We start from the raw sequence: 57671 nt of genomic DNA on the forward strand, positions 1-57671 counted from the left end.
GCCGCGTCATTCGAGCGGTTGAAGACGAAATCGAACGTTTCAGCCGTGAGACTGCTTCCCCCGTAGCAGTTGCCGAAGGCGACGTTCGATTGCGCAGCGATCGCAAATTCAGGCGCCTCGGTGTGTCAGGATTTACGACGGCTGCGCCGCCGAACGCAGCCTTCGGCAGCTGCTACGAAATTGAGTCAATGCGCCGATCTTCAAAATACGCTTTGTCCTTTGAAGGGCCGCGTCATTCGAGCGGTTGAAGACGAAATCGAACGTTTCAGCCGTGAGACTGCTTCCCCCGTAGCAGTTGCCGAAGGCGACGTTCGATTGCGCAGCGATCGCAAATTCAGGCGCCTCGGTGTGTCTGATTTACGACGGCTACGCCGCCGAACGCAGCCTTCGGCAGCTGCTACGAAATTGAGGCAATGCGCCGATCTTCAAAATACGCTTTGTCCTTTGAAGGGACACTTCATTCAAGCGGTTGAAGACAAACTCGAAAGTTTCAGCCCGCCAGTGGCCTGGCAGGCGCTGACTTAACCCTTGTAGCCGCTGCCGAAGGCTGCGATCGGGCGCGCAGCGCTCGCAAGTGTGTCAGGATCTACGACGGCTCTGGCGCCGATCGCAGCCTTCGTTCCTCGACAGCGGCTACAGTCCCACGCCAGTCTTCAAAAAACGCTTTGTCTTTGGGAATGCGGTCCGAGGCTTTGGGCACATTAGGCCCCTGAGCCTCCGAGCTTTCCAGATACCAATAGCAATGCTTCACCGCTCGGGTGATACCGACATACGCCAGCCGCAAAATCTCGTCTTTCTGCGCCGAGTCGTAAGGATCCGGGTCACCTTCCTTGCCAAGCCCCGCCATTCGATAAACCTGATTTTTATAAGGCGAAGACGTCAAGTGCTGGCAGTCTCCAAGCAAAAACACCACATCTGCCTGCAGCCCTTTAGAGCTGTGATAGGTCAGTTGTTTTAACCTGCGGTCTGCAGGCGACAAACTAGAATCCACATTAACTATCGACTGAATATCCTTTTCAATCATCAACTTATCGCTGCTTTTTCGATACAACATCAAGATCCGATCACCGGCGTTATAATGCTCGGTCAATCGCGCGACCAAGTCTTCAACGTCGCGGTTCAACACATTTACCGGCACCAGGGCTTTAGGCTCGCCACTGGCTTTGGCCCGTTTGCCTGGAATGGACGGCGCTGCACGCACGATATGTTCGGCGGCGTCGATAATATGCTGGTGGCTGCGGAAGTTGTCGCTGAGCATTACCCGAGTCGTAGCCGGCGACGGAAATTCCTTGTTGAACGCTATAAAGTACTGAGGCGAACTGCCACGCCAACCATAGATTGACTGCCAATCGTCGCCCACGCACAGCAATGACGAACGCTGAGCCCCTCTGCCCACATGCATCGCCGGGCCGCGGCTGCGGATTTCACGCAGACTCGCACGCAACCACGAGACGATTTGCGGCGATACGTCCTGAAATTCATCGATCATCAAATGCGACAGCGGCCGCAACTGTTCATGACTCAGCAGTTTGAAATTTTGCGGGGTGTTCTCGCCAAACAGCGAAAACATCCGGTTGTAGGTCATGACCGGCGGAGTTTGCGCCAGCAGGTGATCTTCCAGCGCTCGCCAGTACAGACTCAGCGCCTCGAAGAAATACCGGTCAGGGTCATCTTTGGCAAACCGCATATCGCCCACGGCGGCGGCGACGTCCAGTCCCAGGTTTTCAATAAAGCTGGCGGCGGCAACGAAACAGTCGAGCAACGGTGCCGAACTCAGTTCGCCTTTGAGCTTGTAATCAAACCCCGGGCCGGCACTGGCATCACCCGCCAGTGAAGAAACCACGCGCTTGGCAGCCTCATAGCTTTCTAGCCATATCAATGGCTTATCACAGAAAGCTCGAAACAGGGTGCGCTTAACTGCCCACTCTGCCCGCACGGCCAAACGCGCACCAGGGCGGGTAATTTGCGGGTTCTCGCGTGCATCAAAGCCCAGCACCACCCACGCATCCAATTGCGGGATGTAGCCGTGGCAATGAAACGGCGCGCCATTGATCTGCAGTACTTCACGGCTGGGTTCGATGCCCTTGATGGGCCATGCACCCGCCGCAAACCACAGGTCTTCGAGGGTGTCGCAAAGTTCTTCGTCACGCTTGGACGCCAGTTCTGTCACGGCCATGCGCTTTTGCACGTCGGGGTGATCGCGCTCCAGCTCTTTAAGTTGCAGGGCATGGCGGCATAAAGGCGCTACCGCGTCGCGAAAGCGCTCATTGCGGGTGTAAAGCCCGTGGTAGCAGGCATTCAATTGTTGGCGCTGCGCATCATTGATGCGCAAATCGAAAGGATTGCTGTCGCCCTCGTCGTCATTGAACAGGCTGCGCGTACTCAGCGTCTCAAAGGCCTGCAACTGGCTGTAACCGGGCAAGCTGCGCACCATCGGCAATATTCGCGAATGGAACGTACGCACCACGTCTCGCGCCTCCTTGAGGCTCAGGGTACGACCCCACAGGGCGAAGACTTCTTGCAACTTGGCGATGAAATCCTTGCGCGACTCGCGGGTAAAGGTCACCACGGTCATCGAGCTGAGTTCAAAGCCCAAATAATGGGTGAGCAGCAAAATACGCAACACCAGCGAGGTTGACTTGCCTGCCCCTGCCCCGGCAACCACCGAGGTCGACGGCGTATCGCTGAAGATCATCTTCCATTGGGCGGCGCTGGGTTGCGCGTACTCAGGCAGCATCGCGCCCACATCTGCCTTGATCTGTTTTTTCAATTCGGCGGTCAGGGGCAAACGCCAGTCATCGAACAGATCGTCATCGATGCCCGGCGCACGCAGCTCTTGGGAGCGCGTGTCGCTAATAAACAGCACCTGACGACCTTCTTCCAGGCCTTCGGCATGACCTTCTTTAAATCCGTAGTCAACGCCTGCGCTGTGCCCGCTGCGGAACCCGTCGGCTTGCCCGTGCAGCCAGGACGCGGCGTGTTGCGCCCGTAAACGACTCAGCCCGCTGCCGAACACGCGCGCAGCAAGGCGTTTGAGCAAGGGTAATTCGGCAAGGGGGGTGAGTTCTTCAGGCTGATCAGGGGTGTGTTGCGGCACGCTGACTCCAATGTGTGAGGCTGTCCGGGCGGATGGGCTATGGTCGCTGCATTGCTCGCTGAAATCTAGCGAATTGCTGGAGCATCAGCTGGCTAGAGCGATCATGTCATCTGGATGTACAACGAAAACGCCCCCAGCGCCATCCAAAAGCAGCCAAAAATCCACGGCGAACGCACGGAAAACATCAACGACTTTTTATAGCCTTTGTGCGTAGATTCCATTTCGCAAAAGAGCGGTGACTCATCGTAAGCCAGGCCCATGACCGGTTCGCTGCTCAGCAACTCGCTTTGTTTGAAGTGCCAATGGTCAATGATGTCGTAAGCAGCACGAATGCCAGGCCATGCATTAATTGAAATAACGATGCCCAGAATGGCCAGCAGCGGCGGCACGGTGAGGGTAAAAAACTTGCCCCACTCGGGGTTGATGTTGGCCATGCACGACGCAAAGGCAATTACCAGAAATGCCTGAGCCGCCAAATAAGCATCCGTACGGTGGGACAAAATACTGGTTTCGTACTGGATTTCACGCCGGTAAAAATCCAGTCGATCCTTGGGAGAGCCGAACATTTTAGCGTCGTGGCTGGTCTGGACAGGTTCTGGAGTGTTGTCTGAATTGTGGTCTGTAATTATTTTGGTCATCAAGAGCGCTCGCTCAGTGGCTCGAACACTCTTGGAGGCAACCGGCGCCAACTAGTTCAGCCTATGGCACGTTCCGCTGCTGGCGATTTGTATCGCGCAATCAAGAAACCCAGTACTGCCAGGGGTGCAGTGGCCAACATGACTTCAACGGTGATTTGCAGGGGCTGACTGATATAGGTCGATACCAGCAGGCTGCTGAGGAAGCACAAACCCAGTTGCAGGGTGTTTTGCAACCCGGCCGCCTTGCCCGAGTTCTGGGCAAACGGCATCAGCGCATTCGCCACCACAATCGGGTAGCTCGCCCCGTTGACCAGCGCCATCAGGCAAAAGGGGATGAGCAAGGTCAGCAGAGTCGGTTCTGTCTGGGTAGCCACGGCATACAACCCGGCCATGCTTGCGCAATACGCCAGCAGCAACCACGGCAGCAGCTTGCGGCTTTTGATGCGCTGCAAGGCGCTGCGGCAACCGTATCCGCCGATCATGAAGGCCAGCGTCGGGAACGCGTAGCTCAAGCCAATATCACCGGGGCTGTAGCCCATATCGCCGAGGATGAAGGGTGAAGCTGTTAACCAGGCGAAGAAACTGGCCGAACAGGCCGCAAAGATCATTACGTTGCCGCTAAATGCCGGCGAGCGCAGCAACTGCCAATATCCGAGGCTGACCTTTGCCGGACTGTTTGCCGTGCGAGGTTTCTCCTTGAGTAGCAGCGTAGGTACGATCAGCAACACTGACAGGCCCAATAACACTGTGAAAATGGCTTGCCAGCCCAAATGGCCCAGCACCACTGCGCCCAATAACGGGGCCAGCGCAGGTGACAAACCCATCAGCGGCATGATGCCCGCAAACACGCGGCTGGCACGCTCGGCCGGGTATCGATCAATCACCAGCGCTTGCCAGGTCACCGCCGCCGCACACACACCGATGGCCTGAATAAAACGCAGGGTCAGGAGCAATGCGGCATTGTCGACCCAGAGCATGCCCAGACACCCAAGGGCGAACATTGACAGCCCTGCCAACAGCACCGGTTTGCGGCCCAGTCGATCGGACAAAGGCCCCCAGAGCAATTGACCAAAGGCAAACCCGGCCAGAAAGATGCTCAAGCTGGCCCCTACTGCGCCAGCGGACAACCCCAATTCGCTGCGCAACGTGCCAAACGCCGGCAAATACATGTCCATTGCCAGGTAGCCGAGCATACTCAGCCCGGCGAGATAAACGGTAAAACCTACTGAATTTTTCATGCGCATCCAAAACTTGCCATCAAACAATTTGTTGACTGGCGCGCATTATCCAGCTGAAGATTTCTTTGTGAAGCGATAATAATTGCCATCTGACATCAATTATTTTGAAGGCTAACCATGTGGTCTGAATACTCGCTGGACGTTATCGATGCAGTGGCCCGTCACGGCAGCTTCAGCGGTGCCGCGCAGGAATTGCATCGCGTACCTTCCGCCATCAGTTACACCGTGCGCCAGTTGGAACAGTGGCTGGCGGTGCCGTTGTTTGTCCGTCGTCATCGCGATGTTGAACTCACCCCGGCCGGGCACATGTTTGTCAAAGAAGCCCGTGACGTGATGAAAAAAATGCTCGGCACCCGGCGCCTGTGCCAGCAAGTCGCCAATGGCTGGAGCGGCCAATTGCGGGTGGGCGTGGACTCAATCATCAAAAAATCGCGCTGCCAGCAAATGGTCATCGACTTCTACCGGCACTTCCCCGATGTTGAGCTGATCGTTCAATACGAGGTGTACAACGGGGTGTGGGATGCGCTGGTGGATGCACGCGCCGACCTGGTGATCGGTGCAACCCGTGCCGTGCCGGTGGCCGGCAGTTTTGCCTTTCGCGACATGGGCGCACTGGACTGGTTATGCGTGGCCAGCCCGCAGCACCCGCTGGCCGGGCCTGAAGGATTGTTGATGGACGACCAACTGCGCCCCTACCCTTCGTTGTGCATGGATGACACGTCCCGCAGCCTGCCCAAGCGCGATACATGGACGCTGGACAACCAGCGCCGGATGATGGTGCCGGATTGGGCCACCGGGCTGAAGTGCCTGACTGAAGGCCTGTGTGTCGGCATGGCACCTGCGCATCAGGTTCAGCCATTGATTGAACAAGGCCTGCTGGTGGCGCTGCAATTGCAGCGGCCTTTCCCGTCGAGCCCCTCCTGCATTGCCTGGGTGCAGGACAATCACTCGCCGGCCATGAGCTGGTTGCTGGAGTATCTGGGTGATACGCCAACCTTGAATCAGGAATGGCTTAACGAGACTGCGTTCAATTAATGGTCTTCGCCCGCAGGTAACGGAATGATCTGCGCACTGCCGTGGCGAACCCCGCGCTCGGCCATCACCTGGCGTGCCAGTTGCGACACCTCGCTCACCGAGCCTTTGAGCACCGACACCTCCATGCATCTGCCCTGATCCAAATGCACATGCAGCGTCGACAAGGTCAAATCGTGGTGGTCATGGAAGGCGCCGTTGAGGCGCTTCGACAGCTCTCGAGTGCCATGATCGTAGACGTAACTCAAGGTCGCCACGCAGGCCCCGTCCGGGTCATCTTCACAGCCGGTTTGCAGCAACCCGGCCCGCAACAAATCGCGTACCGCTTCTGAGCGACCCTGATAGCCATGGCTCACCACGCGCTCATCAATGGCGGTCAACAATGCATCGTCCAAGGTGATCGTGACCCTCTGCATTCAATTAGCCTCGCAGTTATGAAGTTTTGACATAGACTTCTTACCCGGTGAACGAACAGGCGATTAGCCATTAACCCGGGAGAAACAGTGTGACGGACTCATGGATGAAAAAACAGCTGGCTTTATGGACGATTGGCGTCTGCCTGAGTACAGGCCTGTCAACTGCCAGCGCCGCTGAACCTGACCCCACGCTAACCTATTCATGGCCGACCAACGCCGGACCGCTGGACCCCAGAGGTTACTCGCCCAATCAGATGTATGCCCAGGCCATGGTCTATGAACCGCTGGTGCGTTACACCCCGCAAGGAACGTTAGAGCCTTGGCTGGCCACGCAGTGGGCGATCTCGCCGGACGGCAAGACCTACACCTTCACGCTGCGGGACGGCGTGACCTTCAGTGATGGCAGCCCCTTCAATGCGACGGCGGCCAAGGCCAATCTGGATGCGGTACTTGCCAACAGCAAGCGCCATCAGTGGATGGAGCTGGTGTCCACACTGGATCGAGTCGAAGCCCCTGACGAACATACCCTTGTGCTGGTGCTCAAGCATCCGTACTACCCGACGCTGATGGAACTGGCACAAGTGCGGCCGCTGCGTTTCGGTGCCCCCGCTGCCACACCCGGTACGCCCGTGGGCACCGGGCCGTGGGTGCTGACACAAACCCGGCGCGGCGAATACGATCGCTTTGAGCGTAACGCGCGCTATTGGGGAAACAAGCCCGCGTATGGTTCGGTGCTGGTCAAAGTCATTTCCGACCCGGACAGCCGTGCGATTGCCCTGCAAACCGGCGAAATCGATCTGATACAGGGCGCTGACGGTGAAATTTCCCCCGGCACCTTTGTGCGCCTGCGAGACTCGGGTTTTCACAGTGCCATTTCCGCCCCGCTGGCCACACGCACCGTCGCCATGAACACCAACCTGGCTCCAACCAATGAACTGCCGGTGCGTCAGGCCATCAATCAGGCGGTGGACAAAGACACCATTATTGCCAAAGTGCTGCACGGTCAGGAACCGCGTGCCGATGCGCTGTTCGCCAGCAACATGCCCTACGCCGACCTTGGCCTCAAAGCCTTGCCTTACGACCCTGAACAGGCAAAGAAAACTCTTGAAGCGGCAGGCTGGACACTCCCGGCAGGCAAAACCGTGCGCGAGAAGAACGGCCAGCGACTGAGCACCGAGCTGGTATTCCTTGGCCCCAGCGCCTTGCAAAAAAACCTCGCTGAAATCATTCAGGGCGAACTGGCCAAAGTCGGTATTGAGGTCAAGTTACGCGCAGAAGAAGACGGCGCACTGGTTCAGCGCCAGCGCGAAGGCACATTCGGCATGATCTTCGCCGACACGTGGGGCGCGCCCTACGATCCGCACTCGTTTGTCAGCTCCATGCGTTACGCAGGCCACGCGGACTATATGGCCCAGCGTGGCTTGCCGATGAAGGACGCCATCGACCAGAAAATCGCCGAAGTGCTGGGCGAAACCGATGAAGGCAAGCGTGCCGAGGATTACCGCGAGATTCTCACCACTCTGCACGATCAGGCGGTCTACCTGCCGATCTCGCACCTCACCGCCATCAGTGTGAGCGGCAACAACGTCGATAACGTCGCCTTCGGCAGCACCTTGTTTGATGTGCCGTTCGAAGTCATGCACCCCACCAGCGGGAAACCCTAACCATGCTGCGCTATATCATTTTGCGGCTCGTGCTGCTGATTCCGGTACTTCTGGGTGTGTCGTTGATCGTGTTTGTGCTGCTGCATTTGGGCAACGGCGACCCGGCGCTCGACTACCTTCGCCTTTCACAAATCCCGCCGACCGATGCCGCGCTGGCCGAGGCGCGGCAGGCGTTGGGGCTTAATCGCCCGTTGCCTGAGCAATACCTGACGTGGTTGTGGAATGCCCTGCATCTGGATTTCGGCATCTCCTACATCACCGGGCGCCCGGTGCTCGACGATCTGTTGTACTACCTGCCGGCCACCCTGCAACTGGGCGGTCTGGCGCTGCTGGTGACATTGGTCATGAGTATTCCGCTGGGGCTGGCCGCGGCGCGCTGGAAAGGCCGCTGGCCAGATCAAGTGGTGCGATTCATCACCTTTATCGGCGTGTCGATGCCCAACTTCTGGCTGGCATTTCTGCTCATCGCCCTGCTCTCGCTGTGGCTTGGCTGGTTACCGCCGATGGGCCGTGGCGGCCCCGAGCACTTGATCATGCCAGTACTGGCCATCGCCCTCATGTCGATGTCCATCAATGCCCGTTTGTTGCGTGCCAGCTTGCTTGATGTGCGCCAGCACCGGCACGTGTTCTATGCCCGTGCCCGCGGCCTGAATGAACGGCAGGTGTGGCGCGACCACATCCTGCGCAATGCCTGGATGCCGCTGGTCACTGCCACCGGCATGCACATCGGCGAACTGCTGGGTGGCGCCCTGGTCATCGAAACCATCTTCGCCTGGCCCGGGGTCGGGCGCTTCGCCGTCAGCGCCGTGCTCAACCGTGACTTCCCGGTGATGCAATGTTTCACCCTGCTGCTGACCACGTTACTGGTGGTGTGCAACCTGGTGGTCGATATCTGCTACGCCTGGCTGGATCCACGCACACGTTTTTCGGGGGTAATGGCATGAGCACTTTGGCCGCAACGTTTTCAGGCAAAAAGACCGGGATGCGCATCGGCTACTGGCTGGTGGGCCTGTTGCTGATACTGGCCCTGTTCGGGCCGTGGATCGCCCACTACGACGCGACCCTGGTCGATCTCGACAACCGCCTGCTGCCCGCCAGTGCCCACCACTGGCTGGGAACGGATCACTTGGGGCGCGACGTTCTTTCACGCCTGATTGTCGGCACGCAATTGTCATTGGGCAGCGTGGTACTGGTGCTGGGCCTGGTGTTGATTCTCGGGGTGATCATTGGCGGGGTGGCCGGTATTGTCGGCGGCAAGGTCGATATGGTGCTGATGCGCCTGTGCGACATGTTTCTGACGTTCCCGACGCTGGTACTGGCGTTTTTTCTGATTGCCCTGCTGGGCACTGGCCTGACCAACGTGATCATCGCCATCGCCCTCTCGCACTGGGCCTGGTATGCGCGCATGGTGCGCGGCATGGTGCTGGCCCAGCGCAATCGCGATTACGTGCTGGCCTCGCAGTTAGCCGGTGCCTCGCGTTTGACCCGTCTGCGCCAGCACGTCATGCCCAATGTGGTGGGCCAATTACTGGTGCTGGCCTCGATGGACATCGGTCATATGATGCTTCACGTTTCCGGGCTGTCCTTCCTGGGCCTGGGCGTCAGCCCACCCACCCCGGAATGGGGCGTGATGATCAACGACTCCAAAGAGTTCATCTGGACACACCCGCAATTACTGCTGTGGCCGGGGCTGATGATTTTTATCTCGGTGATGGCCTTCAACCTGCTCGGTGACGCCCTGCGCGACCGGCTTGACCCCAGTGTTTTGGCGGAGATCAAGGAATGAACACCCACCTGAGTATTCAAGGCTTGAGCCTGCGGCATCAACAACGAACGCTGGTGCACGACCTGCAACTGACGTTAAAGGCGGGCCAGGTGCATGCATTGGTCGGTGCCAGCGGTTCGGGCAAATCCCTGACCTGCCTGGGCATCCTCGACCTGCTGCCACCCGGTGTGCATTGCAGCGGCGCCACCTTGTTGCTGGACGGCAAGCCGGTCGAGCCTGCCCAGTTGCGTGGCCGCGAAGCCGCGCTGGTGCTGCAAAACCCGCGTAGCGCCTTCAACCCGGTGCGTTCATTGCGTCAGCATGCGGTGGAAACGCTGCACACCCGAGGCGTGACAGGCCGCGAGGCCGACGAGCTTATTCACGCCACCTTGAATGAGGTGGGCTTGTACGACGGTCAGCGTGTGCTTGACTCTTTCGCCTTCCAGCTCAGTGGCGGCATGCTACAGCGCATGATGATCGCCCTGGCCCTGCTGGCTGACAGCCGTTTTTTGCTGGCTGACGAACCGACCAGCGATCTGGACGTCGTGGCCCAAGCGCGCTTTTTGGACTTGCTGGAGCGGCTCGTGGACGAGCGCAATCTGGGCGTGCTGCTGATCACCCATGACATGGGCGTCGTCGCCCGTAGCGCGGACCACGTCAGCGTGATGGCCCACGGCCGTATTGTCGAGCAGGCCGATGTCTGCACCCTGTTCAATAACCCCCGCAGTGAAGAAGCGCGCACGTTATTGGCGGCGCATCACGCTTTGACTCGAGAGGTGCGCAGCGCATGAGTATTTTCCATGTCCATAACGTCAGCCATGGTTACACCGCTGGCGGGCTGTTCAGCAAACGGCATCGGATACAGGTGCTCAAAGCGCTGAATCTCGACCTGCACGAGGGTCAAAGTCTGGGGTTGCTGGGTGCCAGCGGCAGTGGCAAGAGCACCCTCGCCCGCCTGCTCATGGGGCTGGAGACGCCAGACGAAGGCAACATTGCGTTTGCTGGCCACCCCTTGAGCGGGCTTGATGCCCCGTTTTTAAAGCGTGTGCAAATGGTTTTCCAGGACGCCCTGAGCGCGTTCAACCCCCAGCGCAGCATTGGCTGGAGCATCGCCGAGCCGTTGCGCCACCTTTCACACCTGGATGCTGCGGCGTGCAAAGCCCGGGTAGCGCAATTGCTGGCTCAGGTACAACTGAACCCCCGTGACATCGACAAACTGCCCGCCCAGCTCAGTGGTGGGCAACTGCAACGGGCCGGTATCGCACGAGCGCTGGCGGTTAATCCGCAGTTGATCATCCTGGATGAAGCCCTGTCCAACCTTGACCGGGTATTGCAAGTGCAGATTCTGGAGTTATTGGCTCAGGTGCGTCGCGAATCGGGAACGGCGTTTTTGCTGATTACGCACGACCTGAGTCTGGTGCAGTATTTTTGCCAGCGCGTGGTGGTGCTGGCTGACGGGCATGTGGTGGAGGATCAGGCGGTCACTGCGAAGATGCGGTTTACGCACCCGGCGGCGTGCACCTTGCAAGATGCGGTGTTGCCGGCCATGCCTGTAGGGCGTGAGCGCAAGGGTGTTGACACGGAAGAAGCGCGATTGTCTCGATTGGGGGCCTGATTTTTGAGGCGTTTTGTTTCAAGATTCAAGATTCAAGATTCAAGCTTCAAGCTTCAAGCTTCAAGCTTCAAGCTTCAAGCTTCAAGCTTCAAGCCTCAAGCCTCAAGCTTCAAGCCTCAAGCCTCAAGCCTCAAACTTGTAGCTTGTAGCTTGTAGCTTGTAGCTTGTAGCTTGTAGCTTGTAGCTTGTAGCTTTCAAACAATGCCCCTGCCGCCACCGAAAAAGTGAAACCAACACTGAGGCCCCTCACAGGAGGCTGAACGCAGGTGCTGTTATGGGGGTGGCGAGGCAGGACGCCGAGCCAGCCGCGATCGGGCCAAGGATGGCCCGTCGCGGCGGGCCCCCATAACAGTTCCGGAGTGAAGGCACCGCCGAGCCTAGGCGAGGCGGCCGTATGGTAGGGCAAGGACCTTTTGGGTACTTTTGGGGCTGTTTGCCAAAAGTACCTCGCTGTAAAAGCGAAACCTTTAGTTCAGCTAGACACATGTAATGGATATGTACACGAAGCTTTTAATTGGTCAGCGTACATATCCGTTTGATGTATTAAATCTATCTACGGGTTACGCCCTTACGGCGTGTCACTTTGCAAAAGCGGCAAAGTAACCAAAACGCCTCCGCCCCTGCGTACGGCCCTCGCTTCGCTCAGGTTCCCTCACTCCGGTCCCGCTCCGTGGGCACGCCGTGACGGGCCATCCATGGCCCAACACGGCTCTCCCGGCATCCATGCCGGTCGACCCACTCCGCGAAACCTCCACTCGGCCTCCCGACGGGGCGGCAAATCAAGATCAAGATCAAGATCACAAGCCAGATCACAAGCCAGATCAAGATCAGAAGCACGATCAAAAACACAGTTTATATATAGCCTTTTAGAATATATAAATCGTTTTATATTCTTTTTTAAAAGATGCTTAACCTGCAAAACTCTCGTCATAACGCTGCCAACTCATGATGAGAACGAAATGAAAAAACTCACTGCCCTCACCGCTCTGACCTTGGCTGTACTGTCTGGCTTGGCCCACGCCGATCGTCTGGATGACATCAAAAAATCCGGCGTGCTGCGCGTGGCTTCTTTCGACAGTAACCCTCCCTTTGGTTTTGTTGATGCTAAAAGCAAACAGATTGAAGGGCTTGACGTTGATTACGCCAAAGCCATCGCTGACAAACTGGGCGTCAAGCTCCAGCTTCAGCCAACCAACCCCGCTAACCGGGTACCGCTGCTGGTCGCGAATAAAGTCGACTTGGTGCTGGCTAACTTCACTATCACCCCCGAACGCGCCGAGCAGGTGAATTTCAGCATCCCGTATTTCGCCTCGGGTCAGCAGTTCATTGTCAAAAAAGGCACGCTTAAATCACAGGACGATTTGAACACGTGGCGGGTCGGTGTCGATAAAGGGACGGTCAACGAAGGCGTGCTGCGTGAGAAGTTTCCCGGGGCCAAGGTGGTGGCCTACGATGACACCCCGTTCGCCTTCACTGCTCTGCGCAATGGCAACGTGCAAGCCATCACCCAGGACGGCCCAAAACTCATCGGTCTGCTGGCCAATGTCCCCGACAAGGATAAATACGAAGTGCCGCCCTTCACGGTGTCCAATGACTTGATCGGCGTCGGTATTCCTAAAGGTGAAACACGCCTGACCGAGGTGGTTAATCAAACCCTTACCGACCTCGAAGCCCAAGGCAAAGCTAAAGGTATTTATGACACGTGGTTCGGACCGAACACCAAGACGCCATTGACCCGTCTGTACAAGATCGGCGACAAGAGCTAACACGCCTTCGAGTCACTTTTAAGCCCGTCACGGTCAACCGTACGGGTTTTGTTCGTTTCTGTATGGACGCTGTTTTATGTTCGGTGAACTGCTTGCCCCGCGCTATCTGCATTGGTTACTCGACGGTTTTGTACTGACCCTGATGCTTTCTCTGCTGACCTGTGTGGTGGCCACCGGGCTCGGATTTTTACTCTGCCTGGCGCGTCTTTCCACGGTTCGTCTGTGGTCGTGGCCCGCACGCGCGTATTTGGCGCTGTTTCGTAATACGCCGCTGCTGGTTCAATTGTTTTTCTGGTATTTCGGCGTGACCGCAATGCTGCCCGAAGGATGGGTGATGTGGCTCAATCAGCCCCGCAGCCTGTCAATGGGGGTGTTCGAGTTTGAATGGCCGTCCTTTGAGTTTATCGCCGGGTTCTGGGGCCTGACGCTTTATACCGCAGCCTTCATTTGCGAAGAATTTCGCGCCGGGGTCAGTTCAGTGCGCATTGAGCAACGGACAGCTGGCCTGGCACTGGGGTTTACCTCGACACAGGTGTGGCGCTACATCGTATTCCCTCAAGCCGTACGCACCGCATTGGGGCCTCTGTTGGGGCAGTACATGAATGCGCTGAAAAACTCGTCGCTGACGATGGCGATCGGTTTGGCTGAGCTGTCGTATGCCTCTCGCCAGGTCGAAACTGAAACGTTCAAAACCTTTCAGGCTTTTGGGTTCGCCACCCTGTTGTATGTGGCCAGCATTGCAGTGATCGAAGTGCTTGGCCAACTCATTGCCCGCAGCAAGTGGTACAAGCAGGGAGTGGCTTAAGGCATGGACTTTTCGGTTATCAGCGACAACCTGTCGTATTTTTTGATCGGTGCTTACCCCAACGGGCCCTTGGGCGGTGCTGCACTCACGCTGGTGTTGAGCGTTCTGTCCGGCGTCATTGCAGCCTTGCTCGGGTTGGTGCTGGGCATTGCGCTGGTGATGATCAAGAGCAAGCTGCGTTGGCTGTTGCTCAGCGTGCTGGGATTGTTGCGGGCCATTCCTGTGGTGATGCTGATTTTTTGGAGTTACTTTCTGCTGCCCGTCGTGTTCAAGGTTGATGTGCCTGCCCTGGCGACCGTGGTGTGCGCGTTGTCATTGATCGGCGGCGCCTATTTGGCGCATTCGGTGCATGCCGGTATCAGCAGTTTGCCCGCCGGACAATGGGCCGCAGGCAAGGCGCTGGGGTTGAGTACCTGGCAAGTGCTGCGCCTGATCATCTTGCCGCAGGCCTTGCCGATCATGCTCCCCTCGTTCCTCAACCAATGGATCTCGTTAATCAAGGACACCTCATTGGCGTATGTCATCGGTGTGGGCGAGCTGTCGTTTGTCGCCACACAGGTCAGTAATCGGGTGATGGTTCACCCGAGTGAAATATTCCTGTTTGTGGCGCTGGTGTACTTCGTGTTCTGCAGCATGCTGGACCTGATAGCCAACCACTGGGCCAAGCCCCACCCGCAAAAACGCAAAAGCCCCGTCTAACCGACAGGGCTCTTGCTTACCGCTTACCGCTTACCGCTTGCAGCTTGCAGCTTGCAGCTTGCAGCTAGTTTGTATCCTACCGCCCCATCGCCCGTGCCGCGTCGGCGGTGTACTGGTCAGGGGTGAATTTACCCTCGTTGAGAATCGGGCCTTTCTTCGCTTCGTTGGTCATGCCGTAGCCGGTGTACTGCCCCGAGTTCAAGTCGATAAAGAACTGCGAGCCCGCCTGCCAGCCGCTCATGTCCGGGTGGTAGTAATAGTTGACCATTGCGTGCTTCCACAACTGACCGCGCGCGTCGTAGTTGTCTGCCAGGACCGAGTTCCAGGTGTCTTCGTCGAGAAACAACACACGCTTGCCATACACATGGCGATAGCCTTCTTTCAAATTCGCTTCAAGCACCCAGACGCGACGCAGCTCATAACGCATCAAATCCGGATTGGGGTGGTTAGGCGTCAGCATGTCGGCATATTTGACCGTACCTGCGTTCGGCTTATAGGCATTGGCCGGAATGTAGATTTCGCGCTTGCCCACCAATTTCCAGTCAAAGCGCTCCGGCGAGCCGTTATACAAACGGTCTTCGTCGACGGTCATGGTGCCGTTGGTGCCGATCATCGGCTGGTCGTACCCGTAACCCGGCAATTGGCGCACGCGCCGAGTCGAAGGGCTGTAGGTCCATGCCTGACGCGGGTCCGTGGAAAAGTTGTAAGGTTCGTGGGCGATGTTCAGCGTGCCGTTGTCACGCGCAGGCTTGAGGGTCATGTTGTTGCTCATCGCCTGAATCTTGCCCGAGGTCACGGGTTCATCGACCGGCGAGTTGGCCTGGGACAAGTTACGGGCCAGGGCACGGCCCCAACCAATGCTGCCGTTTGGCAAGACAGAGGCCAGATCGCTGGTTTTTTCTTCGGTCCAGGCACGGGCCGGCAGTTGGTGGTTCCAGAGTAACTCCATGCCGTTTTTCGGAATCGGGAACGGGACTTGCCCCAACCCTTCGAAGCCCATGCCATCGTTCACCAGCTTGGCGTTCAACGCGTTGCTCATGGCCCGCTTGCACACATAATCCGGGTAGCGGAAATCACGGTGGCCGGGGTAGATGTTCATCTTGTAGGTGGTCGGGTAACGCTTGAACAGCGCTTTCTGACCTTCTGTGAGTTTGTCGGCGTATTGATCCATGTTCTGCGCCGTGATCACCAAGATGGGTTTTTCAGCGGCATAGGGATCAACCGGCTGGTCGCCGGAAAATTTGACGTGGTTCCAACCCGGCACTTCGCCCAGGTATTTGCCGGTGTAAGGCGGGATGGTGCCCGCCGCGTTACCGGCCTGTTCAGCACCTACACAGGTCAGCTCTTTACCCAGTTTGGCCGCTTCGGCGGGCGATACCTGAGCGAATGCCGACCCTATGGCAAGGCCGTTGACGGCCAGGGTGGCTGCGAGCACTACGCCTGTTCTTGTTATTTTCATGTATTGCCTCCTACGCGAATAAGGCTTGCTGGGTATGGGTCCATTCTTCGCCATCCAACAGCGAGCACATCGTCCACAAAGACTAATCAGGCCGTTACCAGCACTTCTTTGAGCAAACCTTTGAGCATTTTGCCCGACGCATTACGTGCGAACGGGGTGTGTTGCACATGAATCTGTGCCGGCACTTTGTAGCTCGCCAGACGCTGGGCAAAATAACCGCGCACGGTCTCGCTGTCGGGGCAGTCGCCCGGATCGCCGCGCACCACCACAAACACCACTTCGCCCAGTACATCGTCCGGCACGGCAAAGGCTGCCGCTTCAATCACGCCGGGCATTTCACACGCACAGGATTCAATCTCGGCAGCGGAGATTTTCTCGCCACCCCGGTTGATCAAATCCTTGGCGCGGTCGGTGATATAGAGAAAGCCTTCGTCGTCCAGATGACCGATATCACCGGTGTCGAGCCACCCCTCACTGAGCGTTCGAGCACTGGCTTCAGGCAAGTTCCAGTAAGCATTCATCAAGGTGGGCGAGCGCACCCAAATCAGCCCCGTGACGCCCGCAGGCAGTGCATGCTGCGGACTCTCACCAATGCGCACATCGACAATCGGCAAGGGCCAGCCCGCCGAGGCCGGCTTATAGACAAACTGATCACCGCCAATGGCCGCGCAGATGCCGTTGCTTTCGGTCAGGCCGTAGCCACTGCCACCGACGGCCTCGGGTTTGCGTTGGGTCAAGTGCGCCAACAGGCTGGCCGAGGGCGCAGCCCCCCCAAGACCCAGGCCAAACAGGCTCTGAGTATCGGCACTGCCGAAGCGTGGCGAGGTCAGCAGTTGCTGCATCATGACCGGCGCACCATTGAACTGGGTGCACTGCTCGTCGCGGATCAGATCGAAGGCTTTTTCCACGTCCCACTTGTACATCAGTACCAAGCGGCGGCCACCCCGCAAGGCCAGTAAGAACTGAGCGTGCAGACCACTGACATGAAACAGTGGCACCGCCATCAACGTCGTGGGGGCATAACCGCTGTTGATGACGACGCTGATGCGCTCAGGCGAGCTGACCGCGCAAAAAACGCCCTGAAACTCCAGCGCGACCAAGGCCTGACACACCGCGCCATGGGTCGACAGCACGCCTTTGGCCAAGCTGGTGGTCCCCGAGGTGTAGAGGATCATTGCCGGGTCATCGGCACTGATGGTCGGTAACGGCGCATCCAGCAACGGCTCGGCCAGCAGGTCTTCCAGACGCTGACAGTGCTCGTCACGGGGCCGGTTTATGTCCATGCCCACCACAACCGTCGCCAAGCCTTGTTCGCGCAGGTCATCTTTGAGCAGTTGCAGACGCGGCTCGTCGCACAGTAAAAGTTGCGTCCCGCTGTCCTGCAACCCATGGAACAACTCGTCGCGCAGGCCCCAGCTATTCAAGGGCACGCACACACCGGCGCAGCGCTGGATCGCAGCAAACGCCACCAACCAGGCCGGTTGGTTACGCATGGCGATTGCCACACGGTCACCCTTGCGCACGCCAAAGCGGTGCACCAGCTGCCCTGCTAGACGATCCACCTGATCAAAAAACTGTTTGAAGGTCAGGCGCTGTTGCTCCCACACCAGAAACTCGCGATCCGCGTGGGCCCGGCCAGCGTCCATTGCAGCCCAGAGGTTTGGAGCGCTGTGGCGAAAGTGCTTGGGGCCGCCGGCCACAGGCGTCAGTACTTCATAGGGCGAGCCGGGACCAATCAGTTGATCCCAGGCGCTCTGCCATTGTTCAAGTTTCATCTTGTTATTCTCCTGACTCGAACCACTGCACACAGGTTTAAACGAGTGCGCCATAACGCTCGCAGTGATAATCGGCATCACCCAGGCAAGCCTGTGCTACACGAATGCGCTTGAGAAACAAACCGACATCCAGCTCGTCGGTGACGCCAATACCGCCGTGCATTTGCACCGCCTCATTGGCCACCTTGACGGCCATCAGCCCCGCCTTCCATTTGGCCAGACTCACCAGCCGTTGACGCTCAATGTCACTCAAGCCGGTATCGTCCAGCGCTGCCAGGCCGGCTATCACCGCGCTGCGTGCCAGTGCCAGCTCGACATACAGCTGGGCCGAACGATGTTGCAGGGACTGAAAGGAACCAATGGCGACGTCAAACTGCACACGGGTTTTCAGGTAATCGAGTGTTAAAGCGAACAGCTTTTCAGCCATACCCAGCATCTCGGCAGCCAGGCACACCCGGCCGCGATCCAGTGCGATGGTCAACGCCGCACCGGCCGAACCAAGATCGCCCAACAAGGCATCAGGACCGACCTGCACCTGCTCCAGTTGCAAGTGCGCGTGGTTACGCGAGTCAATCAGCGACAGGGGTTCAACACTTAACCCCTGCGCACCGGCTGGCACCAGAAACAGGCTGACGCCCTGCTGTGCATTGCCCGCCGCTACGAGGTAGGCATCAGCCCCTACCCCGTCAATCACGAAGGTTTTTTTCCCGCTCAGACAGAACCCTTGCGCATTGGCCTCAGCCTGCACCGCCAGCTGCGCGGGGTTGTGCCGTGGGCGCTCGTCCAGTGCCAGCGCCAGACGTTGCTCGCCGCTGATGGTCGCTGACAGCCAGCGATCCTGCTGTTGCGCATTGCCTTGCAGGTGCAACAGCGAACCGCACAACACGACGCTTGAAAGCAACGGAGAGGCACTGAGGTTGCTGCCGATGGATTCAAAAATCGGGCCTAACCCCATACAGCCGAAATCCAGCCCGCCGAGGTTTTCCGGGAATGGAATCGCACTCCAGCCCAGTGCGACGGCCTCTTGCCACAGCTGGCTGTCAAAGCCGAGTTCACTGCCCTCATCGCGCAAGGCACGTTGACGGGACACGGGACTTCGCGCCGCCAGAAACTCGCGGGCGCTGTCGGCCAACAGCCGATGATCTTCGCTATAAAGCAGGTTCATGGTCTGGATCCTTACTTGACTTCAGGCAGGCCCAAGACCCGCTTGGCGATCACATTGAGCTGAATTTCCGACGCGCCGCCAGAAATCGTCAGGGCGAAACTGTTTAACCAACCGCGGGTAATCGCCTGTTCTTGTGGACTGAACGCAGCCTTGTCCCAGCCCAGCGCGTTAACCCCCATGACATCCAGCAGCACCTCAAACTTGTCACGCTCCTGTTCGGTGTGCACCAGCTTCATGATCGACATCAGCCCGCTGATGTCTTGCCCCGCGCGCGCTTCTTCGCCCATGCGCTGCACCGTCAGGTTGTAGCTGTGCTCGTTCATCGCGCACGCCACCGCTCGCGCCACCAAGGACGACTCGCTTATCCCGGCGGGTTCGGGCAGGTATTCCTGCACCAATGGCAGTAGGTGGAAATGTGTCGGCAAGCTGAACTCGCCGAATTTGGACATGGCTTTGCGCTCGTGCTGCAACAGGCGCTTGGCCAAGTTCCAGCCGCCGTGCAAGGGGCCAATCAACTGGCTTTTAGGCACTTTCACGGCGTCAAAGAACACCTGGCAAAACGCCGATTTACCGCTGATCAAATCTATCGGCGCAACACTCACACCGGGGCTTTTCATGTCCAGCACAATCAGGCTGATGCCCGCGTGTTTACTGGCGCTGCCATCGGTTCTGACCAAGGCGTACATCCAGTCAGACTTGTCGCCGTAGGAGGTCCAGATCTTGCTGCCATCCACCACAAAGTGATCGCCCTCATCGCGGGCAGTGGTTTTCAGACTGGCCAGATCAGAGCCGGCATTGGGCTCGGAAAACCCCTGACACCAGCGAACCTCGCCACGGGTCATAGGGGTCAACAGGTTGAGTTTTTGCTCTTCAGTACCGAACTCCAGCAACACGGGGCCCAACATCCATATGCCCAGATTGATTTGCGGCGGGCGGCATTTAAGGCGGCGCAGTTCGCTTTCCAGAACGGCGTTATATTCCGCACTCAGGCCGCCACCGCCATAGGCTTGCGGCCAGTCGGGGCAGAACCAGCCTTTGTCACGCATGCGCTCGAACCACAATTGGGCGTCAGCATCGGGAAACTCGACGTCACTGCCTCCCCAGACCAACTCCCCTTCAGGAATGGCTTTACGCTGCGATGGCGGGCAATTGGCCTCAAGCCAACTGCGGGTCTGCTCTCTGAACTGTTCAATCGCGCTCATGTAATTTCCTTTCGGATGGTAATTCCGTAGCCGCTGCCGAGGCACGAAGGCTGCGATAAGGGCCGCAGGACCTTCGCATAGAGGGCCACCCATCGCAGCCTTCGTGCCTCGGCAGCGGCCACAGGTTTTGCCGTGTTTTCGCTGCGATTCAGCGCTGGGTGCGCGGCATGCCCAGGCCGAACTGGGCAATCAGCTCACGCTGGATCTCATTGGTGCCACCCCCAAAGGTCAAGGTCACCGAGGCACGCACTTCGTACTCCAGTTCGCCTTGCATCACTGACGCGGGCGAACCGCCGCGAACCAGCCCTTTGGCACCGACGATGTTGCTCAACACGCGCAAAATCTCGATACCCGATTCCGAGCCATACACCTTGGTGGTCGACGCCAGCGCCACGTCCATGCGGTCATGTTCGAGGTCGGCGGCAATGCGCAGATTGATCAGGCGCATCGCTTCGAGTCGGGCATAACACTGCGCCAAACCAGCCCGAACCCACGCTTTGTCAGTCGCCTTGACGCCGTTTTCGTCGGCTTCGCGCGCCCACATCAAGACCCGGCGAAACAATCCGACCACTTTGTCCGACCAAGCGCCCAGTCCCAGACGCTCGTGGTTCAGTTGCGCGGTGATCAGCTTCCAGCCGCCATGCAACTCCCCCACCAGCATGTCGCGGGGCACTCGCACGTTGTCGTAATAAGTGGCCGCCGTCGGATTGCTGGTGGTCGGGATAACGGTGGTCGAGAAGCCCTCTGCGCGGGTGTCCAGAATCAAGATGGACACTCCCTTGTGCCGCAGCTGTTCGGGGTCGGTACGCGCAGCCAGCCAGATGTAATCGGCCGACTCGGCGCCCGATGTCCAGAGTTTGTTGCCATTGACCACGAAGGTGTCGCCCTCAAGCCGGGCGGTGGTTTTCAGTACCGCCAGATCGCTGCCTGCATCCGGTTCGGAATAGCCGATGGCGAAAATGATTTCGCCTGCCGCGATGCCCGGCAAGAATTTGGCTTTTTGTGCCTCGGTGCCGTAGGCCATCAAGGCGGGCCCCACGGTGCTGATGGTCACAAACGGCAGCGGTGCTCCGGCAATATTGGCCTCTTCAAAGAAGATAAATTGCTCGGTAGGGCCATAACCCTGCCCCCCGTGCTCCTTGGGCCAGCCCACGGCCAGCCAGCCGTCACGGCCCATCTGGCGGATGGTGTCTCGGTACAGTTCGCCGCCTTCCTTGCCGCGCAATTGATCACGCAGCTCAGGCGTCATCAGGGTTTGGAAGTAATCGCGCACTGTATGGCGCAGCGCGTGTTGCTCGGGCGTGAGGTCGACGTACATTCAGGCTGCTCCCAAAATCAGACCGCTGGTGGGTACGCCCGTACCGGCCGTGACCAGTACGTTTTCAACACTGTCCACCTGATTGACGGCACTGCCGCGCACTTGCCGTACGGCTTCAGCCACGCCGTTCATGCCGTGAATATAGGCCTCGCCTAACTGCCCGCCGTGGGTGTTGATCGGGAACTTGCCGCCACGGGCATGGTGCCCCGCGCGAATAAATTCCTTGGCTTCGCCCCGCTCGCACAAGCCGAACTCTTCAAGCTGCGGCAATACAAACGGGGTGAAATGGTCGTAGATCACTGCCGTCTGCAACGCTTCTGGGCCCAGGCCTGACTGGCGATACAACTCTTTGGCTACCACGCCCATTTCCGGCAGCCCGGTGATGTCATCGCGGTAGAACGAGGTCATGATTTGCTGACCAGAGGTAATCCCCTGTGAGCCAGCCTTGATCATCACCGGTTTTTGGCGCAAGTCTTTGGCGCGCTCGGCTGAGGTAATCACCATCGCCACTGCGCCATCCGATTCCTGGCAGCAATCAAGCAAATGCAGCGGCTCGCAGATCCAGCGTGACGCCTGATGTTCTTCCAGAGTGATGGGCTTGCCATAAAAGAACGCCGCCGGGTTGGTCGCGGCAAAATCACGGACGGCCACGGCCACGCGGCCAAAATCTTCTGACGTTGCGCCGTAGGTGTGCATATATCGCTGGGCAAACATGCCGACCCAGGACGCGGGTGTATGCAAGCCGTGGGGCATGTACCAGCCGTAGTTGACGTTTTCAAAAATCGGGGTGGAAGCAAAGCCGTAACTGCCGCTGCCGAAGCGATACCACGAACGCTCGTTCATGGCGCGATAGACCACCACCACCTTGGCCACACCGGTCGCCACGGCCATCGCCGCGTGCATGATCGGCGCACAGGCGGCACCTCCGCCGTGCGGCACCTGGGAGAAGAACTTGACGTCTTTGCAGCCCAGCAGGCGGGCAATTTCGTATTCCGGAACTTTGTCCACGGAGTACGAGCTGAACCCTTCAACTTCACTGGGATCAATGCCGGCGTCTTTAAGCGCTGCCAGTGTGGCTTCCATCGCCAGACGCAACTCAGTACGGCCAGAGTTCTTGGAAAATTCAGTGGCACCCAAACCAACAATGGCGGCGCTACCGGAAAGTGACGATTGCGTCATGTGTGCTGTCTCCCGCTATCAAGGCAGAACCAGCGCGACCGTACCGGTCACGTGGTTGCCCATGGAATTTTTGCCGCTGAGGGTGATTTCCACCGTGCGGGTGGCGGCATCCTGGCCCGTTACGGCGCCGTTGAAGGTCATGCAATCGCCGGGGTAGTTAGGTGCACCGAGCTTGATTTTCAGCGACGTAAAACGCGCTGCCGGGCCGGCCCACTCTTCGACATAGCGTTGCACCAGACCGTTGGTGGTCAGGATGTTCATAAATATATGCGGTGAACCCAGCGCTTGTGCAGCGTTGAGGTCATGGTGACCAGGGAAATAGTCGCGGGTCGCAATCGCGCCCCCCGTGACCAGGCCCACGGTGATCGGGATCGCCAGAGGCGGCAGTGCTTCGCCGGGGCGCACGTCATCAAAGCGCTTGGTGTTCTTCAAGGTCATATTTCCATCCCAGCTTGTCGTTGTGGCTCAGCCAATCGCCGAGGCGTTCAAGGCTTGCTGCCGATCCGCCCAGGGCACTGCCCAGCGCGCGGCTCCAGTAGAGAAAACGGTGCATCGGATACGTCAGGTCGACGCCGATACCGCCGTGTACGTGCTGAGCGTTATGCCCGATCAGATGGCCCGCTTCACAGGCCTGCCAAGCGGTGGCCAGCGCTTCGCTCGGCGCAGGCAAACCGGCGTCGAGGCGGTAGCACAATTGCCACAGGCAACTGCGCAACGCTTCAAGGGCGATATGGGCGTTAGCCATGCTCATTTGCACCGCTTGAAAACTGCCAATACTGCGGTCGAACTGGCGGCGGTCGGTGACGTACTCCACCGTGCGGCGAATCTGTTCGGCGCTGACGCCCAGCTGCAATGCCGCTAAGGCCGCTGTGCTGCGCGGCTCCAGCCACTCCAGAGCGGCCACCGGCAGCAACTGCTGCGCCGTAATGGGCAGCCCCACAATCTGCAGATCGGCAATCGCTTCGCCGTGGGTCATTCGCCCCGGCATATGGGTGATCCCCTGAGCCGTCAGCTCGATAAACGCCAGACGCGGCTGACCTTCAGCGTTGACCAGCAGTAAAGCGGCCTGTGACTGTTCAGCCAGTGCCAAGGCGCTGACCCGGCCACTCAGGCGCCATCCACCTTCCACGGGCTGAGCGTGCAGCGTCATCCCGTGGGCAGTGTTCAGCCCGCTCAAGTCCAGTGTCAGCAGGGTACGCCCCGCCGCCGCTTCAACAGCCCACGCGTGCAAGGCCGGATCAGCGAACTGGGCCAGTGTCGCGGCGGCCAACTGATGGCGCCACAACGGCACTTGCCCCAGTGCACGCCCTTGAGCCTCTAGAACGCACAGCAACTCGGTCATGCCCAGCCCGGTGCCGCCCTGATTTTCAGGGATGGCCAGGGCCTGCAAACCGGTCTCCACGCACAGTTGCCACAAGGGCTCCATATAGGCTTGATCGCGGGTGTCGAACTGGCGTAAACGGTCATCGGTGCAATAGTCGGCAAACACGCTTTGAGCCATCTCGGCAATCGCGCGCTGATCCTCGGTCAATTCAAAATTCATGCTAAGCCCCCTGCTCGGCGACAGGCCGGAACATCGGCAAGGTCATTTCACCGTCGAAGGTCTGGAACTCAAGCTGCAAAGCCTGACCGATACGCAAGTCCTCACGGGTAACGCCCGCCAGCCCCGCCACCAGACGCACACCCTCCTCAAGCTCGATCAAGCCAATGGGATTGGGATGATCGAACGGCGCGACTTCGGGGTAATGCATGATCACAAACGAATACAGGCTGGCGCGGCCACTGGCCTCAACGCTGTCCCAATCAAAGGAATGACACTCGATACAGACCGGTGCAGGCGGATGACGCAGGGTCTGGCATTGGGTGCAGCGCTGAATCAACAACTTGCCCGCGTCGCAACCTTCCCAGAAAAACCGCGTGTCATCGCTCATGCCCGGTTTCGGGCGCTTGATCACCGGCGCGGCCTCGGCCTTGGCCGGTTCGGCCTTGACACTGTGATCCTTGGCCGGGCGGAACTTGAAAACGCGAAACAGCAGCTCGCCCACCGCCTCGTCGCCACTTTTGTGCTCGACGAAGTAACTCATCACCAGGGTGACAAAAAAGCCGGTGCCCAGGCCCGTGGTTTTCTCGTCGCCCACCGCGTCCAGACGCGTCGTGTAGTAAAGCTTTTCGCCCGGGCGCAAATTGCGGTTAAAGGTCAGTTCAGAGTTGACCGCCACCACAGACGGATAGCCGTAGCTCTCGATCAGCTTGAGCACTTCATACGGATTTTCCGTGGTCGAGCCCGGCGGGTAGTTGTTGGCATGAAAGCCTTCCAGGCACCAGACCTGCAACATTGCCGGTGGTGCTATCAGCCCGTCCTGTTCGCTGTTGGCGGCCGTGACCGCATCGGTGTACAGCGGGTTGTCGATGCCCATGATCTCGCACCATTGGCGAATCATCGGGGCGTTGACCTCGTCCCAGGCGTAGACGCGACCATATTCGCGCCCCACCAGGGCGCGCACGTCGGTTAGCAATTGAGCATCAGCCACGTTCGTCTCCTGCGTGTAGAGAACGGCAACCCACTGGTCGCCGCTTAAGGTCGATCAGTGCGCAGCGCTCTGCGCGGCACCCAGAAAAGCCGGACGCTCACCGCCCCCGTGCAATAAAAGATTGCAGCCACTGGCATAACCGGCCATGGGCGAAGCGATAAACAGGCAGGCGTTGCCAATGTCTTCGGGCAGCGCCATGCGCCCGGCGGGAATCCCGGCACTGACCGCGGCAATACCGTGCTCATCGCCGTAGTGCAGGTGTGATTGCTCGGTTTGAACCAGCCCCGGACTGACCGCGACCACCCGCACCTTGGGCGCCCATTCCACCGCCAGTGACTGCACAAGGGCCAGCACACCGGCCTTGGCCGCACCATAGGCCGCAGTGCCGGGCGATGCACGCAAGGCGCTGATACTGCCGATAAACACAATGCAACCGCCGCTGACCTGTTGCTGCATCAGGGCGTTGGCCTGCTGCGCAACATTCAGGGGGGCGATCAGATTGAGCCGGATAATGCCTTCGTGAAAGCGCGGCGAAGCACTCGCGGCCTCGGCCGCCGGGCTGCCACCTGCGTTATTGATGACCACGTCGAGGCGGCCGAAATCTGCGCGAATACCGTCAAACAACGCCTTGAGCGAATCCAGATCACGCACGTCACAGGCCATGAAAATTGCCTGCGCGACGCCGCCCCGAGGCAATACCTCGGGCGCCGCCCTGCCACACACAATCACCTGCGCGCCGGCCTGGAGAAAACTGCTGGCGATCCCGGCCCCGATACCTTTGGTACCGCCGGTAACCAACACCACCTTACCGCTGTAGTCCAGCCCTGAGAGTTGGCCCATGACACGCTCCTCTTCTACTGATAGAGCCACTCTAAGGACTACGTTAAGGCTGCTCGTCGTCTGAACGGACGATGAAGCGCGCGCGCGTCAACGCAACACTCCAGCGCAGGCTGTGCTGACAGCCCCCTGTTCAATGAGGACCCACATGTCTGACCCGACTGCCGCGCCGGTATTACTGGAATTTCCGGCCCTAGGCGTGGCCCTGCTGCGCCTAAACCGCCCACAAGCCACCAATGCCCTGAGCCTTGAGCTGCAAGCCTTGCTGTCGCGTTACTTCACTGAACTGGCCGAAAACCCTGAGGTGCGCTGCATCCTGCTGACCGGTGGGGACAGCGTGTTTGCCGCGGGCGGCGACATCAACAGCATGGCCGGTGTGGGGCCGATCGACATTTACCAACGCCATACCGAACGGGTCTGGGCGCCCATCCAGCACTGCCCCAAGCCGGTGATTGCGGCGGTCTGTGGTTATGCCTATGGCGGCGGCTGCGAATTGGCCATGCTGGCGGACATTATCGTGGCGGGTACCAGCGCAAAATTTAGCCAGCCTGAAATCCGTATCGGCATCATGCCCGGCATTGGCGGCACCCAACGTTTGGTAAGAGCAGTGGGTAAAGCGAAAGCCATGCGCATGGCCTTGACCGGGCAACCGATCACCGCTGAAGAAGCCTGGATTTCAGGGTTGGTGAGTGACGTGGTCGAGGATGGGCAGGTACAAGCCCATGCGCTGAAATTGGCGACCTTGATCGCCGCCATGCCGCCTTTGGCCGCTGAGCAAATCAAGGAAGTGATCCTGGCCGGTGTGGATGCACCGCTGGAGACTGGCCTGGCATTGGAACGCAAGGCCAATGCGCTGTTGTTCGCCTCGCGCGACCAGAAGGAAGGGATGCAGGCCTTTATTGAAAAGCGTGCGCCCAGGTTTAAGGGGAACTGACCTGGGTCATATTCCAGACCACCAGCGGTCATATAAATTCAAAAAGGTTCATATATGGTCAATCTAGAATCAGAAATATCCTACGCTTTTGTGTATTGATTCATACCTCTCAGCCTTTAGGGTTGAATACATGAAAGCGGTTACTCATGAAATAAAGCAGCCCAAAGATACTGCCGCACAGGCGACAACGGCCTCGCAGCCGATTAGTGAACAAACACATCAATCGATAGCGCCCGCCTTATTAATGGGTGCCCCTCTCACCTCTGGCACTCACAGCGAGGGCATCAACGGTCAAGACGAAGCCTTTTGGCTATCAATCTCGTCACACATGCTTGAACAAGCCTTTCAAGTCATGCTGGACTGGCTATGGACCGCCATTAAGGATCGCTACGCCAAGGAGATTGAGTTCCTGAGCGACGCCACTGAACTGTCAGAGGCAGTGCTCGACCCAACGCTGTCAATGATCGATAAGTGCGCCCGGATCGTTGCCTTTCTTGACATTCAAAAAAATAAAATTCCCCAGATAAAAGATGAGATTGCAGTTGTTCAAATTTTACTGCGCATCGTCACTGATCTGGGTAGAGCGGGTAGCACTGTATTAAAACGCAGCGTCCTCACGGTCGAGCATCTTGAAGACCTGCTCAACAACCCTGCTGTTCAAGCATTGGCCGACCACAGTTCGATCAGCCCGTTACAATCGTTGATTGCATCACTCAAAGAGTGGGCTCTCTGGATAGAGCGCTTATCCAAGGTTTCATGGCAGTCGCCTGAAGCCATAGTCAAGGATCTTGTGGAAGGCAGTTTTTTGCCTGACTGGATGAATAATTTTGTTGTTCAAGGGCAAAGCTTGTACGCACAGTTGCAGAACTACTTCGAGAGCTCCGCAGCCCCCACCGACCATACACACAGTGAAACGCAGCGGCGCCTGAAACATCATCTCATCCAGTTCAAGGAGGCTGACGGGGTCGAGACAAAATTCGCCATTTTGATGAGCGTGTTGGCAGATGATCAATCGCTCGCACTTATCGAACAATACGTGCCGTCAGCCCTCCAAGGGCTGTTTAAAGTCTATGCCATGGTGCAACCTGCTCAGTTCAAAACGGGCAGACCGGAAGAAGGTGAAGACGATCCTTCTGGCCTGCGAAAAGCATTACTGAGCATTGATCACTTCACCAGTCAGGTATTTGTCGATCAACTCAAATCTGAAGGCGGCGTTCTGGGCGAGAGCGTGGCCGAGCCGCTGACCAAAATTAGAGCCGTGCTACGCGGCTCCGCCAGTCAGGAAGCAGGGTTCAACATGCTTTTACGCCTGACTGACCCGCAAATGAGCTGGCTGGATTTTGCTGAAAACAGTGCTCTGGAGCTACTTGCGTTGCCCAGTGCATCGGACGTTCTGGTCGGGATGATCAGTAACATGGTGGGCCAATTAAAAATTGCGCGCGCGTTGTCCAACGTCCCTGACAATCAACTCTGGGAGGAATTCAAAGCAAGCGATTGGCACCAACTGCCCGTCTTGATAGCGGGCGCTATTCAAAGGGATTTGCAAAAAAAGCCTTCACAATTGGCGCTGGCCCTTAACACAGCGGCGGATTTGCCAGAGGGTCTGATCCAGCAAGTGATCGATCAGGTCACGCGCATCGCGCTGTCATGGAAGGACGACGATTGGGCGGCTTTTATAAGCGAAACCCAATTGGCGATGACAAGTCTCATAAAGGTATTGCATCAATCCGGGCGCTTTTTGCCGAACAAAGTACAGAAGGCAGTTGATATAGGTCTTTGGCTGGCGCGAATGATTTCGCACCTGATGATGTTTCGCACTATGTGGAATCTGCGCTCGGGCAAACAAGTACTAGGACAAATGGCGATCGAAGAAATACGCCATCACGTCAATAGTTTTGCAGGGGATCGCGCACTCTGGGCTTTCGATCAGGCGTTGCCTTGGCTCCCGCTTATGCCACCGCTGTACACATTATTGAAAACCCTGCCACCCATTGAGCCCGGGCAGCAGGTCAAATGGGTGATCAACCTTTTAATTCGTCTCTATAGCCTGCGGGCCATGGAGTCGGACGAAGCCATCGACCTATGCGAAAAAGTAGAACGTGTCGCGCAGCAATGGCTGGCCGATATACCCGTTGAAATGCTCGGCCCCGCAGTCATTGCGGAACTCAAGTCGCAACCTAACGCACTAGTGAAAGCTTTCTTCACAGGGCTGAGAATGGCAGAAGCCACGGCGACCTACATCAGCCCGTTTATTGGCAGCGTTACCCGCTCACTGCATAACAGTATGCGCGGTGGTATGGGCGAAATGCGCTTGACGCCAGCCCAACAATTACTGTTTCTGGGGGTAGGGGCTGCAAGTATCGGAACCGTTGGTGCTGCACCTCTTGTTGGAGCGGTTACTGCAACAGGTTTAACAATCGGAGCCGCCGCCACAGTCTCCGTGGCAGGTGCTATTTATGGTTTAGCAGCCGGTTCCAATGTGCAGCCCTCTAAAGTAACGCCCATAGCATGGGGCGCTTCCGCCAGTAGTTCGATTGGGCTAGGCATCCTGTTTGCCTGGAAGGCACACCAGAGCAGAAAACAACGTTTAGAGGCAACACCTGATGAAGAAGCTTACTCTGCGATAAACAGCAATGGACACTATAAAGCGGACAGTACAATTGATCTCGGCAATGAAGAAAGTGATAGAGAAAACATCGCTTTAAATACAAATTTATCTAAACCAAGTAAACAGCATGAGCGGCCGGCCCCGATGTTACACCCGGCCATCTATGGAACACTGTCAGCGGTTTTTTTTGCCGGTTCGCTTTACGCAATATGGTCTGCCTATAAAGCATCGCATAAAAATAATCGCGTGCTTGAGCAGTTGGATAAATTACTGACCCAAACTAAGGAAAGTATATTTTCTGATAATAAAGAGCAGATCATCAAACACATTGGGGAGTTCTTGCAGCTGACTCATGATTTGAATGCTGTCACATCGCAGCCTGCCGACAGTGGTCAATCTCCAGATAACACGAGTGAAAGGCTGACAAAGCGCGACGCTACTCATTTGACAGCGTCGAATGATCCAGGCGATATCCACGAGCAAAGCTTCAACTCCGACGAACTCATGACGGAGGCTCTTTATACGTCTTCAGATGAACAGGACGAAGACGTAGGAGAATCTCAGCTTGCAGAAGAAGATGAAGGCATAGAAGAAGAGCAAGAAGATCAGATATTGCCCCTGATGCGCGAAATCCTGGAACTGGAAGTTAACCTGAATTATCTACGGGCAGAAGGAAAGCCCGTTAAATCTTTGCGCGTTTTGCGCACACGACTAGACATATTAAGTAAGCAACTGGCAAACACCCAAGCGCTGATGAAAAGTGCCGTACACGAATCTAACAAACGCCTTACTGTGAAAAATGTCTATGCCTATACCTTGCTGCACGAAATGAAAAACTTCTACCCTTCCAATATAGCCAACATCTGGAGTCAATTCGATCCACGCGCACCCATTCCCTTTAGTTTTACCTCACAAGACGGCAAAATCCTCGCCACTCAAATCCCACTGGTCAATTTCCTGAACGGAGGCATCGATAAGAGGCTGATAGAACTCAAGGGTCGCAGGCCCATAACGTTCAGCAGTAGGTATGCCAACACTGAAGTGGCACAAGAATTATTAGAGGGCTTAAAAGATTACGTCCCCGGCAAATGGACTAAAGACAAAACACTCAATAAAGTCATGGCACAGAAGGATGTCACTGCCAAAACACCCCCTCCGACGACCGGCGACAGACTGAGCATTCGAATCAATAAAGAGGGCGCCGAACCCGAAAGCATCGCGCTTTCACTGGATATGTACATACGCCAGTTGTATACACGCAAAGACGCCTCGTACACGTCAGATGACATAACGTGGCCAAGTCATTATCCGGAAGAATGGAAAAAAGAGTTCGCCAAACCTAGTTTCAAAAAAGCGTATATGGCCGGCGTTACTTCTATGAAGCAATGGAATGCGCGAAAAGAAGATGAAGACACCTTGACCCTTCAATTTATCAAAGCGCTTTGGCAAGAATCGACGATGGCCAGTAAAATTGGCAATCATCCTCAGTTAAAACTGATGAGTCTCGATTCAATTATCAGTCTGGAAGCAACCAACAGTGAAGGTGCCAAAAAACTCACACACATGTCACTCATTAACTTCTTTATTGAACAAAGCGAACGTTCAAGTCAAACTACCCATGCGACTATCAGTGACCCTGCAGGATTGTTGATAACGGATTCATTGCTGCGAGAGTTCATACAGGAATGCGAGCATGCTCGACTTAAAATCATACAAATTTTGCAGCTGGAAAAAGCCCGCCAAACATTGAATGTACCGACGACTGAAGGACTCCTGCAAGAGGGTCTCGATGCAGCCGTCAAAAAACATTCGCCCGGCACTGCTTATCCGGGCAAGCTCCAACTCAAAGACACTATAAAAGTCAAATTCAGCATGAACTATAAGGACTTCCTGAATGCGACACCCCTGGTTATTCCTAGAATAATCCAAGAGATCACAACGTCTCCGACCGAGCCAGAGGTTAAAGAATTTACGCTCAGTCAAATTATGAGCAAACTGGCTTTGCGTTATGGAGACACAAAGGGATTTCTATATATTCAATACGATATCGAAAGAAAATTCCCGCGCGAAATAATTAGGTTTTTACACAGTGAAGACTGGCAAGTTAATTTAACTGGCCAATTGGAAGCCTATAAAGCGGATGACGTGCAAAAGCAAGCTTGGGCAACTATTTTTAGCCCCCGACTTGATGCAAAAATACCCCAGGCCTATAAAAACGGCCCCATCACCTCGATAAAATACAATGCCAGGCCCCTGCCCGGTGTATTCAAAATACGCACAGGTAGAACCAGTTTTCAGTTACGTTCGATTTTCAGCCCTACTTACTTTGAATTTAATGACCGATCTCAGATGCGGCGTGCACATGATTTGCGACCCCGCAGAAGCAACGAGCCCCGTCGACAGCACGAGGATTTTCTTCCTTGGCTCCGAGAACATCAAGGCACCTATTTCAACGATAATTATGGCCGCTCAGCGTCAGACATCGTTGGAAAGGGGCTGGGTGCGAACAGTACAACTTATGAAAATTTTCACAGCGACAAATACCCTCAAGATGATGTGACACTGGACACACCAGTACTGATGTCTAAACTGATGTTCGACCATCTGGTAACTCAACTAATAAGCGATGTCGATGTCTTTATAAAATCTGATGTGGAAGTGTTCGTTCATAAAATATTCCAGTTTATGACTGACCTGGGCCTCTACATTGGTTTGGCATTACTTCCCCTCAGTGGCCCCATTGCATTGTTATTATCCGCGGGTCTCGCTGCGCTCCCTTTTTTAGAGGCAACCGTTGCGGACACTCAAGAAGAAGCACGGAGTATTTTCATGACAAGCCTCGTTAACGCACTTGTCGATTACACGTGGGGAGGCATAGGGGACGTTCCAGGTGTTAAAACGGCGTTAGTAGGCCACTTGGCCAAGTCACAAGCCTATCTTGCTCCTGGAAGCAAGGACATCCTGAAACAACTAAGTAGAAAATTCATGTTGCTCAATACGCCAGGTGGTAGCGCCGCCTATAAAGAACCTTGGGACTATGTTGCAGGCAGGCTGGTGAAGTTAGGTTATAAACCCACAAAGACGTTAAGGATCAAGGGCGCCCTAGAGCAAGCTTATAAAAGTCCAATCAACGCTGACAACACGGCCATTTTGGAAACTTTCCTGGACGTTATCTATTTGAAGGTTATTTTCAGTGAGTTGTTTATGGTCAGGAAAGGTGAGCTCATTACTATCATGACTCAGAACACGCTCCCTGATACCGGCTCACATTTGAAACATGTACTTGTCAGCCTAGGTGAAGGCCGCTTTCAAGGCATCGGTAATAACGTACTGCATCCCAATTTAGATCCCGCCCCGTCCATCCTTACCGCTGATGATTTGGTCAAATTAAGCGAGGGTACTCTTTTCAGTGACGTTCCTGATCCTGATAGACAGCCGCTGTTTTTTGCAAAAGGCACGATCAAAGATCAGCCAGACCCGCCAGAAAACAACAGCGTACCGACGACGACTGAAGCATCGACCACAGCACAGACTTATGACGCACCCCGTCAAGTTCCGGATGTCATCCAGCAAACTATCCCTGGCCCCTACCTAAAAGACCCTTGGCATAAACGAAAACTTTGGTCAAATCGCTATGTGCTCGAGCACTTCATTGAGACCCATTCACCAGGGTATTTGAGACTTAAAAACACTCACTTAGAAGCGTTCACGATGACCCTCTCCAGCCAACAACAACTGACTATCGATTGGTGGTTAAAACCATCCTCCCTCGCTGCAGATCAAGAACACCATTCGCCTGCTCTTGAGTCGTCCGGAAAATTCAACGCCACGGCATTTGAACTCGCACTGTCGACCTATGACAGAATTGTCCCGTTACTGCTCAAAGACCCACAAGCAACTTATGAATTGTATACACACCAGTTAAACCAGAGTGGCTCACTGGTTGATGAAGATTTTTTATTCCGAAACGAGGGTTTCTCATTCCAGCCCAAATATTTAACGTTGAGTGATTATGGTGCTTTGGGTGATAGTTTCTTGGTAAATCTCAGCGCTTCCGATATAAATAAGTACTTCACCCACTACCTTACCGTTAAGGATATTCAGGGTCGCGTCAATATTAACGCTCTGGGCCTGCTGGACTATTTGCTGACTGTTCAATTTCAGATGGACCCTACCCCCTGGCCTGCGATCATCACCCGCGAGTACCTAGAGGAGCGTTTTGAAGGACTTACCTATAGCTTAATTCTTGCTGATATTCTCACTGAGTTTCTTACTCTAAATTTTGATTTAGGGTCATCTCCACAGACTGGCACTCAGTTTCTTGTTTCAGCCTCAGGAATTTCCGCACTCCTTAAATATCTGGCATCTGAGAGCTCTTATATCCTCATTCAACCTCTCAATATGTCCCGGTACAGTCAGGACCATCCACAGTCGCAATTTGATACAGACCTGAGCTCGTTAAAAAATAAAGTAAACGCCAATTTAGCAACTTGGATCGCGATCATAGGCTATGCAGGGGGCCTACCTGAAGGCATTATGCCGAGCGCGCAACCTCTGAACAATGCAACCTACTCTGACGCTTCAACTCCCCAAGCTTTTCAACTGATAGGGTCAATTACCATTCCAGAGGATCAAATCGTACCGATTGGCCAAAATGTTAATATATATATCAATGATGGGACCACTAAAACTCATACTCACACTATTACACTTCCCGCAGGATTTACTTCTCCCGCCATGGCAGCGTACTACATTGCTGACGCTATAAATCGCGACATGTCAAAGTTGAAAATGCCGCTGAGTAACGAATTAGAATTCACGGTAGTTGCTGGCGACCTTATTACATTCAGTGGGAGTAATAGTTCGAATACCAGCTATTACGTTAGAGCAACCCCCAAAAAACAAATATATATTCACAGCAATTTGAACATGTTAGGTATCCCACGCACCTTCCAGGTGCTCGTAGAATTGGGAGACGATGATGACTTCGATCCCTACGAATATGCCATGTCGCATATAGAGAGTTTACAGTCTCAGTAGACTGTCTTTTTTAACTCTTATTTACCCAACGGTTTGTGGCAGGCGTTGAGGGGCGCGCCATTCTCGCTCCGTTAACGTGTCTGCATAATTCGACTCGGCACACCTTTTACTCCCAGTGACCACTCATACCACCAAGTTGGCAATGTAGCGCAAGGCCCATGCGCAATTGTTTGTTTTGCGCAACCTGACCAAAGTGATTCAGGCATTTATTGAAAAGCGGGCAGCCAGGGTTTGAAGGTAACTGATCACGAACGTACCAACCGTCGCAATCATCCAGATTCGTTTCATTTCATTCAATTAAAGTCGAGAACCCTCCTACACTAAAAACTACCATTTCACTCAAGCCTGCTCCTTATAAGGTGGTTAGCAATGGGTACGACTGCGCTCGAAAAACCTGTCGCCCCCCCCGTGCAGAAAGTTGCGCCTGACCCGGCAAGCCAGCATGTTCAAGGTGGTCTGGAGCCTCTTAACTTTATCGCCCCCGGCAATTTCGTTCAGCTCAGTTCAACTGACACGTCGGGTCTTGAAGAGAGTATTTGGCAGCCCATGATCGAGGCGCTGCTCCTGCAAGCGGGCAAATCGTTTCTGGACTGGTTCTGGCAAGGCCTCAAGGATTACTTTGCCGAACCCTTGGCGCTGTTGAATGGCTTCCAACAGCTGACAACTGTGTTAGTCGATCCCCAGATAACCGTGCTTGTCAAAAGCAAGGCATTGCTTGATTTTCTGCAGGCTCAGCCCAGCCTCAAGCCCGCGATAACCCCCTATATCGCTATTGCTCAACGCCTTCACCACATCATTGAAGTGCAACAGCAGCGAGCTGCATTCACTCTTGCGCACAGTGTTTTGACCCTCAAAAGTCTGGTTGCGCTGGCTCATATGCCCGAAGTGCAGGCGCTTGCTGGCAAGCAAACCCTCGCCCCGGTGCAACATTTGTTACGTGGCGCCCTGGAGATGGGGCAAACCTGGCTGCAGCTCTCCCAAACATCGTGGGACTCACCAGAATCAATGCTTGAGGGTCTGCGCAAGGTCGACGTATTACCCGGGTGGGTCATTGAAATTGTCGAGCAGGGTCAGCGCCTCTATGAGGCGCTGGATGCGCTGTATGTGCAGGCGGAATCTCAAGCCGAAATTGAAAGCGCTCCTCCGCTGAAACGCTTTTTGACTCAGTTCAATGAAAGCAACGACGCCTTGGGGAAATTCACAGCGCTGTTTTACCTGTTAGTTGACGACACAGCGCTGCCCGTCCTCAACAAATACGCTGGAGACGCGTTTGGCGGCCTGTTCAAGGTATTCGCGCTGCTTAAAAACGGTCATTAGGTCGCGGCGCCAGAAGACACCAGCGGCTTGAGTGCCGCCCTGCTCACGCTTGATCACTACACCAGTAAACCCTTTATTGCGCGCATGAGCGGTGCAGGTCAAGTCGGGCAGATGATGGCTGAGCCCCTGTCCTTAGCGCACGCGGCACTGCGTGGCTCAGCCAAACAAGAAGCGGGCATGAACATGGTGCTGCGCTTGTTCGACCCCAAACAGACCTGGACCCGTTTCGCCAAGGAAACGATCGCCGAGGTGCTCTGGCTACCGGAAAAAGAGCATGTCTGGAAACTACTGACCAGTGACGTTTTCCAGCACGGAAAAATGATCCGGGCGCTGTCGCAAGTGCTGGATAACCAGTTCTGGGAGGAGTACCAGACGGCCAGCTGGCATGAACTGCCCGCCGTGATCGGTAGCACTCTGAAACGTGATCTGCAAGCTCCCGACTCCCATTTCGTCCGTGCTCAATCCATTGCCAGCGGGGTGCCTGCAGACCTTATGCAGCCCGTATTGACAATGACAGCCAGCATTATTGCCTCCTGGAAAGGTGACAACTGGAGTTTTTTTTTAAAGGCCTCAACGCAGTCGGTCACCGACATGGTGAAAACCATGGCCAGCAAGGGCCAGCTGCTGCCCGACACTCTGCAGAAAGTGTTAAACGCCTGCCTGTTTCTGACAAAAAACGTTGCCCGCCTGATCAGTCTCTGGAGTTTGTGGCACGCCACGCATGATAAGCAGCAACAGGGAAACGAAAGCGTTGCTCTGATACGTCAACTGCTGGTCGAACATGCCGATGACACAACAGTGTGGGCCTTTGATAAGGCCCTTGTATGGCTGCCCGTTTTGCCAGGGCTTTACCGAGTATTGAAGCATCTTCAACCCATAGAAGCCGGTCAGCGTATCCAGTGGGTGACCCGTCTATTGGTCAGTTTGTATAGCCAGCCGGAAGTGCAGGCTAACCCTGAAATTATCCAGCTGCGTGAACAGGTGCAGCGCATCGCCCAAGAGTGGTTGGGTGCCATACCTGATGCTGTGTTGGGAAAGGCGGTGATCGAAGAAGTCGAGGCGCAACCAGGGCCTGTGCAAAAAGCGGTGATCAAATCACTCTATCTGGCTATCGATGCTGCACCGCCTCTACTGCGCTTGATGAAGAGTGCCGTTAACTATGCCAGTGCAGGTCTTCTGGAGGATGTCATAAGGGGCCTTTTACAGCCGCAGCCATCACTTGTGCCATTGATTATGTTTTTGGCCGTAATACCCGAAAGTTCCGAGGCCGTCAAAGAGGCATCGACGCCTAAACCTGAACCTGAACCTCAACCTATTGATACAACGCCCGTACTTGGGGGAGTGACAGCTGTCACTTTCATGGCCGGGATGGTATTGGCTTTTAAGGCCCGTAAAAGTTATCGCGAAGGACAACTGGCGGCACAGAAGCAGGAGGAAGAAGCTGATGCCGTCGAATCTTTAGTCATGTCACCTGTTGTACAAACTGGCGCTACTTCAGAACAAGACAACCTCATTGAAAACACGACACTTCCTGACCTTCCCGTCACCAAAAATAAAGCCAACAACTGGAAAATTGAAGCGGCTTTGGCGGGGGTTTCTTTATTAGTATTCTCAGCGTCTGCTTACGCTCTGTTCAAGCAACACACATCTTCTGCCACGCTAACAGCGTCTGATGCAGCCACAAAAATTGAAAAATTATGCGACACCCTGCTCGTTATGCTGGCCGTTCCTCAAGAAGAAATAGAGTTGACTGCGGACGCGGTTGATCAATGGCTTAAAGCGTTTACAACTGAGGTCGCAACACTCAATGAATCATTGGCGTCTTTTGATGCTCTTTTAACTCCCCCTCCCTCTGATGAAACAAACACGTCTCCCAGCCCGCCCTCTTTAGCACGTCGAAAAAAACGAGACACTTCTAGCCAAACTCAACAAAAACTTGAAGCCGTTTTTAACGTTGTTGCCGTGCCGATCAGCCAAACTACCGCCCCGAACTTGCAAAGCCGGGCCACGATAGAGTCCGATATCAAAGCGACGAAGATAGAACTGGCAGGCTTTATCAACGAACTTTCTGAACGGACACGTCAGACACAAGAACCGTTTATAGAGAACAACCAAAACTATAGAAGCAAGCAACAATTCGACAAACTTGTAAAATTAGTGCCTGAACATTTAGAGGATTACAATGCAAGGATTAGCCGCAACGCTACACGAATCAGAAATGAACTAACACCTGCAATCAATGACCGAACAGCCAGATTGAAATTTCTTGTAGATGCACTCGCAAAAAAACCAAAAGTGCATGAACCCATACCTCGTCAGAGCCTGTTTTTCCCCTACGAAAATATTACTCCAGCGGTCCCTATAGAGGGCATTACGACAGCCCATGCCCTCATTGCTTATCGCTGGGATAACGTCAACATTGATACCCACGGAAAACTAGAAGGTTTTAAAGTTGAAAACACACTTGTCCGCGCGCTAGTTTATTGCAACCACCTCATCGAAGAGATTGTCAAAAAACGTGACGAGAATATCGCGACGAATCCAATGACGTTCACAACACGCGACCAATACAACCAAGATATGCTGGTCTTTTTTGACACTCGAGAAAAAATCCTGGACTTGATTGAGTATCAATTTATAAATAATAAACGCATTGATGCGCGATCCTTAGTTCGTAAAAATCAAGACCGAGAAGAATTTATACTCGGCAGAATCACTGAAATCCTTGACAACTATTTGCCTGAGCGCTCGCTGACTGCCCAAAGCCTATTCGATGTTGAGTACCATTTGCCCGCCATGATACACACAGAGCGCTTTACACTGATTCAAATTGCTAAGGGCATCCACACACTCTCAAACAACGCTCGCTCCCCATCAGTATGCGTTGTCAAATGGGCTGAACTAGACTCGCCTCCAGCACAAACAGAAATACTCGCTTTGAAGGATGAGTGGCAGATTGTCAAACAGATGACTCGAGATTCTGACCGAACCTCTGAGCTTATGAATGCAGCACAATCAGCCGACCTTACGGCCTACGATATACGTCCCTACTCAGAAACGTATATCAAGAAAATAGCGGCGACACAAATTCCAGCCTTTCAAAATCGCCAGGGCATTAGTGGTAGCACTCGCGTATGGGAAAAAAGAGAAGAATATATCAACCCAGACAATAAAAAAATCTCGAGACGTACTCCACAAGCACCCCGCTATCAATCCACCAACTTATTAGAAATTTTGTGGGGGATCACTGAAAAAAGGCTATCCGACACTGTCCGCATCCAACTGACATACAGTCACTCCCCCCTGTTCATGGGGACTACAGAAACCGGCGCTGCTAAAGTTGCCAAAGCGCTTATCTATCGAGATTTTTATACGCACTACATCGGGGTTATTGAAAACGCCTTTAAGGACGCTGAAACAATCAAGCTGCAGCAGGAGTTGATAAACATCAAACTCCGTTCTTTGAAAGCTTATGAGTTTTTCAGCTCAGTGTCTTTAAACGGCCGAGTGCTACCTGGCGTTGTTTCGGGGTTTAAAAATCTCAACGACCACATTATTTATTCTTTTCCAGATGATAAACTCTGGAAATTTGACACCCCTATTGCCGTGCACAATGCCTATAAAAACAATACCGATGACTTTAAAACCTTCATGGACAGCCGTCAATTTTACAAAAATTACTTAGCCAACGAAGACAACTTAGGTATGTCACTAGCATTCGAGCTATTTACAAATCCCGCTGAAGAAATCATAAAATCTTATCAGGAACGTTATACGGAAGATGCCGACTTGCTGATCCACTCAAAATCTGAACTTCAGACGCTAAAAATCCTGGAGCAGTTAAAATTTGGCTGGTGCCTTATTTCTGTATTTATAGGCGCATTCACCGTACCGTCTACTATTCTCGGCTTGGTTTTCGGGCCCTTGGCACCTCTGATACAAAGTTTCGTGGCGGACCTGCCTGATGAGAAAAATACCTACCTGTGGGAAACTGCAGCAGCAGGGGTTGCAGAACTCTTGTCCAGCATACCTAACGTCCGCGGTTTTTTGGATTCCAAAGTGACCCGTAAGGCTTTAGGGCTCTCGTCGCTGGTTAAAAATAAACCCATCCCGGCCGCTTTTTTCACTGAACAGGGTATGTTTAAACGGGTGCCACTTAAGCTGATGGACAAACAGCCTCTGGTCATTCCTTTGGGGACAGTACTGCAAAAACCCGGTGATGTAGACTCACCCGCAGAACCAGTAAAAAGCTTCACTACGGTACTGCCCGGCCCATATAAAAAAGATCAGTGGCGTAAAAAAGAATTGTGGGTCAATCATTACGTCTTCACTCAATTCGAGGCGTTAAAAAAAGCGGGCTCTATTTCGCTCAATGACGACCACTACCAATACATGACACTGAGCTTTTTACCAGACGCAGTCAGCAGCAGTCGCTGGGAATTCGACTCCATGATAGCGCCTGCATCAAGTACCTCTTCAGGCCAACCTTCCAAGAGGAAAAACAGCAAAGGTGCCACGATGGCTGAGGTGCTGAAAGATTCGAATGAATATCTTACAACACTTTTAGCATCCCATCCTGTCAGCTATAAAGTGTCTATTGATGGCCAACCCGATTCCTACTCTTCGGGTGACCTTATCAGTGACGACGCTTTATCCTCGGAAGGTATTCGTTTTTTTGATCAGGTCAATTATACCGCCCCGGACAACAATGCTTATTGCGATCGCCTGCTGCTCGCACTGGACATGCCCACAACGATCCTTTATTTCACTAAGACCTTAAAGAATAATAAGGTCAACGGCGGTGAAAATAGCAACGCACTCGACATGCTCGACTACCTCATTTCTTATGACTCGACAGCGCGCTCTATAGTTTGGCCTTCCAGATATAACCAAGACTTTATTGACACTACTCTGTCTGCGTTAAGCAGCAGCTACATTATTGCTGAGTTGCTGCTTGAAATGCTTATGACTAATATAGACAGTCATTACCGGGTCAGCATAGCTCCCTTTTCAAGGTCGGCCGTCAAAACGTTTATACAACGGCTTGCTGCTCAGGCCGCGGCGAACATTGGTTATCAACCCCGCTACGAATTCCCACGCTACTACCTGACTGGCTCACTATTTCTCGAAGAACTTAAAACACTCAAGACTCAACTGACTTCTAACCTTGCCACGTGGTTAGTTATAATCAATTATTCCGAAGGTGCTGAACCTGATCAAGCCACTGATGAAGTTATAGTATTAGGCGGCTCCCGTTCTGCTCAACAAGGGAGTTCATCAGACACTGCAAACCACCTAGGGAAAGATGTTCTAGTGCATGACATTGATCAGCCGGGCATACCTTTAGAGCTTCAACCGGAGGCGGTATTACCCCTTGCCTATGCAGACACGTTTGTCGACCGTACTCCCGTAATCGGTGAAATCACGGCCCGCTATTTGTGGGATAAGCCCATTTCCGTTCGTGACGGAGAACGGGTGCGTATTAGAGTCAAAAGGCACAACTCGAGAATCACGGCCAAGGAAGGTATTTATGAGGTTCCTTCAGGTTCGCGCGGTCCGCATGCTTTCCCTCATTTCGTTGCAGAACTCATCAATCGTGAATTCGACAACAAGATCCTGTTCTCGAATACACAGGTACGTGTAATCGCCGGCACCCGAAAAGAGGTATTTGACACGCACAAGAAAGTCACAGGTTATACCTACTCTTTGGAGGTTGCCGACAGGATCAATATTTACAGTGATATTAATCTTGTGAGCCCCGGCAACAACCCGTACGAGATCATTATCGACTTCATGAATGAATATGGATTGCCCATCGTTTAAACCCATCTATGGTTACTGTAACGGCCCTAATGCCACGCCGCGCGCAATTCATTCTTCGCTACTTTATTCGACGCATTGACCGGCAATGCATCATAAAAACGCACAACTCTGGGCACTTTGTAATTGGCCATATGCTCGCGCGCCCATTGAATCAAGCCGGCCTCATCCAGCGTTTGCTCATGGCGCAACACCACGCAGGCACAACCCACCTCGCCCATGCGTTCATCAGGCACGCCAATCACCGCAACCTGAGCAATCGCCGGATGCTCGATCAAGCCCGCTTCGATTTCTGCCGGGTAACAGTTAAATCCACCGACGATAAACATGTCTTTCAAACGATCGGTAATCCGCAGATTCCCGGCCACGTCCAACTCGCCTATATCACCCGTGTGCAACCAGCCCTCTGAGTCGATGGTTTCAGCCGTCGCTTTAGGGTCTTCAAAATACCCCTGCATGACATGAAAACCACGCAGGCAGATTTCGCCTGTTGAACCTGCCGCCAACGCTTGGTTCTGCGGGTCGCGAATACTCACTTCAGTACCTGGAATCGCCCGCCCGCTGGTGCCTGCGATCACGTCGCTGGCGGCGTCAGGGTCACAAATGGTGGCCAAGCCACCACACTCGGTCAAACCATAGGCCGTGGTCACTACGGCAAAACCCAGCTCGCGACGCATGCGTTCTATCAGGATTGGCGGGATGGTGGCCGCGCCCGTGACGGCAATGCGCAGGCTCGACAGGTCGGTCTCGGCCAGCTTGGGATGGGCCAGCATGGACAGGTATAAGGTTGGTGGCCCTGGCAGTACGTTGATTCGTTCAGCTGCAATGCGCTGAAACACGGCTTCGGCATCAAAGACCGGGTGCGGCAAGATTGTCGCGCCTGCCAGCAAGCAGGTCAGCCATCCGGCTTTGTAGCCGAAGGCATGGAAGAACGGGTTGATGACCAAATAGCGGTCGCCCGCCACAAGGCCAATGACTTTCACGTACTCACTGAACGCGCGAATATTTTGCCCGTGTGCGCTCATGACGCCTTTGGGTTTACCCGTGGTGCCCGAGGTGAACAGCAAGTCGCTCAAGTCTTGCGCACCCACGCTGGCCGCGCGTGCCTGGGCGTCCTCCTCGCTAATCGCAGCGCCCAGTGACAAAAACGTGTCCCAGGCATTGGCGTCGCCGAGCTTGACTAACTGTTCCAGGCCAATCGGTCGATGAGGCGCCAACAAAGCCAGGTAATCGATACCGAGAAAATCCGGTTGCACGAACAATAACCGAGTGCCACTGCGGTGCAGGATGTCGGCCGCTTCGTTACCTTTCATGCGGGTATTGATCGGCACCATCACCGCACCAGCGCAATGGATACCCAGCGCGGCAATGATCCAGTCGCGGCCGTTGGGTGCCCAGATCGCTACGCGATCACCTTTGCGAATGCCCAGCGCCATCAGGCTGCGGGTGACGCCCAGCGCCAAGTGCGGCAACTCTCGGTAGTCGGTGCACAGGCCATTTTCTTCGATGGCGGTACGCCCTGCATGCGCTTGGGCTGCAAACTGAATTAACTCGGGAATGCTGTTCGGGCTGGAAGTCATCGAATACTCGTCTGGCAGGTTATTCAGGAAAGCACACGCGCAGGTGTTCGCTGCTGGGCACCGATTGACACGCCAGCACCCAGCCGTCATTGAGCTCCTGGGCGTCGAGGGCATCGTTTCGCAGCATGTCGACACTGCCGCGCTCAACGGTGCACATGCAGGTCGCGCAGGAGCCGACAAGGCATGAGCTGGGCGGGCTTAAACCCGCACGCTGCATGGCGTTAAGCAGAGTTTCACCTTCGGCGCAGGGGACTTCGTATTCTTCGCCATCCAGTCGCACCGAGAGTTGGCTGCCGATCACGTCGGTGTTGACCGCAGCCGGGGCCGCCACGCTGCCCTCTTCAGGCAGCGAGACAAACCGCTCAACGTGAATGCGCCCGTGGTCCATGCCGATATGCTGCAATGCGCTAACGGCGGCATCCATAAACGGCCCGGGGCCACAAATATAGGCTTGGGCATGGGTAAAGGGTTTGGCCATCTGCGCCAATTGGGCCACGGCTGGAATACCCTGTACCGAGTCCAGCCAGTGAATCACTTGCAGGCGCTGCGGGTACGCGCTGGCCAAGGCTTTGAGTTCAGCGGCAAAGATGACCGAGGCTTCATCGCGGTTGGCGTAGATCAGCAGGATATTGCCTGTGCCCGCGATCAACGCAGAACGCAGGATGGACAGCACCGGCGTCACCCCGCTGCCGCCGCCAAACAGAATGAAGTCATCGTCAAAATGCCGTGGCACAAACACGCCAGCCGGTACCAGCACTTCAAGCTGATCGCCTTCACGCAGTTGCTGGCACAGCCAGTTGGAGGCGCGGCCATCGCGCACTTGCTTGATGGTGACGCGCAGGGGTTCGTCCACCAGTGGGGTGCTCGACAGCGAGTAACACCGGGGTAACCAACCGCCTTCGTGGGGAACGCGCAAGGTCAGAAATTGACCCGCCTTATAGGCAAATTGTGCACGCATGGCCTCAGGCACATCGAACACCAACGACTTGCTGTCGTGGGTTTCGCTGATGATTTGCGCCACACGCAGGGAGATATAGGCCGGTGTATTCATCTTAAATACTCATCACAAACTGGCCACTGTCGATGCGCAGCTCAATGCCATTGATGGCCCGCGACTCTTCGCTGGCTAAAAACAGAACACTGGCGGCGACATCTTCGGGCAGGCACATACGGCCCATAGGGTCGGCGTCGATGGTCAGGCTCCACGGGTCCAGCCCTGCTGGCAGTGTCGCCGTGGTCATGGGCGTGAGGATGCCGTCAGGGTGCAAGGAGTTGCAGCGAATGCGGTATTTGCGGCGGCGGCACAGCACCGCCACGGTACGCGACAGGGCTGCCACGGCGCCTTTGGAGGCACTGTAGGCGGTGTAGTCGTCACGCCCGGCCACGCCAGCAATTGACGACATATTGATAATCGAACCGCCTGCACCTTCTTTCATCAGGGCAATGGCGGCGCGACAGCCCAGAAAGACACTGTCGGAGTTAATCCGTTGAACACGCTGCCAATCACTGTAAGTCGTGTGTTCGATATCGCCCTTGAGCAGAATTCCGGCGTTGTTGAACAGAATGTCGAGCTGGCCATAACGCAGCCGCAGGGTTTCGATCACCCGTGCCCAGTCCGCCTCGCTGCTAGCGTCGTGTTCGATGAAGAAAGCCGAAGGGCCTATTTCTTCTGCCAACGCCAGCCCGCTTTCGACGTCTATGTCACTGATCACCACGCGTGCACCTTCGCGGGCCAACAACAGCGCGCTGGCCCGGCCCACGCCACTGGCACCCCCGGTAATCAAGGCGACTTTACCTGCCACGCGTGCACTCATGGGATTGTCCCTTCTAAGGCGGGGCTGTGGGTTGACGGCTGCACCAAGCCGTCTGCAGAGCGGGTTTTGCTGACCGCCAGACCCGCGCGGCGCCCTGAAAACACACAATCGGCCAGCGACAAACCGCTGATATACAGGTGCGAAGCGACGCCAATGGCGGTACGCCCGGCGCTGAACAGCCCGGCAATAGGCTGGCCGAGATCATCCAATACCGCGCCGTTGTTTTCATCGACTTTAAGCCCGCCCAGGGTTAAGGCGCCCAACGGAAAAATCGGGTTATCGACGCTGATGTTGCAGGCGTAAAACGGGCCCTTGTCGAGCACTTGGCGGCTCTCCCGAGACTTACCAAAAGCATCCTCGGCCTCTCCCCGCGCTGCAGCGTTATAAGCGCGAAGCGCGCCATTCAACTGGCCGGGCTGCATGCCGCATGCCTGTGCCAGTTGATCAGGGCTTTGTCCCTTGCGCACCCGCAGCAACATCAACGCCAACGCCGGCACGCTCTGAAACCACCAATAACCGCCGAACAACGCCTGGCGAATCGCCTGTTGACGCAAACGTGCGTCCAGCACCAACCAGGCCTGACCACCCTGCTCTTCACAGAGGGGCTGACCCAAGGTCGCGCCGTACACTTCTTCGTTGCAAAAGCGTTGCCCCTGCGTGTTGACCACAATCCCTTTGGGCCAGCAATACGGCGGATTGATAAAGCGCCAGGCCGAGACTCGGCTCAGGCGTTCACTTTGCGCGCCCACTGACTGGCCCAGGCGCAAGCCGCTGCCGTCACAGCCCGTGGCACCGACTTTAAAATTGCGGCGAAATTTGGGCGCATGCTCGCGGATCAAGTCACGGTTGAAGATAAAGCCGCCGGTGCTGAGAATCACGCCGAGACGCGCCCGCACCAACATCGGCTGCGCATGATCGCGTTCAAGCTGGGCCACCTTTTGCCGCAAGCGATCACAGTAACCGGGGGCAAAGTTTTGCAAGCGTTCGGCACGTGCGGCCAGACGCGCATGCAGGTGCGCCTCGCGACTGCCTGCGGGCAAGCTCCATAGCTCAGCCCCGACGACACGCCCGGTGGCGTCCACCACCATCCGCCGTGCGGCCGATTGCAGCAAAGGTTGCACACCGGCGCGCAGGCAGGCGTCTTTGAGTTGCGCATACAGCACGGCGCCGCACTGCCCTTTGCCGACCGTGCGATGGCCACGGGGTGCGGGGGGTTGAGATCCGGCATAAGCCGGCACTTTTTCATTGCCCGAGTAATACAAGAAGTACCCGTCGCTGGGGTATGAGGTTTTACCGCCCGGTGGCACGCTGTGGGCGAAGCGTGCGCCGTGGCCTTCCAGCCAGTTCAGATTGCTCACACTGTCCGCGCAAAATTTACGCAGCGTGGCGTCGCTGATCACGCCCTGGGTTTCGTGCTTGAGGTAGTCAAACATCGCTTGCGGGCTGTCGTTGAAACCCGCGTCTTGCTGTTGTTGTGTGCCACCGCCGGCGTAAACCACACCGCCACTTTTGGCACTCGCCCCGCCGCCGGTGAAACGGTCGGCCACCATCACCTCACAGCCCTGGCTGCGGGCTTCCAGCGCTGCGCAGGCTCCGGCCGCGCCCCAACCGATGACCAGCACATCACAGCTGTCGTGCCAGTCCTGTTCCGTCAGGGTGTGCCCCTGCAACGGCGCGAGGATCGGGGTGTTGGTGTCGACCTTGGCCCGGTTCATGACAGCACCTTCTCGCGACTGTCTGCGGTGGCCGGCACATGGCGGGCAATGTGGTTGGCTGCGATATAACCAAAGGTCATCGCCGGGCCAAGGGTGCCGCCCGCGCCGGGATAGCTGGTGCCCATCACGGAGGCCGAGCAGTTGCCGATGGCATAGAGCCCGGCAATCGGCTGACCGTTTTCACGCACCACCTGGGCAAACTGGTTGGTCAGTAGCCCGCCTTTGGTGCCAATGTCTCCGGCATCCAGTCGCATGGCGTAATACGGGCCTTTGCGCAGCGGAGCCAGGCATGGGTTGGGTTTGATATTGCTATCGCCGTAATAGCGGTCAAACACGTTGCCACCCCGGTCGAAGTCCAGATCAACGCCGGTTTGCGCGTACGCATTGACCTTGCTGACCGTGCTGTTCAACCCGCCAGCGTCCACGCCGATTTGCTCCGCCAGCGCGTCCAGGCTGTCAGCTTTCCAATACAGGGTGTTGAGCCATTCCTTGCGCAAGCGGCTGTCGGGTACAACCTGCGCTGGCATCAACGGGCCCATCGCGTAATGGAACCGGAAGTGACCGTCGAAAATCACCCACGACGGCACCGACTGGCCGCCGGTTTTGTGGTTGTCCTTGTACATGGCGTCGACAAATTCGAGATACGGCGCTGCTTCGTTGACAAAGCGATGGCCCAGGCTGTTGACCACGATGGCGCCGGGAAACGCCCGCTCGGCAAACACGCCCCGGGGTTTTTCTTCCCCGGGCACGGCAATGGTCGGCGCCCACCAGGCCCAGTCCATCAACGCGGTGGCCGCGCCGATGTTCATCCCCGCTTCCAGCGCTGCACCGGTGTTGTTGCCCGGCGGCGTAGCGCTCCATTTAGCCAAGGTGGGTTGTGGCAGAAATTTTTCGCGCAGGGTCTGATTCTGCTCAAAACCACCGGAGCCGAAAATCACTCCGCGCCGCGCCTTGAGTTCCATCACTTTGCCGCCCGTGGTCACGGTGATCCCGCACACGCGGTCGCCGTCGAGCACAACGTCCTTAAAATCGGTGTTGAGCCAGAGCGGCACGTTGCGGTCCATCAGTGAGCGACGCAAGGACGCTACCAGTGAACTGCCCAGTGCCGCACGGCGGTCATATTTGCTCTTGCGTCGCCATTTGAAGTCGAGCTTGTAACGCGCCATCAATTTGAAAATCAGCCATTGCCAGCCAAAACTGCGCGCCATGGCCTTGTGCGCATCCCGTGCCGTCCATGCAATGCGCCCCATCAACAAAGTCGACGGCGAAGGTTTGCGCAGGTTGGGCAATTCTTCGGCCAACAGGCTGGTGTCAAACAGTTCCGGGTCCAGGGTGCGGCCACCGGCCAGCGCGCCGGGCAACTGCGGGTAGTAATCCGGATATTTGGCCGCCACGGCGTAACGCACGCGGCTGGTTTCAGTGAGCGTTTTGATCATGGCAGCGGCGTTGTCCAGATACGCCTGCAACCGCACAGGATCACCGTGCTCACCCGTGGCGGCCTTGAGGTATTGCATCGACAACTCAGAGCTGTCCTGTCCGCCTATGGCGGCGAAGTAATGGTTATTGGGGATCCAGATCCCCCCGCCGGAAATCGCCGAGGTGCCGCCGTACTTGTCGCTTTTCTCGACAATCAGTACCGAAAGGCCTTGATCGGCAGCAAACAGTGCCGAAGTCATAGCCCCGGCACCGGAGCCAACCACTATTACGTCATAGGTGGACTGAGACTGAACTTGAGCCGTCATTATTGTTATGCCATCCGCTGAGGTCAGAAATTCACAGGATCAAACAAACGGGTCTGCGTTAGGCAGGCCCAACTGCACTACACCGAAGCTGCGACGGTAAGCCGCCTCATTGTTGGCAATGTGCCCGCGCGCCTGATGCAGGTCGCGGAAATATCGGGCCACCGGGTTCGTGTTGTACAACCCCGAGGCCGCCATGCAGCGCAGCAGGTCGCTGACCCGATCGGCGCACACATTGGTCACATGAGAAGACTGGTAGCGATACAGCAAACGGGTTTCAACGTCCGGGTACTCACCTGCTGTGGCCAGCGCCATCAGGTTGGCGTAGTTGCGCATCAGTACCAGCTTGAGCGCGTCGACGGTGATAGTGGCTTCTGCCACAGCCGCCTGTGCTGCCGGGTCTTCAGCGGTTTTCGCGCCATGCTTGCCGATATGCTTGGCTGCGTTGTCGCGAAACTCATTGATCGCCCCTTGCAGCGCGCCAATGGCCGATGTCGATACGGCCCGGGCAAACACTTGAGCAAAGGGAATGGCGTACATCGGATGGGTATTGACCAGCCGTCCGGGGGTGGCCTCGATGCTGTAGTTGTTGGTGCGTTGCACGCGATGCGCCGGCACAAACACATCCTCGACAATAATGTCGTGGCTGCCGCTGCCGCGCAGGCCCAGCACATCCCAGTTCTGCTCGATCCGGTAATCGGTGGACGGAATCAGAAAGGTGCCGTGTTCGGTCGGGCCCATTTCATCTTGCGGGACGATCCCGCCGAGCAAACACCATTTGGCATGCTGGCTACCGCTGGAAAAACCCCATCGCCCGCTGACCTGATAACCGCCCTTGACCGGCGTGACTTTAGCCACCGGCATATAGGTCGAAGCCACCAGCGTGGAGCTGTCTTCACCCCACACGTCGCGTTGCGCCTCAACCGGGTAACGCGCCAGTTGCCAAGGGTGAACACCGACCACGCCGTACACCCAGGCGGTTGACATACAGCCTTCGGCCAAGGTCATCTGGATCTCAAAGAACGTGCGCGGATCCACTTCGTGACCGCCCCACATCTTGGGCTGCAAGGCACGAAACAGACCGGCCTCTTGCATATCGCGCACGGTTGCGTCGGGCAGCTTGCAGTCCTTGTCCGCCTGAGCCGAGCGACTTTTGAGCGCGGGAATCAATTGCCGCGCGCGCTCCAGCAGCTCAAGCTCTATCGGACTTTTCTCTCGTATCTGATCCATCCGTGTGTTCTCCGTCAGTCTCTCGCTGCGCGAATGCGCGGGCGCTGTATGACGGATAATCCAGCCTGTGGCGATGGGCATCATCGTCAAAGTGGACTAGGTGTTACAGGGTGGCGCCCACTAAAACCGTAGTCGTTGACGAGGTTCAGAGGCGCCTTCAAAAAACCGGCAACTTCGCCCACCCCCGATCCTGCTCAATCTGCGCACTCAAGCGCAGCAGCACGTCTTCCCCGCCCAATGGCCCGGTAAACATCATGCCGATGGGCAAGCCGTTATTACTCATGCCCACCGGGAGCGAAATCGCCGGTTGCCCACTGACATTGGCCAGCACGGTAAACGCCGCACTGCCCATGGCGTTGTTGGCGTAGCTGTCCCACGGTTGGTCGAGACTGAGCAAACCCAGCTTCGGCGTGACGTTGGCTGTGACCGGCGACAGGATTACGTCAAATGTCTGAAACTGCTGCTCCATGTAGCCGCCAATGCTTTCGAACGATTGCCGTGCGCGGTACAACCCTTCGCCCGTGACATTTTTGGCATTGCCCAGCACCACCTGCGTAATGCGCTCAAAGTCGTCCGCCGTGGCCGTGCGCCCCAGTGCTTGCTCACGGTCATGCACCATGGTCAGCAAGGCATCGCCAATCACCGAACCGTGGGCTCCAAACAATTGGCGCGGGTCGACTTTAAGCTGCACCTCTTCAACGTGGTGCCCCATCGCACTGAGTCGCTTGACGGTCTCATCCAGGACTCGCGCCACGTCAGGGTCCAGTGGCGAGCCGGTCAAGGACTCACGCACCAGACCAATGCGCAACGTGCCGGGTGCAGTTTGGATTTCTTCTACATAAGGGCGCACCAGTGGCTTCGCCCAATACGGGCTGCCGGGTTCATGGCCTTGGCCGATGTCGAGAAACAAGGCCATATCGCGGATATTGCGCGACACCACGTTGCCCACGCTGGCCCCAAACCAGCCTTCATACTTTCCGGGGCCGCTGGGTGTGCGGTAGCGGCTGGGCTTAAGACCCACCACGCCGCAATAGGACGCCGGAATACGGATAGACCCCCCGCCATCGGTGGCATGGGCCACGGGCACAATCCCGGCGGCCACCGCTGCCGCTGCCCCGCCGGAGGAGCCACCTGCGCTATGGGCCAAGTTCCACGGGTTGCGGGTTTGCCCCCACAGCAGCGACTCGGTGGTGGTGGTCAGGCCGAATTCCGGGCAGGTCGTTTTGCCGAATGGCACCGCTCCCTGGTTCTGATACCGGGCAATCAAGGTGCTGGTTTGAGTGGCCAGAGGTGCGTCCTTGTACAAGCGGCAGCCATGAGTGGTGCGGGTGCCCTCCAGTGGCGTATTGAGGTCTTTGATCAGGATCGGGACTCCCGCCAAGGCGCCAGCGTTCGACGTACCGGCAGCGCGGCGGGACTTGAGCAACGCAGTGGCGTATTCGTCATGTCGCATGTTGACCGCATTGACCTTGGGGTTGACGGCATCACAGCGCGCCATCGCGGCCGCCAGCAGGTGCTCTGGCGCCAGTTCACCCTTGCGCACGGCGTTGGCCATGTCCCAGGCGTCCATCGACTGATAGTCGGCAGGTGAAACGGCATCAATACCACTCGCATGGGCAAAACGGCCGAGCAGGCCAACGCCTGCGGCCACTGCGCCCGCCTTGAGCACGTGGCGTCGTTGCCAACCAGCAGATTCTTCAGGTGTTGCGGCAGGGTTTTGCAAAGTCATACTCCAGCTTTAATCTTATTTTTATGGAAATTTTTCCCGTAGCCGTTGACGAGGAACGAAGGCTGCGATGGGCAGCGTAGCGGCCCTGAAAATGTTGAAGGCCCTTCGGTCCTTATCGCAGCCTTCGTTCCTCGACAGCGGCTACAGCGTTTTCGTATTTCAGCTAAATTCCAGTTGGGGCAGCGGCTACAAAGCCGTGACCATCGACTGCATGGTCGGCAAAAAGTGCTCGCCATAGGGTGGCAAGAGTCCCCATTCACGGCGCGGATCATGGCTCGGCGCCTTGAACACGGTGCGCATATGGCTGAACTCCAAAAAGCCTTCGCGACCGTGATAATGCCCCATACCGGAAGCGCCTATGCCGCCAAACGGCGCATCGTGCAAGGCGGCGTGCATCATCACGTCATTGATCGTAACGCCGCCCGAAATGCTGTGCTGCAACACATAGCGCTGCTCTTCCTCGTCCTGACCGAAGTAATACAGCGCCAATGGTCGCTCACGGCTGTGAATATCCTCCAGCGCCTGTTCAATCTGGTCGTAGGGCAGCACCACCAACGCCGGCCCAAATATTTCTTCGTGCATGATCCGGCTGTCCCGTGGCGGGTCGATGACCACTTGCAGCGGTCGACGCCGTGCCTGCTCATCGGCCTTGAGTGCCTGCGGAAAGCTTTCTACCCGAGCACCACGCTCCCGTGCGTCTTGCACATAGCCTTCAACACGCTGCAAATGGCGCGCATTGACCACCGCCACCACGTCAGGGTTGCCCTCAACAGTGGGACACAGGTCGTTGTAGGCCACGTGCAAGGCACCGATAAAGTCTTCGAGCTGCTCACGGGGGACATACACCACGTCCGGATTGATGCAGATCTGCCCACCGTTGTTGGCTTTGGCCACGGCAATGCTGAACGCGGCCTTGGCCAGCTCGGCGCTGCGGGAAATGATCACCGGGGATTTGCCCCCCAACTCAAGGGTTAGCGGCACCAGGTTTTCGGCGGCGTTGCGCATCACCGAACGGGCCACTGCCGTGCTGCCGGTGAAGACCAGATGGTCTAACGGCTGTGCGGTCAAAGCCTGGGCTACGTTGGCATCACCCAACACCACGGCGACTTCAAGCGGGTCAAACATATCGGCAAATGCGTTTGCCAGCACAGCGGCCGTGCGCGGCACCACTTCCGATGGTTTGAGTATCGCCCGATTGCCCGCCGCCAGCACGCACGCCAGGGGGCTGAGCAAGGTAAACAGCGGCGCATTCCAAGTGCCCAGAATGCCAATGGAGCCTTTGGGCTGATGCATGACCCAGGCCTTGGCGCCCAGTTGGTCATAAGGGGCAAACACTTCACGCGGCTCGTCTTCCATCCAGCCCGAAAGGTGGTCACGGGCATATTTAAGCGATGCCAGCGAACCCAGCACGTCATTCATTAAGGAAAACCCTTGGGGCCGCCCGCCGAAATCCTGATCGATGGCTTCTACCAGCGGCTGCTGATAGCGCACCAAAAGCTCGATGACCCGCTGAATCCGTTCCTGGCGCTGCGCGGCACTGACCGGACCCGCCTCGATAAAGGCTTTTTTCTGCGCGGCCAGCAGGCCGGGCAACTGTTCGGGGGCGGTGTCGGGATAGGTCATGGGCGTGTCCTCTGAGGGCAAATGCGGGCTATGGCGCGCTGACATTAAAGTGCTCCGACGCTAGACAAATCACGGTCTGCACGCCTCGTCCAATCGGACGATAATCGGCTCAATTCGTTAGTCCGTTAAGACGATGTAACACACCTTTGCCAGGGGAATACTGCCAGCACGCCAATTCAATCCATGGGGTCCGTCATGGCAGTGCAAAGCAGTTTCGATCCACAGGCATTTCGTACCGCGCTCGGCACCTTCACCACCGGGGTGACCATCATCACCACCCAGGCGGAGGACGGTTCGCCCATTGGCATCACCGCCAATAGCTTTAACTCGGTGTCGCTTAACCCGCCGCTGGTGTTGTGGAGCCTGGCCAAAACCGCTCGCAGCCTGCCGGTTTTCACGTCCGGCAAACACTGGAACGTGCACGTTCTGTCGACTGATCAGGAGCCTCTGTCCGGGCGCTTTGCCATGCAAGGTGAAAACAAGTTCGAGCAAATCCAGCTCGACAATGGCATCAGCGAAGCGCCTTTGTTGCAGGACTGCACGGCACGCTTCCAGTGCCGCACGGCCTTTCAATATGAAGGCGGCGACCATGTGATTTTCGTCGGCGAGGTGCTCGCATTCGACCACAGCGACCGCGCCCCGCTGGCCTTTCAAAGCGGTCAATATGCACTGGCCACCCGCAAACCCCGCAGCGAGCTGCGTCTGGCCACCACCCCGCCGCCGCCCGAATGCAGTTACACCGAGGACCTGCTGGGGTATTTGCTGGGTCGTGCCCACTATCAACAGCTGGATGCCCTGCACCGCCTGCTGAGTAATCAGCAACTTGACGAGCATGCCTTTTTTATCCTGTCGGTGTTGTGTATCCGCGACAACTTGAGCCTGAGTGAAATCAATACGTTTGTCAGTTACACCGGGCACGTGGTGACGCTGGCGAGCATGCGCTTCCTTGAAAAACAAAACATGGTTGCCCTCGAAGGCAGCAGCAAAGACCCGCGCTATGTGCTGACCGCCAATGGACGCGAAGCCTCTGTGCAGCAATTGGCATTGGCCAAGGCGGTGGAAGAAGATTTGGCGGCCAAGATGGGACCCGGTGATGCACAAGCGCTCAAGGTGCTGCTCAAGCGCCTGATCAGCGTCAGCGATCCCGGCTTGCCTGACTTGTGGGCGCCCCGCTGATTTTTAATTAGAAGAAGGAAAAGGACCCTTATGAGCATTATCAAACGCTTCGACCTGACCGGCAGCGTGGCGGTCATTACCGGTGGTGGCCGGGGCATTGGCCGGGGCATTGCACTGGCCTACGCCGAGGCGGGCGCCGATGTGGTGCTGGCTGCTCGCACCTTGAGCGATGTAGAGGTCGTGGCTGAAGAAGTGCGCAGCCTGGGCCGAAGGGCGTTGGCCATCGTCTGTGATGTGACGGTCGATGAACAACGCAGCGCGTTGATCGAGCAGGCCCGCGAATACATGGGCGCTATCACTCATTTGGTCAATAACGCCGGGGGTGCCGGCCCCAACGATCCATTAACGCTCAGTGTCGAACGCTTTGAAGAAATACTGCGTTTCAACGTGTCGTCGGCTTATCACCTGTGCCAACTCTGCGTGCCGCATATGCGCGCTGCCGGCACGGGCAACATTATCAATATCACTTCAGGGGCGGCGCGTTATGCGCAGACCCAGTTCAGCGCCTACGGCACCGCCAAGGCGGCGCTGAGCCATATGACCCGCCTGCTGGCCCAGGATTTTGCGCCGTTGGTGCGGGTCAATGCGATCGCCCCCGGGCCCATTCTGACCGATGCCCTGAACCGCGTGTTACCGGTGGCCATGCGCGACAGCATGATCACGGCCACACCGCTGCAAAGTCTGGGTGACGTTGAAGACATTGCCGCGGCGGCGCTGTACCTGGCCAGCCCGGCTTCGCGCTGGGTCACGGGCAAGATTCTGGAAGTCGACGGCGGAGCGGAGTCAAGCGTCTGGCCGGGCTGAGCCATCTCCAACCTGTAGCAGTTGCCGAAGGCTACGTCCGGCGGCGCAGCCGTCGCAAAATAGGGTAATGCGCTGTGTCAGGTCAACGGGGTGCAGTGGGTTGACGATTGCTTCGCAACCGGACGTAGCCTTCGGCAACTGCTACGACTATTTAGAGAGCATATTTATGGATTCACAGTTAATTGAAGCGCTGGGCGATGAGCTGTTTCATGCGTTGCTGGAGCGCCGCAGCCTGCAACCGCTGACCCAGCGTTACCCAGACTTGACCCTGGAAACCGCGTACCAGATTTCCCTGCGCTTTTTGCAACGGCGGGTGGCCTTGGGCGAACAGGTGGTCGGCAAAAAAATCGGCGTCACCAGCCGCGCCGTTCAGGACATGCTGGATGTGCATCAACCCGACTTTGGCTTTCTGACCAACCGCATGCACGTCGCCGATAACAGCGAGGTGAGCTTCAGCGCCCATCATCTGGTGCAACCTCGGGCCGAAGGCGAAATCGCCTTTATCCTGGCTGAAGACCTCAGCGGGCCGGGCATCACGGCCGAAGATGTCATGGCCGCCACTCAATGGGTGGTGCCGTGCTTCGAGATTGTCGATTCGCGCATCGCCGACTGGAAAATCCGCATTCAGGACACCGTGGCCGATAACGCCTCCTGCGGTGTGTTCGCGTTGGGCGAGCAACGGATTGACCCGCGCACCGTGGACTTGACCCAGGTCGAGCTGCACTTGCTGAAAAACGGCCAGCCAGCCGGGCACGGTTTCGGTTCAGCGGTGCAGGGCCATCCCTGCGAGGCCGTGGCCTGGCTGGCCAATACCTTGGGCAAGTTCGACATCCCGTTTCGCAAAGGCGAAATCATCCTGTCTGGAGCACTGGCGCCACTGGTGCCGGTGCAACCGGGCGATGAAGTCAGCCTGACCCTCAGCGGTCTGGGCTCTGCCCGCCTGCGCTTTGTGCCTTAAATCACGTCTGAGACCCTGACCATGACCAGAAAAATAAAGTGTGCCCTGATCGGGCCGGGCAATATCGGTACTGACCTGCTGTACAAATTGCTGCGCAGCGAGGTTCTGGAGCCGGTGTGGATGGTGGGCATTGATGCCACCTCCGAAGGCCTGAGCCGTGCCCGGGAGATGGGTCTTAAAACCACCAGCGATGGCGTCGACGGTCTGCTTGAGCATGTACTGGCCGACAACATCCAGATCGCCTTCGACGCAACGTCGGCGTATGTACACGCCGAAAACAGCCGCAAGCTCAACGAGCTGGGCGTGCTGATGATCGACCTCACGCCCGCCGCCATCGGCCCGTACTGCGTGCCGCCGGTGAACCTCAAAGCCAACCTCAAGCGCGGCGCGATGAACGTCAACATGGTCACCTGCGGCGGTCAGGCAACCATTCCATTGGTGGCGGCTGTTTCCAGCGTGCAGCCAGTGGCGTATGCCGAAATTGTCGCCACGGCGGCGTCCAAATCGGTCGGCCCTGGCACGCGCAAAAACATCGACGAATTTACCCGCACCACGGCCAATGCCATTGAACAGGTCGGCGGTGCGAAAAAAGGCAAGGCGATCATTATCGTCAACCCTGCCGAGCCACCACTGATCATGCGCGACACCGTGCATTGCCTGACCGAAACCGAACCTGATCAAGCCGCCATTACGGCAGCCCTGCACGCCATGATTGAACAAGTGCAGCAGTACGTGCCGGGCTACAAGCTGGTGAATGGCCCAGTGTTCGATGGCAACCGGGTGTCGATCTTCATGGAAGTCGAAGGTCTGGGTGACTACCTGCCCAAATACGCCGGCAACCTGGACATCATGACCGCTGCGGCGGCGCGCACTGCCGAGATGTTCGCCGAAGAAATCCTCAACGGCGAGCTGCAACTCAAGGCCACCGCCGCTCAACCCGCCCTCGCTTAAGGAGCACCCCATGGATCTTCGCGGCAAAAAAATCACCGTGCATGACATGTGCCTGCGCGACGGCATGCACCCCAAGCGACACCAGATCAGCCTTGAGCAGATGAAAAGCATCGCCTGCGGGCTGGATGCGGCCGGTGTACCGCTGATTGAAGTCACCCACGGTGACGGCCTGGGCGGCAGTTCAGTGAACTACGGGTTTCCCGCCCATACCGATGAGCAGTACCTGTCAGCAGTAATTCCAATGATGAAACAGGCCAAGGTGTCGGCCCTGTTACTGCCCGGCATCGGCACGGTAGACCATCTGCAAATGGCCTATGAGCTAGGGGTCAATACGATTCGGGTCGCCACCCATTGCACCGAGGCGGATGTGTCCGAACAACACATTTCCTATGCGCGCAAGCTGGGCATGGACACCGTGGGCTTTCTGATGAT

General features: G+C 56.4%; 41 protein-coding genes (1 of these 41 running past the window's edge). 19 read left to right on the plus strand and 22 right to left on the minus strand.

The window, feature by feature from the left end; all coding sequences use genetic code 11:
• Positions 1-248: hypothetical protein (locus ACI7MX_RS21445; protein WP_405634602.1), on the plus strand; the 248-nt coding region annotated here is incomplete at its 5' end.
• 338 nt (positions 249-586) lie between these two features.
• Here ACI7MX_RS21445 and ACI7MX_RS21450 read toward each other — a convergent pair.
• The 3 genes from ACI7MX_RS21450 to punC form a co-directional block, all read right to left on the minus strand.
• Positions 587-3097 carry a UvrD-helicase domain-containing protein gene (locus tag ACI7MX_RS21450; RefSeq protein WP_405585776.1) on the minus strand — a complete coding sequence of 837 codons (2511 nt, stop codon included), beginning with the start codon at positions 3095-3097 and terminating at the stop codon, positions 587-589.
• 101 nt (positions 3098-3198) lie between these two features.
• Positions 3199-3735 carry a hypothetical protein gene (locus ACI7MX_RS21455; RefSeq protein WP_314485386.1) on the minus strand — a complete coding sequence of 179 codons (537 nt, stop codon included), beginning with the start codon at positions 3733-3735 and terminating at the stop codon, positions 3199-3201.
• 56 nt (positions 3736-3791) lie between these two features.
• A complete protein-coding gene (punC, locus tag ACI7MX_RS21460; RefSeq protein ID WP_314485383.1) occupies positions 3792-4973 on the minus strand; it encodes a purine nucleoside transporter PunC in 1182 nt (393 codons plus the stop codon).
• Between the two features lie 117 nt (positions 4974-5090).
• On the opposite strand from punC, the gene punR reads away from it, so the two are divergent.
• Complete coding sequence (gene punR / locus ACI7MX_RS21465; protein ID WP_314485380.1) at positions 5091-6008, plus strand: DNA-binding transcriptional activator PunR; 918 nt, start codon at positions 5091-5093, stop codon at positions 6006-6008.
• On the opposite strand, the gene nikR is transcribed toward punR, so the two are convergent.
• A complete protein-coding gene (gene nikR / locus ACI7MX_RS21470; RefSeq protein ID WP_314485377.1) occupies positions 6005-6421 on the minus strand; it encodes a nickel-responsive transcriptional regulator NikR in 417 nt (138 codons plus the stop codon). The genes punR and nikR overlap by 4 nt on opposite strands.
• Positions 6422-6525: 104 nt before the next feature.
• Here nikR and nikA point away from each other — a divergent pair, with 104 nt between their 5' ends.
• The 8 genes from nikA (at position 6526) to ACI7MX_RS21510 (ending at position 14735) form a co-directional block, all read left to right on the plus strand.
• Positions 6526-8085, plus strand: a complete 1560-nt coding sequence (gene nikA, locus ACI7MX_RS21475) for a nickel ABC transporter substrate-binding protein (RefSeq protein WP_314485375.1) — start codon at positions 6526-6528, stop codon at positions 8083-8085.
• A 2-nt stretch (positions 8086-8087) separates the two neighbouring features.
• The gene (gene nikB, locus ACI7MX_RS21480) at positions 8088-9029 is read left to right on the plus strand and encodes a nickel ABC transporter permease subunit NikB (RefSeq protein WP_405585781.1); all 942 of its coding nucleotides are present in this window, start codon (positions 8088-8090) and stop codon (positions 9027-9029) included.
• Positions 9026-9871, plus strand: coding sequence for a nickel ABC transporter permease subunit NikC (nikC, locus tag ACI7MX_RS21485; RefSeq protein ID WP_122782399.1), 846 nt, complete (start codon positions 9026-9028; stop codon positions 9869-9871). The genes nikB and nikC overlap by 4 nt, the downstream gene beginning before the upstream one ends.
• Positions 9868-10641, plus strand: coding sequence for an ATP-binding cassette domain-containing protein (locus ACI7MX_RS21490; protein WP_314485367.1), 774 nt, complete (start codon positions 9868-9870; stop codon positions 10639-10641). Before nikC ends, ACI7MX_RS21490 begins: the two co-directional genes overlap by 4 nt.
• Positions 10638-11465 (plus strand): nickel import ATP-binding protein NikE, encoded by an 828-nt coding sequence (gene nikE, locus ACI7MX_RS21495; RefSeq protein WP_314485364.1) that lies wholly within the window; start codon positions 10638-10640, stop codon positions 11463-11465. Before ACI7MX_RS21490 ends, nikE begins: the two co-directional genes overlap by 4 nt.
• A gap of 959 nt (positions 11466-12424) precedes the next feature.
• Positions 12425-13231, plus strand: a complete 807-nt coding sequence (locus ACI7MX_RS21500; protein WP_405585786.1) for an ABC transporter substrate-binding protein — start codon at positions 12425-12427, stop codon at positions 13229-13231.
• A gap of 76 nt (positions 13232-13307) precedes the next feature.
• Entirely contained in the window at positions 13308-14036 is a 729-nt protein-coding gene (locus ACI7MX_RS21505; protein WP_405585789.1) for an amino acid ABC transporter permease, read from the plus strand.
• A 3-nt stretch (positions 14037-14039) separates the two neighbouring features.
• A complete protein-coding gene (locus tag ACI7MX_RS21510) occupies positions 14040-14735 on the plus strand; it encodes an amino acid ABC transporter permease (protein ID WP_314486580.1) in 696 nt (231 codons plus the stop codon).
• Positions 14736-14811: 76 nt separating this feature from the next.
• Here the strand turns inward: ACI7MX_RS21510 and ACI7MX_RS21515 are convergent, their stop codons facing one another.
• The 10 genes from ACI7MX_RS21515 to ACI7MX_RS21560 form a co-directional block, all read right to left on the minus strand.
• Complete coding sequence (locus tag ACI7MX_RS21515; protein WP_314486581.1) at positions 14812-16194, minus strand: DUF1329 domain-containing protein; 1383 nt, start codon at positions 16192-16194, stop codon at positions 14812-14814.
• Positions 16195-16280: 86 nt separating this feature from the next.
• Positions 16281-17969, minus strand: a complete 1689-nt coding sequence (locus ACI7MX_RS21520; protein WP_405585793.1) for a class I adenylate-forming enzyme family protein — start codon at positions 17967-17969, stop codon at positions 16281-16283.
• 37 nt (positions 17970-18006) lie between these two features.
• Complete coding sequence (locus tag ACI7MX_RS21525) at positions 18007-19134, minus strand: acyl-CoA dehydrogenase family protein (RefSeq protein WP_314486583.1); 1128 nt, start codon at positions 19132-19134, stop codon at positions 18007-18009.
• A gap of 11 nt (positions 19135-19145) precedes the next feature.
• Entirely contained in the window at positions 19146-20336 is a 1191-nt protein-coding gene (locus tag ACI7MX_RS21530) for an acyl-CoA dehydrogenase family protein (protein WP_314486585.1), read from the minus strand.
• A gap of 148 nt (positions 20337-20484) precedes the next feature.
• Positions 20485-21654 carry an acyl-CoA dehydrogenase family protein gene (locus tag ACI7MX_RS21535; protein ID WP_405585797.1) on the minus strand — a complete coding sequence of 390 codons (1170 nt, stop codon included), beginning with the start codon at positions 21652-21654 and terminating at the stop codon, positions 20485-20487.
• Positions 21655-22833 (minus strand): lipid-transfer protein, encoded by a 1179-nt coding sequence (locus ACI7MX_RS21540; RefSeq protein ID WP_122784355.1) that lies wholly within the window; start codon positions 22831-22833, stop codon positions 21655-21657.
• Between the two features lie 18 nt (positions 22834-22851).
• A complete protein-coding gene (locus ACI7MX_RS21545) occupies positions 22852-23271 on the minus strand; it encodes a MaoC family dehydratase (RefSeq protein WP_314486590.1) in 420 nt (139 codons plus the stop codon).
• Positions 23243-24376, minus strand: coding sequence for an acyl-CoA dehydrogenase family protein (locus ACI7MX_RS21550; protein ID WP_405585802.1), 1134 nt, complete (start codon positions 24374-24376; stop codon positions 23243-23245). The genes ACI7MX_RS21545 and ACI7MX_RS21550 overlap by 29 nt, the downstream gene beginning before the upstream one ends.
• A 1-nt stretch (position 24377) precedes the next feature.
• Positions 24378-25364: an OB-fold domain-containing protein gene (locus ACI7MX_RS21555; protein ID WP_314486594.1), complete on the minus strand. Its 987-nt coding sequence runs from the start codon at positions 25362-25364 to the stop codon at positions 24378-24380.
• A 54-nt stretch (positions 25365-25418) separates the two neighbouring features.
• Entirely contained in the window at positions 25419-26204 is a 786-nt protein-coding gene (locus ACI7MX_RS21560) for an SDR family oxidoreductase (RefSeq protein ID WP_314486596.1), read from the minus strand.
• Between the two features lie 145 nt (positions 26205-26349).
• Between ACI7MX_RS21560 and ACI7MX_RS21565 the strand changes: the two genes are divergently transcribed.
• From ACI7MX_RS21565 to ACI7MX_RS21580, 4 genes are all read left to right on the plus strand, one after another.
• Positions 26350-27135 carry an enoyl-CoA hydratase gene (locus ACI7MX_RS21565; RefSeq protein ID WP_405585806.1) on the plus strand — a complete coding sequence of 262 codons (786 nt, stop codon included), beginning with the start codon at positions 26350-26352 and terminating at the stop codon, positions 27133-27135.
• 130 nt (positions 27136-27265) lie between these two features.
• Positions 27266-34783, plus strand: a complete 7518-nt coding sequence (locus tag ACI7MX_RS21570) for a hypothetical protein (RefSeq protein WP_405585809.1) — start codon at positions 27266-27268, stop codon at positions 34781-34783.
• Between the two features lie 369 nt (positions 34784-35152).
• Positions 35153-36100 carry a hypothetical protein gene (locus ACI7MX_RS21575; RefSeq protein ID WP_405585812.1) on the plus strand — a complete coding sequence of 316 codons (948 nt, stop codon included), beginning with the start codon at positions 35153-35155 and terminating at the stop codon, positions 36098-36100.
• A 27-nt stretch (positions 36101-36127) separates the two neighbouring features.
• Positions 36128-41923, plus strand: a complete 5796-nt coding sequence (locus ACI7MX_RS21580) for a hypothetical protein (RefSeq protein WP_405585815.1) — start codon at positions 36128-36130, stop codon at positions 41921-41923.
• A 26-nt stretch (positions 41924-41949) separates the two neighbouring features.
• On the opposite strand, the gene ACI7MX_RS21585 is transcribed toward ACI7MX_RS21580, so the two are convergent.
• The 8 genes from ACI7MX_RS21585 to ACI7MX_RS21620 all read right to left on the minus strand — a co-directional run bounded on the left by ACI7MX_RS21585 (position 41950) and on the right by ACI7MX_RS21620 (position 53350).
• Complete coding sequence (locus ACI7MX_RS21585; protein WP_405585818.1) at positions 41950-43500, minus strand: FadD3 family acyl-CoA ligase; 1551 nt, start codon at positions 43498-43500, stop codon at positions 41950-41952.
• Between the two features lie 19 nt (positions 43501-43519).
• On the minus strand, positions 43520-44551 hold the full coding sequence (locus ACI7MX_RS21590; protein WP_314486603.1) for a ferredoxin--NADP reductase: 1032 nt from the start codon (positions 44549-44551) through the stop codon (positions 43520-43522).
• A gap of 1 nt (position 44552) precedes the next feature.
• Positions 44553-45314 carry an SDR family oxidoreductase gene (locus ACI7MX_RS21595; protein WP_405585821.1) on the minus strand — a complete coding sequence of 254 codons (762 nt, stop codon included), beginning with the start codon at positions 45312-45314 and terminating at the stop codon, positions 44553-44555.
• Positions 45311-47029, minus strand: a complete 1719-nt coding sequence (locus tag ACI7MX_RS21600; protein ID WP_405585824.1) for an FAD-binding protein — start codon at positions 47027-47029, stop codon at positions 45311-45313. Before ACI7MX_RS21600 ends, ACI7MX_RS21595 begins: the two co-directional genes overlap by 4 nt.
• Positions 47026-48771, minus strand: coding sequence for an FAD-binding protein (locus tag ACI7MX_RS21605; protein WP_405585827.1), 1746 nt, complete (start codon positions 48769-48771; stop codon positions 47026-47028). The genes ACI7MX_RS21600 and ACI7MX_RS21605 overlap by 4 nt, the downstream gene beginning before the upstream one ends.
• A gap of 39 nt (positions 48772-48810) precedes the next feature.
• Positions 48811-49998: an acyl-CoA dehydrogenase family protein gene (locus tag ACI7MX_RS21610; RefSeq protein ID WP_314486612.1), complete on the minus strand. Its 1188-nt coding sequence runs from the start codon at positions 49996-49998 to the stop codon at positions 48811-48813.
• A gap of 157 nt (positions 49999-50155) precedes the next feature.
• Complete coding sequence (locus tag ACI7MX_RS21615; protein WP_405585831.1) at positions 50156-51727, minus strand: amidase; 1572 nt, start codon at positions 51725-51727, stop codon at positions 50156-50158.
• Between the two features lie 186 nt (positions 51728-51913).
• Positions 51914-53350 (minus strand): coniferyl aldehyde dehydrogenase, encoded by a 1437-nt coding sequence (locus ACI7MX_RS21620; protein ID WP_405585834.1) that lies wholly within the window; start codon positions 53348-53350, stop codon positions 51914-51916.
• 195 nt (positions 53351-53545) lie between these two features.
• Here ACI7MX_RS21620 and ACI7MX_RS21625 point away from each other — a divergent pair, with 195 nt between their 5' ends.
• The 5 genes from ACI7MX_RS21625 to dmpG all read left to right on the plus strand — a co-directional run.
• Positions 53546-54526 carry a flavin reductase gene (locus ACI7MX_RS21625; RefSeq protein ID WP_405585837.1) on the plus strand — a complete coding sequence of 327 codons (981 nt, stop codon included), beginning with the start codon at positions 53546-53548 and terminating at the stop codon, positions 54524-54526.
• 30 nt (positions 54527-54556) lie between these two features.
• A complete protein-coding gene (locus ACI7MX_RS21630; protein ID WP_405585840.1) occupies positions 54557-55330 on the plus strand; it encodes a glucose 1-dehydrogenase in 774 nt (257 codons plus the stop codon).
• A gap of 166 nt (positions 55331-55496) precedes the next feature.
• Positions 55497-56288, plus strand: coding sequence for a fumarylacetoacetate hydrolase family protein (locus tag ACI7MX_RS21635; RefSeq protein ID WP_405585843.1), 792 nt, complete (start codon positions 55497-55499; stop codon positions 56286-56288).
• 21 nt (positions 56289-56309) lie between these two features.
• The gene (locus ACI7MX_RS21640) at positions 56310-57239 is read left to right on the plus strand and encodes an acetaldehyde dehydrogenase (acetylating) (RefSeq protein WP_122784337.1); all 930 of its coding nucleotides are present in this window, start codon (positions 56310-56312) and stop codon (positions 57237-57239) included.
• A gap of 10 nt (positions 57240-57249) precedes the next feature.
• Positions 57250-57671: the start of a 4-hydroxy-2-oxovalerate aldolase gene (gene dmpG, locus ACI7MX_RS21645; RefSeq protein ID WP_405585847.1), read on the plus strand. The gene runs 601 nt beyond the window's last position; only the first 422 of its 1023 coding nucleotides appear in the window; it begins with the start codon at positions 57250-57252; the stop codon falls past the right edge of the window.

Source organism: Pseudomonas sp. 2024-210, from assembly GCF_045062345.1.
GTDB lineage: Bacteria > Pseudomonadota > Gammaproteobacteria > Pseudomonadales > Pseudomonadaceae > Aquipseudomonas.

Coding starts and splice junctions, on each gene's coding strand:
- ACI7MX_RS21455 (WP_314485386.1), bottom strand. CDS start 3,735: ATGACCAAAATAATTACAGACCACAATTCAGACAACACTCCAGAACCT.
- punC (WP_314485383.1), bottom strand. CDS start 4,973: ATGAAAAATTCAGTAGGTTTTACCGTTTATCTCGCCGGGCTGAGTATG.
- punR (WP_314485380.1), top strand. CDS start 5,091: ATGTGGTCTGAATACTCGCTGGACGTTATCGATGCAGTGGCCCGTCAC.
- nikR (WP_314485377.1), bottom strand. CDS start 6,421: ATGCAGAGGGTCACGATCACCTTGGACGATGCATTGTTGACCGCCATT.
- nikA (WP_314485375.1), top strand. CDS start 6,526: ATGAAAAAACAGCTGGCTTTATGGACGATTGGCGTCTGCCTGAGTACA.
- nikB (WP_405585781.1), top strand. CDS start 8,088: ATGCTGCGCTATATCATTTTGCGGCTCGTGCTGCTGATTCCGGTACTT.
- nikC (WP_122782399.1), top strand. CDS start 9,026: ATGAGCACTTTGGCCGCAACGTTTTCAGGCAAAAAGACCGGGATGCGC.
- ACI7MX_RS21490 (WP_314485367.1), top strand. CDS start 9,868: ATGAACACCCACCTGAGTATTCAAGGCTTGAGCCTGCGGCATCAACAA.
- nikE (WP_314485364.1), top strand. CDS start 10,638: ATGAGTATTTTCCATGTCCATAACGTCAGCCATGGTTACACCGCTGGC.
- ACI7MX_RS21500 (WP_405585786.1), top strand. CDS start 12,425: ATGAAAAAACTCACTGCCCTCACCGCTCTGACCTTGGCTGTACTGTCT.
- ACI7MX_RS21505 (WP_405585789.1), top strand. CDS start 13,308: ATGTTCGGTGAACTGCTTGCCCCGCGCTATCTGCATTGGTTACTCGAC.
- ACI7MX_RS21510 (WP_314486580.1), top strand. CDS start 14,040: ATGGACTTTTCGGTTATCAGCGACAACCTGTCGTATTTTTTGATCGGT.
- ACI7MX_RS21515 (WP_314486581.1), bottom strand. CDS start 16,194: ATGAAAATAACAAGAACAGGCGTAGTGCTCGCAGCCACCCTGGCCGTC.
- ACI7MX_RS21520 (WP_405585793.1), bottom strand. CDS start 17,969: ATGAAACTTGAACAATGGCAGAGCGCCTGGGATCAACTGATTGGTCCC.
- ACI7MX_RS21525 (WP_314486583.1), bottom strand. CDS start 19,134: ATGAACCTGCTTTATAGCGAAGATCATCGGCTGTTGGCCGACAGCGCC.
- ACI7MX_RS21530 (WP_314486585.1), bottom strand. CDS start 20,336: ATGAGCGCGATTGAACAGTTCAGAGAGCAGACCCGCAGTTGGCTTGAG.
- ACI7MX_RS21535 (WP_405585797.1), bottom strand. CDS start 21,654: ATGTACGTCGACCTCACGCCCGAGCAACACGCGCTGCGCCATACAGTG.
- ACI7MX_RS21540 (WP_122784355.1), bottom strand. CDS start 22,833: ATGACGCAATCGTCACTTTCCGGTAGCGCCGCCATTGTTGGTTTGGGT.
- ACI7MX_RS21545 (WP_314486590.1), bottom strand. CDS start 23,271: ATGACCTTGAAGAACACCAAGCGCTTTGATGACGTGCGCCCCGGCGAA.
- ACI7MX_RS21550 (WP_405585802.1), bottom strand. CDS start 24,376: ATGAATTTTGAATTGACCGAGGATCAGCGCGCGATTGCCGAGATGGCT.
- ACI7MX_RS21560 (WP_314486596.1), bottom strand. CDS start 26,204: ATGGGCCAACTCTCAGGGCTGGACTACAGCGGTAAGGTGGTGTTGGTT.
- ACI7MX_RS21565 (WP_405585806.1), top strand. CDS start 26,350: ATGTCTGACCCGACTGCCGCGCCGGTATTACTGGAATTTCCGGCCCTA.
- ACI7MX_RS21570 (WP_405585809.1), top strand. CDS start 27,266: ATGAAAGCGGTTACTCATGAAATAAAGCAGCCCAAAGATACTGCCGCA.
- ACI7MX_RS21575 (WP_405585812.1), top strand. CDS start 35,153: ATGGGTACGACTGCGCTCGAAAAACCTGTCGCCCCCCCCGTGCAGAAA.
- ACI7MX_RS21585 (WP_405585818.1), bottom strand. CDS start 43,500: ATGACTTCCAGCCCGAACAGCATTCCCGAGTTAATTCAGTTTGCAGCC.
- ACI7MX_RS21590 (WP_314486603.1), bottom strand. CDS start 44,551: ATGAATACACCGGCCTATATCTCCCTGCGTGTGGCGCAAATCATCAGC.
- ACI7MX_RS21595 (WP_405585821.1), bottom strand. CDS start 45,314: ATGAGTGCACGCGTGGCAGGTAAAGTCGCCTTGATTACCGGGGGTGCC.
- ACI7MX_RS21600 (WP_405585824.1), bottom strand. CDS start 47,029: ATGAACCGGGCCAAGGTCGACACCAACACCCCGATCCTCGCGCCGTTG.
- ACI7MX_RS21605 (WP_405585827.1), bottom strand. CDS start 48,771: ATGACGGCTCAAGTTCAGTCTCAGTCCACCTATGACGTAATAGTGGTT.
- ACI7MX_RS21610 (WP_314486612.1), bottom strand. CDS start 49,998: ATGGATCAGATACGAGAGAAAAGTCCGATAGAGCTTGAGCTGCTGGAG.
- ACI7MX_RS21615 (WP_405585831.1), bottom strand. CDS start 51,727: ATGACTTTGCAAAACCCTGCCGCAACACCTGAAGAATCTGCTGGTTGG.
- ACI7MX_RS21620 (WP_405585834.1), bottom strand. CDS start 53,350: ATGACCTATCCCGACACCGCCCCCGAACAGTTGCCCGGCCTGCTGGCC.
- ACI7MX_RS21625 (WP_405585837.1), top strand. CDS start 53,546: ATGGCAGTGCAAAGCAGTTTCGATCCACAGGCATTTCGTACCGCGCTC.
- ACI7MX_RS21630 (WP_405585840.1), top strand. CDS start 54,557: ATGAGCATTATCAAACGCTTCGACCTGACCGGCAGCGTGGCGGTCATT.
- ACI7MX_RS21635 (WP_405585843.1), top strand. CDS start 55,497: ATGGATTCACAGTTAATTGAAGCGCTGGGCGATGAGCTGTTTCATGCG.
- ACI7MX_RS21640 (WP_122784337.1), top strand. CDS start 56,310: ATGACCAGAAAAATAAAGTGTGCCCTGATCGGGCCGGGCAATATCGGT.